This is a genomic window from Actinomycetospora aurantiaca (assembly GCF_037401875.1).
Lineage (GTDB): Bacteria > Actinomycetota > Actinomycetes > Mycobacteriales > Pseudonocardiaceae > Actinomycetospora > Actinomycetospora aurantiaca.
Map to the genome: position 1 here is coordinate 1 of NZ_JBBEGN010000026.1, position 57,325 is coordinate 57,325.

Here is a 57,325-nt window from a genome sequence, read left to right on the forward strand (position 1 = left end):
TTCCCAGCGACAGGGCGGCGGGCGGACGCAGGATCCCCGCGACAAGGTAGCGATGGGCGCCCTGTCGTCGGGATTCATCGCGACGGGACGATGAGGCGCTGAGCGGGTCGCGAGAGCTGCACGGGGCAGGTTCCCGACGCCCCGGACCTGCCTGATGTAGCACTCGCGGTCTCAGCCCGAGGTGTCGAAGGTCCCGTGCCGGCCGGCGCCCGCAGCGAAGCGGGCCGCGCCCGGGACCCCCTCGGCCATCAGCGCCGCGAGCCCACCCGAGAACTCGGCCGCGAGCGCGGACTCCTCGTCGAGGCCCTGCTGCCCGAGCACCGACGCTCGGTCGGCGCGCAGGCAGACCTGCGGGAACGCCGCGAGGTCGCGGGCGAGGGCCTGCGCCGCCGACAGCGCCTCGCCGGCCGGCACGACCCGGTTCGCCAGCCCGATGGCCGACGCCTCCGCCGCGTCCACCGGCCGGCCGGTCAGGACGAGGTCCATGGCCCGGCTCGCGCCGATCAACCGCGGCAGCCGGACCGTCCCGCCGTCGATCAGCGGCACGCCCCACCGGCGGCAGAACACGCCGAACACGGCGGTCTCGTCCACGACGCGCAGGTCGCACCACAGCGCCAGCTCCAGCCCCCCGGCCACCGCGTGACCCGAGACCGCCGCGATCACCGGCTTGGACAGGCGCAGCCGGGTCGGGCCCATCGGGCCGTCGCCGTCGGGGTCGGTGCGGTTGCCCGACGAGGTCCCGACGGCGGTCAGGTCGGCCCCGGCGCAGAACACGCCGCCGGCGCCGTGCAGCACGGCCACGGACGCGGAACCGTCGGCCTCGAACGCCCGGAAGGCGTCCGCGAGGGCGAGCGCGGTCGGGCCGTCGACGGCGTTGCGTCGCTCCGGGCGGTCGATCGTCACCGTGGTGACGGCACCGTCGTGCTCCACGTGCACCGTCATCGTGGCGACCATCCCAGGGCGGGGCCGAGCTTCGTGGCCATGTCGGTGAGGATCTGGACGTAGTCGTCGTGCTCGAAGGTGAACGGCAGGGCCCACACGACCTCGCGGACCTCGCGGAACGCCGGGTTCGCGTAGAGCGCCTCGGCGATCTCCTCGGAGCTGCCCACCAGGTCGCGGGCGAACAGCATCTGCCGGGGTCCGTGCGCGACCGCGGTCCGCGGGGTGCGGTGCTCGACGTAGGCCGCGTAGCGCGACCTCTGGTCGGCGGTCGCGGAGTCGGTCGGGATGACGACGAGGCCCTGGGAGACCCGGGCGGCCGTGCCGAGCGGGTGCACGGAGCGGAACAGCTCGATCTGCTCGCGCTGGATGTCGGCGAAGACCCGGGACGCGTCGTCACCGAGGTCGTGCCCCTCGGACTGGATGACGTTGCTGGTGAGCATGGCGAGCCCCTGTTCCCCGGCCCAGCGCACCGAGCGACGGCTCCCGCCGCCGTACCAGACGCGGTCGGCGAGGCCGGGGGACTGCGGCTGGACGAAGTCGGAGAACGACTCGATGCCGTCGACGCCGGAGAAGGAGCTCGCGGGCTCGCCGCGCAGCATGGCGAGCAGGCGGGACACGCGGGTGTAGGAGAGGTCCTCGACCTCGGCGGTGTCCGGGTAGAGACCGGCCTTGACGTCGTCCCAGTGGATGGGTGGGCCGACGCTCAGCCCCGGGTTCATCCGCCCGCCGGACAGCACGTCGACCGTCCCGAGGTCCTCGGCGTAGCGCAGCGGGTTCTCCCAGCCCAGCGGCGTCACGGCGGTGCCGAACTCGATGCGCGAGGTGCGCTGCGACGCGGCCGCGAGGATCGCGATCGGCGAGGAGATCCCGGACTGGAAGTGGCGGTGCCGCAGCCACACGGAGTCGAACCCGAGCTCCTCGCCGAGGACGATCTCGCGCAGCAGGTACTCGTGCCCGGGGGCGGGGTCGGCGCCGTCGTAGGTGCCGAGGGTCAGGAACCCCTGGCGCTCCAGGGGGACACCGGGAGGTGGCATGCCGAGATCATGCCCCGGCGGACCACCCCAGGGCAGGTCCGAGCCGGGTGGCCATGTCGGTCAGGATCTGCACGTAGTCGGAGTGGGCGAACCCGAACGGCAGCGCGAAGACCACCTCGCTCACCTCGCGGAAGGCCGCGTGCGCGTACAGGGCCTCCGCGATCTCCTCCGAGGTCCCGAGGATGTCGCGGGCGAACAGCAGCCGGCCGGGCCCCTGCGGCGACGACGTCCGGGGCGTCCGGCCCTCCACGTAGGCCGCGTACCTCGCGCGCTGCTCGTCGGTGGCGGTGTCGGTCGGGATGACGACGAGCCCCTGCGAGACCCGGCCCGGGGCACCGTCGGGAAGGGCCTGCCGGTAGGTCCGGATGGTGCCGGACTGGATCGCGGCGAAGTCCGGCTCCTCGCCCTCGCCCACCCGCACGACCGACGACGTCAGCAGGTTCAGGCCCTGCCCACCGGCCCAGATCGCGGACCGGTCGCTGGCCGCGCCGAACCAGACGCGGTCGGCCAGGCCGGGGGAGTGCGGCTGGACGTGGTCGGAGAAGACCTCGATGCCCTCCGTGCCGGAGAACGAGCTGGCGGGCTCGCCGCGCAGGAGGTGCAGCAGGCGCTCGACGCGGGTGTAGGTGAAGTCCTCGGCGTCCGCGGTGTCCGGGTACAGCGAGCCCTTGACGTCGTCGAAGTGCCCGGGCGGCCCGACCGAGAGGCCCGGGTTCATGCGGCCGCCGGAGAGGACGTCGAGGGTGCCGAGGTCCTCGGCGTAGCGCAGCGGGTTCTCCCAGCCCAGGGGCGTGACGGCAGTGCCGAACTCGATCCGCGAGGTGCGCTGGGAGGCGGCCGCGAGCACCGTGACGGGGGAGGAGACGCCGTGCTGGAGGTGGCGGTGGCGCAGCCAGACCGAGTCGAAGCCGAGCTCCTCGGCCAGGACGATCTCCTGGAGGAGGCTCTCGTGGCCGGGACGGGGGTCGTCACCGTCGAAGGTGCCGATCGTGAGGAACCCGAGCTTCTCGAGCGGGACGCCAGGTGCGGGCATGACGCCATCATTCCCTTGACCCCGGCAGTGACGCGGCGCACCGTCGGGGGATGGCCGCACCGACGCAGGACCGCCCCAGCTCCGACGACGCGATGCCCGCCCAGGGCCACATCGCGATGCCGCAACCACCGCGGTTCGCGACGGTGGAGGAGGAGCGGCTGCACCGCAAGCAGCAGCTCGCCGGGGCGTTCCGGGTGTTCGGCCGGTTCGGCTTCGGGGAGGGGATCGCCGGGCACATCACGGTCCGCGACCCCGAGGACCCGCACATGTTCTGGGTCAACCCGTTCGGCATGAGCTTCCGGCACATCCGGGTCTCGGACCTGATCGCGGTGAACCACGAGGGCGACGTCGTGCACGGGGACCGGCCGGTCAACCAGGCCGGGTTCGTCATCCACTCGGCGGTGCACGCCGCGCATCCCGAGGTCGTCGCGGCGGCGCACGCGCACTCGGTGTACGGCAAGGCGTGGAGCTCGCTCGGCCGCCCGCTCGACCCGATCACGCAGGACGCCTGCACGCTCTACGAGCAGCACGGCGTCGTGACCGAGGGGCGCGGCGCGGTGGTGCTGGACCCGGAGGTCGGGCGGGCGCTGGCCACCGGGCTCACCGGCCGCAAGATGGTGTTCCACCAGAACCACGGCATCTTCAGCGTGGGGAAGACGGTCGCCGAGGCGGCGTGGTGGTTCATCAACACCGAGCGCAACTGCCAGGCCCAGCTGCTCGCCGAGGCCGCCGGGACGCCGACGCAGATCGACCACGTCAACGCGAAGTTCTCCGCCGAGCAGACCGGCACGGAGTACGCGGGCTGGTTCTCCTTCCAGCCGATCTGGGACGAGATCGTGCGCACCGACCCGGACCTGTTCGACTAGCGTCCGTGCGGTGATCGTCGACGCCCACGTCCACGTCGCCCACCTCGCCCGGCTGAAGGTGTCGTGGGAGACGTGGATCGGGCCGGCGGGCGACGCCGCGGCCTGGGCGGCGATGTACGACGACGACGGTGCGCCGATCCCGGCGCGGGTCAGCGGGTACTTCGCCGACGAGGGCGTCGACCGCGTGCTGATGTTCTGCGAGTACAGCCCGAAGGCCACGGGCTGGCAGACGATCGAGGACGTGCTGCCGGTCGTCGAGCACGACCCGCAGCGCTTCCGCATCGTCGCGAACGTCAACCCGCACGTGCACCACCCGGTCGCCCGGGAGCTCGACCGGCAGCTGGACCTCGGCGCCGTCGCCCTCAAGATCCATCCGGTGCACGCCGGCGTCGCCCCGAACGACCGGGAGCTCTACCCCGCCTACGCCCGCTGCGCCGAGCGTGGGATCCCGGTGATCGTCCACACCGGGCCGTCGTTCTTCCCGGGCGCGACGTCGCGGCACGGCGACCCGGTGCTCATGGACGACGTGATGCGCGACTTCCCCGAGCTGGTCGTGATCCTCGCCCACGGCGGCCGCGGCTGGAGCTATGACGCCGCGGCCTCGCTGGCGCTGACCCGCGAGAACGTCTGGCTCGACCTCGCCGGCCTGCCCCCGAAACGGTTGCCGACCTACTACGCCGCCTTCGGCATGGAGCGGATCGCCGCGAAGTCGATCTTCGGCACGGACTCGCCGGCCGCGAGCCCGGCGCGCAACGTCGCCGCGATCCGCGACCTCGGCCTGCCCGGGCACCTCGCCGACGCCGTCCTCGGCGGGAACGCCGCGCGGGTCTTCCCCGGGCTCTGATTCCCGGCGCGGGGGCTGCGCGAGTGGCGCCCTTCGGACGTCAGGCGTCAGGAACGGACCATTGCTGACGCCCGGCCGGTCAGCCCGACAACGCCGCGAACGCCGCCTGCGCGCCCGGCGCCCACCGCTCGTGCCGGGAGTGGAACACCTCGGCCGCCCGCGCACCCACCCAGTCCGCGGGCAGGAGCTCGGCGGGCAGCTGCGGGTCCAGGAACGGGAAGCGCCGCCAGGCGTCGACCAGCCGGACCTGTGCCGCCAGCACGTCGTCCGGCTCCGGCGCGAGCTCCGCGAACTGTTCGACGAACCCGGCGTAGCGCCCCTCGAGCTCACGGAGATCCCAGGCCTGCGCGACCAATTCCGCGTCGGAGAGCCCGCCGTGGGTGCCGCCGACGACCACGAGCGCGGACCCGTCCAGGCCGACGCCCGCCAACGCCCGGTGCGCCTCCGCGACCCGCGACGCGTCCGGGCACACCCAGACCCCCGGCGCCGGCGAGCCGAGACCGGCCCAGGCCAACTGGGTGCGCAGCTGGTGGCGCAGCGCCCGCTGGGCCTCGGGGACGCTGACGACGAGCACCAGCCACTGCCCGTCCCACGGCTCGCTGCGGGTGCCGTGCGCGTAGATCCGCGCCGCGCCCTCGGAGAGCAGCCGGCGGCCCGAGGCCGTCAGCGACCACCGCACCCGTCGTCCGGAACGCTCCGAGACGACCACCTCGTCGGCCGCGGTCCGCGCCAGGGCCTGCCGGGCGGACTTCTCCTCGACGCCCACGCCGCCCAGCGCGTCCAGCAGGGTCTGCGTCCACACCGGCTCCCCGGCCGGCAGCAGGAACTCGCCGAGCACCGTGAGCAGCAGCGACCGCGCGCTGGTGGCCGCGACCTCACGACGGCGGGAGAACGCCTCGCCCGCCCCCGCCGCCATGGGGAGTGATCGTAGGTGAGCGGCTAGCGTGCGACCGTGTCAACCCTGAGCGCCCTGGACCGCCGGCACGTCTGGCACCCGTACGGCCCCATGCCGGGGCGCTCGGAGCCGCTCGTCGTCACCGACGCCCGGGGCGTGCGCCTGACCCTCGCGGACGGCCGGGAGCTGGTCGACGGCATGAGCTCCTGGTGGGCGGCGGTGCACGGCTACCGGCACCCGGCGCTGGACGCGGCCCTGCACGCCGACGACTTCAGCCACGTCATGTTCGGTGGCCTGACCCACCATCCCGCCGTCGAGCTCGCGACCACGCTCGTCGACATCACCCCCGAGCCCCTCCAGCACGTGTTCCTCGCCGACTCCGGGTCGATCTCCATCGAGGTCGCGGTGAAGATGTGCCTGCAGTACCAGCGCGCGCACGGCCGCCCCGGTCGCACCCGCATGCTGACCTGGCGCGGCGGCTACCACGGCGACACCTTCGCCGCGATGAGCGTGTGCGATCCCGACGGCGGGATGCACGCGCTCTGGCAGGGCTTCCTGCCGCAGCAGGTGTTCGCGGACGCCCCGCCGGCGGCCCACGACGGGCCCTACGACGCCGCCTACGACGAGCACCTCGCCGCCCTCGCCGAGGCACACGCCGACGAGCTGGCGGGCATCGTCGTCGAGCCCGTCGTGCAGGGCGCGGGCGGGATGCGCTTCCACTCGCCGCGCCACCTGGCGGCGCTGCGCGAGATCGCCGACCGGCACGACCTGGTCCTCGTGTTCGACGAGATCGCCACCGGCTTCGGGCGCACCGGGGAACTGTTCGCGGCCGACCACGCCGGGGTCGCGCCGGACGTGATGTGCGTGGGCAAGGCCCTGACCGGCGGCTACCTGACGATGGCCGCGGCCCTGTGCACCTCGAGGGTCGCGGCGGCGGTGAGCGACGAGCGCGGCGGGGGAGGGCTGATGCACGGCCCGACGTTCATGGGGAACCCGCTGGCCGCCCGCGTCGCGCTCGCCAGCGTGCGCGAGCTGCTGCGCCGGGACTGGCGCGGCGAGGTCGCCGCGATCGGAGAGGTCCTGACGACGGGCCTCGACCCGGCCCGGGCGCTCCCGGGCGTGCGGGACGTCCGCGTGCTGGGGGCCATCGGCGTGGTCGAGCTCGACCACGACGTCGACGTGCCGGCCGCGCAGGCGGCTGCGGAGCGTCACGGCGTGTGGCTGCGGCCGTTCCGGAACCTGATCTACACCATGCCGCCGTTCGTCTGCCCGCCCGAGGACGTGGCGCGCATCGCCGAGGGGGTCGTGGCCGCCGCGATCGCCGGATGACACCGATGTGTGAGCCATGTGTGCCCGACATGTCGGGGCGGGCTCGGGCCGGTGCACCCTCCCCGCACGCGCCGGAGACGGGTGGATTCACCTCAACGGGGCAACGGTGCGACCTGGCCCACGCGGCCGAACGGATCAGCGGCACCCCTGCGTGATCATCTCCCCGCTCCGGGTCGCCCCACCCGGCACCTCGACGGGTCGAACGGCGGTTGCCGGTACCGGGAGTCACGTGAACGTCACGTGAACCGGGTTGTGCGCGACCGGTTCCCGGCACACTGCAGGGGTCGCGATGTCCGGTTCGCTCCGGATGTCCCCCTGAGAACTTCACACGCAGTGACAGCCGAGACGACTGCCGCTGTCGACGTCGATGCCGACGGCGAGAGACGCAGACCGCTCGGACCGCCCCGGGCCAGACGTCCCCCAGCAAGGAGGCTGGAGGGACGCGCGTGGCCGAGACGATCCGTCCGGAGGACGTACACGCCCATGAGCGCTCCCGCTCCCCCTCTCTCCGCGGCCCTGACGAGCCTGCGCGAGAACATCCGCTACGACCTGCCCGCGTCGCTGGTCGTCTTCCTGGTCGCCGTGCCGCTCTCGTTGGGCATCGCGGTCGCCTCCGACGCCCCGCTGACCGCGGGCCTGATCGCCGCCGCCGTCGGCGGCATCGTCGCCGGCGCGCTCGGCGGCTCCGCGCTGCAGGTCAGCGGGCCGGCCGCCGGCCTGACGGTGATCGTCGCCGACCTGGTCAACCGCTTCGGCTGGGGCGTGACCTGCGCGATCACGGTCGCCGCCGGGCTGCTCCAGATCGTCTTCGGCTTCACGAAGGTCGGCCGGGCCGCGCTCGCGATCTCACCCGCCGTCGTGCACGGGATGCTCGCCGGGATCGGCGTGACGATCGTGCTCGGCCAGCTGCACGTCGTCCTCGGCGGCGAGCAGCAGGACGACGCGCTGGCCAACGTCCTGGCCCTGCCCGGTCAGCTGATCTCCGCGCACGGGCCGGCGACGATGCTCGGGCTCGCCGTCATCGCGATCCTGCTGGCCTGGCCGAGGCTGCCGAAGGCGACGCCCGCGTGGATCAAGGGCATCCCCGCGCCGCTGCTCGCCGTGGTCGCCCTGACCGTCGTCGCGGTCGTCCTCGCCCTGCCCGTGGTCCGCGTCGAGGTGGGCGGCTCGGTGCTCGACGCGATCTCGCTGCCGATCCTGCCGACCTCCGAGATCGGCGGCGTGATCGTCGGCGTCTTCACCGTCGCGATCATCGCCTCGATCGAGAGCCTGCTCTCCGCGGTCGCCGTCGAGCGGATGCGTCCCGGCACGCCGTCGACGAACCTCGACCGCGAACTCGTCGGGCAGGGCGCGGGCAACACCCTCTCCGGCCTGCTGGGCGGACTGCCCATCACCGGCGTCATCGTCCGCAGCTCGACCAATGCCGCCGCAGGCGCCCGCAGCCGCGTCTCCGCGATCCTGCACGGCGTCTGGATCGTCGTCTTCTCGGTCGCCCTGCTCGGCCTCGTCGAGCAGATCCCGATGGCGGTCCTCGCCGGGCTCCTGGTCCACATCGGCGCCAAGCTCGTCAACGTCGGGCACATGCGCGAGCTGCACCGCCACGGCGAGTTCCCGGTCTACGTCGTGACGATCCTCGGCGTGGTCTTCATCGACCTGCTCACCGGCGTGCTCATCGGCCTCGGCCTCGCGCTGCTCATGGTGCTGCGCCGCGTCGTCTGGGCGTCGATCGAGGTGCAGGAGCCGCGCTCGGAGGGCGGGACCTGGCACGTCGTCGTCGAGGGCGCGCTGTGCTTCCTCTCGGTGCCGCGCCTGTCGCGCCGCCTCGCGCAGATCCCCGAGGGCGCGGACGTCGTCGTGGACCTCGTCACCGACTACCTGGACCACGCCGCCTACGACCACCTCTCCGAGTGGGAGGAGCGCCACCGGCTCGCGGGCGGCACGGTGCGCATCGACGAGGTCGGGACGATGGGCCTGGTCGCGCGCCGGGAGTCCACCGCGGGCGGTCCCGGCGACCGCCGTCCGGGGCCGGTGCCGCGCTTCCTCTCGCCGTGGTCGGTGTGGCAGGCGCAGCACGACGCCACCTACGGCCAGGGCTGGGGGCACGGCCACTCCGAGGACGACGGTCACGAGCACTCCGACGACGCCGACCCGATCCTCACGGGGCTGCGCGAGTACCACCGGCGGGCCGCCGGGCTGGTCGCCCCGTACCTGTCCGACCTGGCCGACGGCCAGGCCCCGCACGCCTGGTTCCTCACCTGCAGCGACTCGCGGGTCGTGCCCAACGTGATCACGTCCTCCGGACCCGGCGACCTGTTCACGGTCCGCAACGTCGGCAACCTCGCGCCGGTCGGCGGCGGGGCGGACGACTCGGTGGGCGCGACCGTGGAGTACGCGCTGGACACCCTGCACGTGCCCACGATGGTGGTCTGCGGCCACTCCGGGTGCGGCGCCATGCAGGCCGTGTCCCGCGAGGTCGACGCCGACACCTCGCTGGGTCGGTGGCTCGGCGGCGCCGCGGAGTCGACGTCCCGCAACCGCGGCGGGCACCCGGTCGGCGAGCACGCCCGCGCCGGCGGGTGGGGCGACGTCGACCAGCTCGCGATGGTCAACGTCGCCGTCCAGCTGGACCGGCTGGCGCGGCACCCCGGAGTCGCCGCGGCGGTCGACGAAGGCCGGGTCCGCCTGGTGGGCCTGTTCTTCGACATCGCGACCGCGCGGATGTACGTCCTCGACGGCGACCGGTTCGTCCCGGCCTCGACCGACCGCCTCGGCGCGGGGGCCTCGTCGACCCCGGCCGAGCCGACGACCACCGCGTTCCCGGTGGCCGACCCGGACGGGGCGCGGACCTAGGCTGTCCGCCCGTGGACGAACCCCTCGGGTGGCTGGACGAGACGGCGCGGGCCCGCCGGCAGGCGGGCCTGCGCCGGACGATCACCCCGCGCGACGTCGTCGAGCCCCTGGTCGACCTCGCGTCCAACGACTACCTCGGGCTGGCCCGCGACCCGCGTGTGGTCGAGGGCGCCGTGGCGGCGACCCGGACGTGGGGGGCCGGGTCCACCGGGTCGCGGCTGGTCACCGGCTCGACCCGGCTGCACGCCGACCTCGAGGAGGACCTGGCCGACCTGGTCGGCGCCCCGGCCGCCCTCGTGTTCTCCAGCGGCTACACCGCCAACCTCGGCGCGGTGACGGCGCTGTCGGGCCGCGGTGCGGTGGTGGTCAGCGACGTGGCGGCGCACGCCTCGCTGGTGGACGCGGCCCGGCTGTCCCGGGCGCGGGTCGTCGTCTCGCGGTGCTCCCGCCCGGCCGATGTCGACGCGGTGCTCGCCGAGGCGGACGAGCGACGCCGGCTCGTCGTCACCGACGGCGTGGACTCCGTGGACGGCGGGCTCGCGCCGCTGGCCGAGCTGCACGCCGTGTGCCGGGCGCGCGGCGCGATCCTCCTGGTCGACGACGCGCACGGGCTGGGTGTGCGCGGTCCCGGCGGCGCCGGGCTCGTGAGCGAGGCCGGCCTGGCGGGGGAGCCGGACGTCGTGACGACGGCGACGCTCTCCAAGTCGCTGGGGTCGCAGGGCGGGGTGGTGCTGGGGTCGGCGGCGGTGGTCGCGCACCTCGTGGACGCCGCCCGGTCGTTCATCTTCGACACCGGCCTGGCGCCCGGGTGCGCGGGCGCCGCGCTGACCGCGCTCGGGGTGCTCCGGGCCGAGCCGGACCGGGTCGCCGCCCTGCACGCCGCGGCGGCGTCCATCGCGGCCTCCGCGCGCTCGGCGGCCCCGACGCTCGGCGTCCCCGAGCCCACCGCCGCGATGGTGCCGGTCGTCCTCGGCGAGCCGGAGCTCGCCGTCGCCGCCCGGGACGCCTGCGCGGCCGCCGGGCTCCGCGCCGGCTGCTTCCGCCCGCCGTCGGTCCCCGAGGGCACGTCCCGGCTGCGGCTGACCGCCCGGGCCGACCTGTCCGGCGACGACCTCGCCCTGGTCGACCGCGTCCTGCACGACGTGCTCGGCCCGATCGTGGGCGGGTCCCGGAGCAGCGGTGCCGTGCCCGGGGTGGCATCCTGGCGCCCGAGCTTCTGAATCGATGTGGAGGAGATCGTCGTGACCGTCACGGACAGCCCTCAGGCGTTCCGGCTCTGGCACTGTGGCCGCTGCCGTCGCCCGCTGACCGAGGCCTCCGACTACCTGCGCTGCCACTGCTGCGGCGCCGTGCACGACGTGGACGGGACCGCCCGCCCGGACGTCGAGGCCGCCGAGCGCCCGGCGCCCGACCCGAACGCCGTGCGCGTGCGGAACTGGCTGTAGCGCCGCCCTCCGATCCGAGCGAAGGGCCCCTTCGGTCGGCTGGACGGGCCAGGGGCGCCCATCGCCCGTGCGGCGTCGACCCGGCCGTGGGCGCCCACCGCCGGTTCTATCGAGCGGAGGGCCCCTTCGCTCGAGATCCGTCCCACAAGATCTCGTTCCGACGAGCGAAGGGGGGCGGGGACCGATCGGTCCGCTCCGTCGGACGAGATCTTCGCTGACGACGAGCCCGGCGCCCCTCCCGCACGCGGGGACGGGGACGACACACTCGCCCGCATGGAGGACGAGGACCCGCGTCCCGCGCTGAGGGGTGCCACGTACCGCGGGGACGGAGAGACGGTGGTCTCCGTTCTCGGCCGCCTCGACCCGTGGGAGTACCTGCAGATCGGCGGCGACGGACTGCTCCTGGCCCTCGTGCAGCGTGTGGGAGGCGCGGCGGAGCTGGCCGAGCGCTGGGTCGAGATGCTGCGCGAGCGCGACCGGGAGGGGGACGCCGAGCTCGCCGATCAGATCGAGGCGCGACTCGGCCGGGCACCGTCCCCGATGCTCCGTCCCCTCACGATCGACCTCGAACAACTCGCCGATGTCCTTGAGGGAGACCCGACGAGTCCGGGCGGACGGATCGACCTCGGCACCGGGGAGGTCTGGCCGATCTTCGACGACTTCCTGATGGACCAGGCGGCCGACGAGGACGACGGCGAGGACCGGGAGTGGCTGGAGGTCCCGTGCCTCGGGTCCCGGGCCTCCTACCGCGACATGCAGGACTTCATCAGCACTCTCGATGACCCCGGACGGCGCGATCGGCTGGAGATCGCCATCGAGGGCCGGGGTGCCTTCCGTCGCTTCAAGGACCGCCTATGGGACGACGAGCGCGCACGATGGCACGGCTTCTCCGAGGAGCGCCGACGGGGCCGCGCGCGAGCCTGGCTCGCCGATGCCGGCTACGCCGCGAGTCCACGTCGGGCCCCGTGAGGTCGAGCGAAGGGCCCCTTCGGTCGGCTGGACGGGCCGGGGGCGCCCATCGCCGGTGCGGCGCCGTACCGGCCGTGGGCGCCCACAGTCGGCTCTACCGACCGAGGGGCGCCTTCGCTCGACACGCGCACCCGGCGCCTACGCTCGCTACCCGTGCGCACGATGATCGTCACGGGGACCGGGACCGGCGTCGGGAAGACCGTCGTGACGGCGGCCGTGGCCGCGCTGGCGGCGGCGGCCGGGGAACGGGTCGTCGTCGTGAAGCCCGCGCAGACCGGGATCGGGCCGGGGGAGCCCGGCGACCTCGCCGACGTCGAGCGGCTCACCTCCCACCGCGTGCGGACCCTCGAGCTCGCCCGCTACCCGGAGCCCCTCGCGCCGGCGACGGCCGCACGCCGCTCGGGCCTCCCGCCCCTGCACGTCGCGGACATCGAGAAGGCACTCGCCGGGATCGACGACGCCGACCTCGTCCTCGTCGAGGGTGCCGGCGGACTGCTGGTGCGCCTGAACGACGACGGCGAGACCCTCGCGGACCTCGACCTCCCGGTCCTGCTCGTCGCCACCGCCGGGCTCGGCGTGCTGAACTCCGCCGCGCTGACCGCGGAGGCCCTCGGCCGGCGCGGGAGGGAACTGGTCGGGACCGTCGTCGGGGCCTACCCGCAGGAGCCCGACCTCGCCGAGCGCACCAACCTCGACGACCTCCCCGCCGTGACCGGCGCACCGCTGCTCGGTGTCCTGCCGGCGGACCTCGGCGGCGCGTCGACGGACCGCTTCGAGGCCGCCGCCCGGTGTGGCCTGCATCCCCTCCTGGGTGGGCAGTGGAGTCAGGGCTGACCGGTGAGGCAGACTCCGGACCGTTCGACCCCCGACGCATAGGAGCGACCGCGTGACGACGGCGAGCACCGACACCGCGACCGGCGCCACGGGCGGGACCGACATCCTGGCCGTCGCCCGCGAGCAGGTCCTCGAGCGTGGCGAGGGGCTCTCCGAGGCGCAGGTGCTCGAGGTGCTGCGGTTGCCGGCGGAGCGGTTGACCGAGGCGTTGGCGCTGGCCCACGAGGTGCGGATGCGCTGGTGCGGTCCGGACGTCGAGGTCGAGGGCATCGTGAGCCTGAAGACCGGCGGGTGCCCGGAGGACTGCCACTTCTGCTCCCAGTCGGGGCTGTTCGACTCGCCGGTGCGCGCGGCGTGGCTGGACAAGGACCGTCTGGTCGAGGCCGCGAAGCAGACCGCGAAGACGGGCGCGACGGAGTTCTGCATCGTCGCGGCGGTGCGTGGGCCGGACGAGAAGCTCATGGAGCAGATCCGGGTCGGGGTCGCGGCGATCCGCGCCGAGGTCGACATCAACGTCGCGTGCTCGCTGGGGATGCTGACCCAGGACCAGGTCGACCGGCTGGCCGCGATGGGCGTGCACCGCTACAACCACAACCTGGAGACCGCGCGCAGCCACTTCCCGGAGGTCGTCACGACCCACACCTGGGAGGAGCGCTGGGAGACCCTGCAGATGGTGCGGGCGGCGGGCATGGAGGTCTGCTGCGGGGGCATCGTCGGGATGGGGGAGACCCTCGAGCAGCGCGCGGAGTTCGCCGTGCAGCTCGCGGAGCTCGAGCCCGACGAGGTCCCGATGAACTTCCTGATCCCGAACCCGGGCACGCCGTTCGCGCACCTGGAGGTGCCGCAGGGCCCGGACGCGCTGATGACGATCGCGGCGTTCCGGCTCGCGATGCCCAAGACGGTGCTGCGCTTCGCCGGCGGCCGGGAGCTGACCCTGGGCGACTTCGGCGCGGAGCAGGGGATGCTGGGCGGGATCAACGCGATCATCGTCGGGAACTACCTGACGAACCTCGGGCGGCCGGCCGAGCAGGACCTCGAGATGCTGGACACCCTCAAGATGCCGATCAAGGCGCTGAACGACACCCTCTGATGTTCTGCTCCTTCTGCGGCGGCGAGGCCGCGTCCGGCGACCACGAGCACTGCCGGGCGCGGTTGTCGGCGATCGACCCGCCGCGGTACTGCCCGGAGTGCGGCCGACGGATGGTCGTGCAGGTCGATCCGATGGGCTGGACCGCGCGCTGCAGCCGCCACGGCGAGACGACGAACGCGGCGCAGCGGTGACACCCGAACCGGCCGCCGAGGAGTTCGTCCGGGAGGAGCCGCGCGGCCTGCTGGCGCGCGCCGAGCTGCTCGACGACCTCCGTCCGACGCTCGTGACCATGGTCGCCGTCGTCCTCGCCGGCGTCGTCCTCGGACTGCTCTGGGCGTTCGTGGCCCCCGGACAGGCGATCGTGACGACGGCGTCCGGCGCCAGCTCCCCGCTCGCGGCCGAGTCCGACCACGTCTTCGACGCCACCGCGATCTTCTTCCTGCTCGCCGCGGCGTACGGCGTGGTCGTCGGCGTCCTCGCCTGGCGCCGGGTCGCGCGGCGGGGGCCCGTGACCCTCCTCGGGGTCGGCATCGCGACGACGGCCGGGGCGTGGGTCGCCGCGTTCGTCGGCACCCGACTGGTCGGCCCGTTGACCGACCGGAGCTCCATCGGGGTGCTGCTCGACCGGGCCGAGGCGTCCGGGAGCGCCGCGGCCGGCCCGCCGGTCCCCGCCACGCTCTCGACGCTGCCGGCCACGCTCGGCTCCTTCTGGACGGTGCTCGCCGCCGGCGTCGGCGCCGTGCTCGCCTACCTGCTCTGCGCGATCGCGCTCGGCGAGGACGACATGGCCCGCCCGGAGGTCCCCGCCGGCGAGTGAGCGCGGGTCAGTTGTCGCTGGAGGGCACCGCGAACTTCGCCGTCGGCGCCCACACCGCGCCCAGGCGCCCGAGCAGGGTCGCCTCCCGGCTCATGGCGTGCGAGACCAGCTCAAGGCGCGCCTTGGGACAGGTCTGCTCGAGCAGCTCCTGGCGGTCGGCGAGCGGGAGGAGGCAGTCCGCGGCGAGCACGTGCGGGAGCACCGTGACGTCGACGTCGGTCTCCTCGACCGACACCGGCGGCGCCGCGGCGTCCGCGTCGGCCTCGTCGCCGTCGGGCTCGTCGACGTCGTCGACGTCGGTGTCCTCGAGGCCGGCGGCGAGGTCCCGGTCGGCGTCGCGCCGGTAGCTCCAGGCCGTGGTGCAGTAGCGCCGGTGGGCCGCGCGGGCGGCGCGCTCGAGCGGCTCGAGCTCGGCGGGGTCGTCGCCCTGCAGGTCGGGGACCCACTCGACGGTCGCGGTCAGGTACGGCGACGACGTCGCGTCGATCTCGAGGAGGCGGAACCGGCGGTCGCCGGTGGTCAGCATGTCGAACCGGCCGTCGGGCAGGCGCCGGACCTCGCGGAGCGCGGCGGTGCAGCCGATCTCGTGCAGCCCCGCCACCCCGTCGTCGGGACCCCAGCCCTCACGGACCGCGACCACCCCGAACTGCTTGCCGGGGACCGCCCCGGTGACCAGGTCGATCGTCATCTGCCGGTAGCGGGGTTCGAAGATGTGCAGCGGGAGCGGCGCCCCGGGCAGCAGCACGGTGCCCAGCGGGAAGAGGGGCATCGTCTCGGGCACGGCGACCACGCTACGGCCGAACGGCCCGGGTCGCCGGGTGAGCGTCAGCAGTCGGGCGGGCGCAGCGTCGCGAACGGGTCGGTCACCCGCAGCCGGTGCTCGGAGAAGCGGAAGAGCGCCGCGGGCCGACCGCCGGAGGGACCGGGGGCGGCCGTGGAGCCGGTGGGGACGAGCACCCCGCGGCGGGTCAGCACCCGCTGCAGGTTCGTCGCGGACACCCGGTGGCCCAGCGCGGACGCGTAGAGCCGGCGCAGCTCGGAGATCGAGAAGATCTCCGGGGCCAGGGCGAAGCCGATGTTGGTGTAGGAGAGCTTCGCGCGCAGCCGGTCCAGGCCGGCCCGGGTGATCTCGCCGTGGTCGAACGCGGTCGGCGGGAGCGCGTCGACCGGGTGCCAGGCGGTGTCGTCCGGGACGGCCGGGTCGGCGTCGCTGGGCACCAGCCCGAGGAAGGCGGTGGCGACGCGCCGGGGCGCGGGACCGCGGTGGGGGTCGGAGAACACCGAGAGCTGCTCGACGTGGGCGACCTCGCCGAGGTCCACCTTCTCCGCGAGGTGGCGGCGCACGGAGGCCTCGACGTCCTCGGTGGCGCCGAGCCGCCCGCCCGGCAGCGCCCAGCGCCCGGTGTGCGGGTCGCGGGCCCGCTGCCAGAGCAGCACCTCGGGGGAGCTGGGCGCCATCCGCAGGACGACGGCCAGCACGTCGTGCGCGATCAGGCCCTCGGCCTCCACGCCGCCCACGGTAGCGGTCCGTGATCGCGTGTGGGCTCGGTCATCCCCGCCGGACCGGGATCTGGCGCAGTACGGGCACGCCGCGTACCGTCGGCCACGTTTTCGACCAACAGGCGAAAACCTCCGCACCGATCCGGGCCACCCAGCGACGGGTGGGGCGACCCCGGGGGAGGACCACCGGCCATGACCGTCACCGATCTCGCCGCGCACCAGCCGCCGACCGACCTCGTCGAGCCCCGCAGTCTCACCGCGGAGGCCGACGTCGAGGCCTGGGCCGCGCAGGTCCGGGAGCTGGCCCGGGCCCGCGACGCCGTGGTGCTCGCGCACAACTACCAGCGCCCGGAGATCCAGGACGTCGCCGACCACACCGGCGACTCGCTGGCCCTGTCCCGCATCGCCGCGTCCTCCGACGCCGGCACCATCGTGTTCTGCGGCGTGCACTTCATGGCCGAGACCGCGAAGATCCTGGCGCCGGAGAAGACGGTGCTGATCCCGGACGCGCGCGCCGGCTGCTCGCTCGCCGACTCGATCACCGCCGACGAGCTGCGCGCCTGGAAGGCCGAGCACCCCGGCGCCGTCGTCGTCAGCTACGTGAACACGACCGCCGCGGTGAAGGCCGAGACCAACGTGTGCTGCACGTCGTCCAACGCGGTCGAGGTCGTGGCCTCGATCCCGGCCGACCGCGAGGTGCTGTTCCTGCCCGACCAGTTCCTGGGCGCGCACGTCCGCCGCGAGACCGGCCGGGAGAACCTGCACGTGTGGGCCGGGGAGTGCCACGTCCACGCCGGCATCAACGGCGCCGAGCTGACCGCGCGCGCCCAGGCCGACCCGGACGCGGACCTGTTCGTGCACCCGGAGTGCGGATGCGCGACGTCCGCGCTCTACCTCGCCGGGGAGGGGGCGGTGCCCGCCGACCAGGTGCACATCCTGTCGACCGGCGGGATGCTCGACGCGGCCAAGAACACGACGAAGGCGTCCGTGCTGGTCGCGACCGAGGTCGGCATGCTCCACCAGCTCCGCCGCGCCAACCCGGCGGTCGACTTCCGGCCGGTGAACGACCGCGCCGCCTGCGGCTACATGAAGATGATCACGCCCGGTGCCCTGCTGCGCTCGCTGCAGGAGGGGCGCGACGAGGTCCACGTGGACCCGGTCACCGCGGAGAAGGCGCGCGCCTCCGTGCAGCGGATGATCGAGATCGGCCGGCCCGGGGGTGGGGAGTGATCGGCTCCTGGAGTGCCGCGGCCGACCTCGTCGTCGTCGGCTCCGGGGTGGCCGGACTCTCGGCGGCGAGCGAGGCGTCGCGGCGGGGCCTGCGCGTCGTCGTCGTCACCAAGGACGCCCCCGACGAGGGCTCCACCCGCTGGGCGCAGGGCGGGATCGCGGTCGTGCTCGGCGACGTCGCCGGGGACACCGTCGACGCCCACGTGGCGGACACGGTGGCCGCCGGGGGCGGGCTGGTCGACGCGGCGGCCACCGCCGACATCCTCGGCGCCGGCCGGGCGGCCGTGCAGGACCTGCGCTCCCGCGGTGCCCTGTTCGACGCCTCCGGGACCCGGCTCGCCCGCACCCGCGAGGGCGGGCACGGCACCACCCGCGTGATCCACGCGGGCGGCGACGCGACCGGGGCGGAGGTGCAGCGGGCCCTGCTCGCCGCACTCCCCGGGGAGATCACGGTGCTCGCGCACCACACCGCGGTCGCGGTGGGCCGGGACCGCGGCCGGGTGACCGGGCTCGAGGTGGTCGACGACGCCGGGGTCCCGGGCGTGGTCGCCGCGCCCGCCGTCCTGCTGGCCACCGGCGGCGTCGGCGGGCTCTACGAGACGACGACCAACCCCGCCGTCGCCACCGCCGACGGCTGGGCGCTCGCGCTGCGCGCCGGGGCGGCCCTCGCGGACGTCGAGTTCGTGCAGTTCCACCCAACGGCGCTCGCCGTGCCGCGCCTCGTCGGGCGGGCGCCGCTGGTCACCGAGGCGCTGCGCGGCGAGGGGGCGCACCTGGTCGAGCTCTCGGGACGGGGCGTCATGGACGACGTCGACCCCCGCGGCGACCTCGCGCCCCGCGACGTCGTGGCCGGGGCCATCACCGCGGTGCTGGCCCGGACCGGGGCCGAGCACGTCCTGCTGGACGCCACCGGGGTCCCGGACGTCCGACGCCGGTTCCCGACGGTGGCCGCGGCCTGCGACGGCATCGGGGTCGACCTCGCCCGGGAGCCGATCCCGGTGCGGCCCGCCCAGCACTACGCCTGCGGCGGGGTCGTCACCGACACCACCGGCCGCACCGGGGTGCCCGGGCTGTGGGCGGCCGGGGAGGTCGCGCGGACCGGACTGCACGGCGCCAACCGACTGGCCTCGAACAGCCTGCTCGAGGGCCTGGTGGTGGGCCGCCGGGCCGGGGCCGACGTCGCGGCGGCACTCTCCGGGCCGCGGGTCGTGCCCGAGCCGTCCGGGCTCGTCGTCGGGACGGCCCTGGCGGCCGACCGGGCGGTGCTGCAGCGCGCGATGAGCCGCGGTGCCGCGATCGGTCGCGATGCGTCCGGCCTGGCCGCGACCTCGGACGTCATCGAGGCGTCGTCGGTGCCGGTCGCGCTGGACTCCCGGGCGGCCGTGGAGGACGCCGCGCTCGCGCTGGCCGCGGGCGCGGTCCTCGCGGCCGCGGGCTCGCGCACCGAGTCGCGCGGCTGCCACCTGCGCTCGGACTTCCCGCGCCGCGACGACCGCTGGCAGGGCGCGTCGACGGCGGTCACCCTCGTCGACGGCCGGCTCTGCCTCGGCGCGCTCGACACCGCCCTCGGAGGTGCCGCATGACGGCCGTGCTGCTGCCCGAGGGACTGGACGCGGCGGAGATCGACGCCGTCGTCGACCGGGCCCTCGACGAGGACCTGCGCGACGGCCCGGACCGGACGACGGCGGCCTGCGTCCCGCCGGGGAAGGTCGCGGTGGGGGAGTTCCGGACGCGGCCCGCGGGCACGCTGGCGGGCGTCGGGGTCGCGGTGCGGGTGCTGGAGAAGGTGTGCGGCCCGGAGCTCGAGGTGCTCGCCGCGCACGACGACGGGTCCCGGCTCGCTCCCGGCGAGGTGGCGCTCGCGGTGCGGGCGCCGCTCGCGACGCTGCTCACCGCCGAGCGGACCGCGCTCAACCTGCTCTGCCAGCTCTCCGGGGTCGCCACCGCCACGTCGGCGTGGGTCGACGCGGTCGCCGGGACCCGGGCGCGCATCCGGGACACCCGCAAGACCGTCCCCGGCCTCCGGGCGCTGCAGAAGTACGCGGTGCGCTGCGGCGGCGGGGTCAACCACCGGATGTCCCTGGGCGACGCGCTGCTGATCAAGGACAACCACGTCGCGGCGGCGGGGTCGGTCACCGCAGCGGTCCGGGCCGCCCGCGACGCCGCCCCGGAGCTGCCGTGCGAGCTGGAGGTGGACTCCTTCGACCAGCTCGACGAGGCACTCGGTCTGGGCCTGGAGCTGATCCTGCTGGACAACTTCAGCGCGTCCGACTGCGCCGAGGCCGTCCGGCGTCGTGATGCCGCATCCCCGTCGTGCGGGCTCGAGGCGAGCGGCGGGCTGACGATCGGGAACGCCGCGGCGTACGGCGCCGCCGGTGTCGACTTCCTCGCCGTCGGCGGGCTCACGCACTCGTCGCCGGCCCTGGACCTGGGGCTGGACCTGCGGTCGTGATCGCGGTCCCCGACGAGCGCGGGGTCGTCCGGGAGACCCGTCTCGACGAGCTCAGCTGGCGTCCGAGCGCCTACGCGATCGTCCTGCGCGGCGAGGAGATCCTGCTGCTGCCCTACCTCGACGGCGTCGACCTGCCGGGCGGCGGGATCGAGCTCGGTGAGTCGCTGGAGGAGGGGCTGCTGCGCGAACTGGCGGAGGAGACCGACCTGGACGGGTACGACCCCGTGCTGGTCGGCGCCGCGTCATCGTTCTTCCGGTTCGACGACGACTGCGTCCAGTCCGTGATGCTCTACTACCGGGTCCTGGTCCACCCGGGCGAGCCGAGCGTCGCGAACCTCAGCGACGCGGAGCGGGAGACCACCGGGCTCGCGCGGTGGCACCCGGTCGCCGACCTCCCGGACCTCCACCTCCCCTCCACGGTCAACTGGCGCCCGTTCGTCACCCGGGCTCGCAGCGTGTGACAGGTAGCGTCTACTCCTGTCAGATAGACTCGTGGAGTGACAGCATCGGCCGAGGGTTCGGAATCGGCGATGGTCGTCGTCGGTCGTGAGGGCCGGGTCCTGATTCCGGCACAGCTCCGCCGCGACCTCCAGCTGGGGCCCGGCTCCCGGCTCCTCGTCCACGTGGAGGACGGCCGTCTCGTCATGGAGACGCCCGAGCAGCTGATGGACCGGATCCAGCGCGACGTGGCCGAGGCGTGGCAGGGCCCGGCCGACACCTCGGTCGTCGACGACCTCCTGGCGGACCGTCGGCGGGAGGCCGCCGACGACGAGTCGGCCCCGTGACCACCGAGGACCGGCCACCCGTCCTCGACGCCTCCGCCGTCCTCGTCTGGATGCGCGCCGAGGTCGGGGCGGCCGTCGTCGCCGGCTACCTGGCCACGGCGGCGATCAGCGCGGTCAACCTCTCCGAGGTCCACCAGAAGCTCGCGCAGTACGGGGTCGACGCGGACCGGATGACGGATCGACTCCGTGTCCTCGGCGTGCGCGTGGCGGCGTTCGACGCCGACGACGCCGTGGCGGCGGCTCGACTGTGGCCGTCGACCCGCTCCGCGGGTCTCTCCCTGGGTGACCGGTGCTGCCTGGCCCTCGCGTCCCGTCTCGACGGCTTCGCCGTCACCGCTGACCGGGCCTGGACGGGTCTCGACCTGGACGTGCCTGTGGTGTCGATCCGGGACGACGAGCAGTGAGCGGCGCCGGAGCGGTCGTCGTCGGCGGCGGGATCGCCGGGATGTCGGTGGCGGCGGAGCTGGCCGCGCTCGGCGTCGAGCGGCCGGTCCTGCTCGAGGCCGAGGCGGAGCTCGCCCACCACACCACCGGGCGGTCCGCCGCGAGCTACATCCCCGGCCACGGCTCGGGGCCGATGCGGGCACTCGTCGCCGCGAGCCGGGACCGCTTCGACCAGCTCGCCGACGAGGCAGGCCACTCCTTCCTGCGCCCGCGGCCCGTCCTGCACGTGGCGACGACGCCCGAGGAGGAGCGGGTGCTGCGCTCCGATCTCCTCGCGCTCGCGGAGGTCACGGAGCTCTCGCCGGCCGACGCCGTCCGCCGGTGGCCGGCCCTGCGCCGCGACGCCGTCCGCGGTGCGGGCGTGGTCGAGGACGCCCACGACGCCGACCCGCTCGGCCTCCACCAGCACTACCGGCAGCGCTTCCGCGCCGCGGGCGGGGAGATCCGCACGAAGGCACCCGTCGTCGGGATGACGAGGACCGGGACCGGGTGGCACCTCGACCTTCCCGACAACGGGCTCGACACGGACCTCGTCGTCCTCGCCGCGGGCGCGTGGACCGACCGGCTGCTCGCGCTCGCCGGGGCGCCGACCCTCGGGCTGCAGGCGATGCGCCGCACGATCGCGATCGTGCGGGCGGAGGTCCGGCCGGACGATCCGTTCGCGGTCGGTGTCGGCGAGACCTGGTACGCCAAGCCGGAGGGGCGGTACCTGCTGATCAGCCCGTCGGAGGAGACCCCGCAGGAGCCGGGGGACGCGCGGCCCGACGAGCTCGACGTCGCGCTCGCGATCGAGCGGGTCAACGTCGTCACCACCCTCGGGATCCGGTCGGTGGTCACCAGCTGGGCCGGGCAGCGCACCTTCGCCCCCGACCGGACCCTCGTGGTGGGGGAGCGGGCCCCGGGCCTGGCCGTCGTGGCCGGGCAGGGCGGGTCGGGCATCGAGACGGCGCCCGCGGCGGCGGCCCTCGCCGCGGCCGTGCTGGTGGACCGGTCCATGCCCGACGACCTGCGACGACACGGTGTCCAGGCCGCCGCGTACAGCCCGGAGCGGCTCCTCTAGCCTCCCCCGTATGGGTCAGTCCCGACGGGCCAGCTCCGCTCCGCTCCGTGGCCGGCCCCGGCGCCTGCTCGTCGCCGCCGCCGTCGCCCTCCTCGCCCTCCTCACCGCGTGCGCAGGCCCGCAGGAGACCGTCCCGCCGATCGCCGTGGCACCCACGGAGGCGCAGAACGTGGCGGGGGCCGAGCCGCTGCCGGCCCCGCTGCCGGGACTGCCGGGCGCGGCGCCGGCTCTCCCGCGCGTCCTCGCCCCGCTGTCCGCGATCGGGAGCCGGAACGGGCCGCGGATCTGCGAGAAGTTCCGGTCCGCCCCGGTCGCGGGCGGGCGCTTCGAGGTGCAGAACAACGCCTGGGGCGCGGACACCCCGCAGTGCACCACCGCCTTCGACACCGGGTTCAGCGTGCAGGCGAACCACGCCAAGGACTCCGGACCGGCGGCCTACCCGAGCATCGTCTGGGGCTGCAACCACGGCACGTGCACCCGCGGCACGCCCTTCCCGCGCCCGATCAGCGACCTCGGGGACGTGCGCTCGAGCTGGTCGTTCAGCGTCCCGGACCGCGGCCGCTGGAACGCCGCCTACGACGTCTGGCTCGACCCGACGCCCCGCCGGGACGGCCACAACACCGGCGCCGAGCTGATGATCTGGATGGCGCGCGCCGGAGGCATCGACCCGATCGGCTCGAAGTCCGGCACCGCCTCGCTCGGCGGGACCACCTGGGACGTCTGGACCGGCGAGAACAACGGCGTCCCCGTGATCTCCTACATCCGCCGGCAGTCCGTGCGGGAGGTCGTCGACCTGCCCGTCACCGACTTCGTCACCGACGCGCAGCGTCGGGGCGTCGTGCAGCGCGACTGGTACCTCACCAACCTCCAGGCGGGCTTCGAGCCGTGGGTCGGAGGCTCCGGGCTGTCGACGGACGCCTTCAACGCCACCCGCAACGGGGTCTGAACCCGTCACCCGAGTGGGTGTTCACGGCCCACTCGTCCGCTCGAACGACTGACGCCGTCTGGCGCTGCTCGCTGCGCCGAACGTACGTTTCGCCGCGCTGAACGGTCCAACGGGGAGGACGGCGCGGATGAACGGTCGGTGGGCGGCGGCGAACGAGACGCCCGAAGGTTCCCGACGACGGGTGGGCCGGCACCGGCGGCCCGGCCGCCGGGCGAGCACGCCGGCGTCGATGGTGACGCCGCGCCACGGGCGGCGGACGAGCCGGCGCGCGGACGCCCTCCGTGCGATCGGCGGCGGGCTCGCCCTCGTCGCGCTCGCCGTCGTCACCGGCCTGCCGCAGGGTGCGGCCGCCGATCCCCGCCCGGCGCCGATCGCCGTCACGAGCCACGACGGACCCGAGCGGGCCGAGGAGCGGAAGGTCTGCGAGAAGTTCGGGTCCACCCCGGTCGCCGGCGGGCGCTACGAGGTGCAGAACTCCCTCTGGGGCGCCAGCACGTCCCAGTGCATCGTCGCCTTCGACGGCCCGTCGGCCGGCCCGACCGGCGCGAGCGCCGCGTTCCGGGTCGAGGCGAAGCACCGCAACGACAGCGGCCCGGCGTCCTACCCCTCGATCGTCTACGGCTGCAACTACGGGAACTGCACCAAGGGCACCCCGTTCCCGCGGCCGATCTCCGACCTCGGCGACCTGCGCTCGTCCTGGACCGTGGAGACCCCGGCGTCGGGGGACTACAACGTCGCCTACGACATCTGGCTCGACCCCACCGCCCGCAAGGACGGCCGCCCCACCGGGCTCGAGCTGATGATCTGGCTCAAGCACACCGACCGGGTCCAGCCGATCGGCGACAAGGTCGGCACCACGACCCTCGACGGCGTCGGCTACGACGTGTGGCTCGGCAAGGCCGACCTCCCGACGATCTCCTACGTGCGCCAGCAGCAGACGACCGAGGTCAAGGACCTGAACATCACGACCTTCGTCGCCGACGCGCAGAAGCGGGGCCAGGCCAAGCAGGGCTGGTACCTGACGAGCATCCAGGCCGGGTTCGAGCCGTGGATCGGCGGCGACGGGCTGGAGACGACGTCGTACTCGGTCACCCGCAACGGTCAGTAGGACCGGCTCAGTCCTGGTCGGTCAGCTCGTGCTCCACCCCGTGCAGCAGCGAGGCCCGCTCGAAGGCCTCCATGCGGCGCCGGTCGCGCTTGGTCGGGCGGCCGGTGCCGCGTTCGCGCTGCGGAGGCGCGGGCGTGGACTCCTTCGGCGGCGGGGGCGGGGTGTGGTCGACGTAGCAGGTGACGGCCACGGGGGCGCCGACCCGCTTCTCGATCACGGTGCCGACCTCCACCACCCGCGGGATGTCGTAGAGCCGGGTGCGCACGGTGTCGCCGGCCCGGACCGGCGTCGACGGCTTCGCGGGCTTGTCGTTGACCCGGACGTGCCCGCCCCGGCACGCCGTCGCGGCGTCCGCCCGGGTCTTGCTCAGCCGGACCGCCCACAGCCAGCGGTCCACGCGCGTCGTGGAGTCCATACCCCGCTCATTCTCACCCTCCGGTCGCGCCCGTCCACCTCGTTCCCGACGGCGGGTCGCGAGCGCCTCGCTCCCCTCGCCCGTCCGGCGTACCGTCGATGATCGGTGTGACCGACGAAGGGACCGCGGGGTGCAGCTCGGCGCGGACGTGTCCCCGGAGGAGGCGGCCGCGCTGCACGAGGTGCTGCGCGATCGCGCCGTCGTCCCGGTCCTCCAGCCGGTGGCCGACGTCGGCACCGGTGAGGTGGTCGGGGTGGAGGCCCTGGCCCGCGGGCCCGCCGGGCCGCTCGCCGGTCCGGACCGCCTGTTCGCCGCCGCCCGCGCGGAGGGCCGGCTGGCGGAGCTGGACGACCTCTGCCGCCGGCGCGCCGTCGAGGTCGCCGCGGAGGCCGGTCTCGCCGGCCCGTTCGCGCTGTTCGTCAACGTCGAGCCGGAGGCCGCCCCGGTCGTCGTCACGCCGGGACCGGCCACGGCGGAGCTCCTGGACCGGGGGGTGCGGATCGTCCTCGAGCTGACCGAGCGGGAGCTGGCGGCCGACCCCGGCCGGCTGCTCGCGTTCGCCGGCGCCGCCCGTGCGGAGGGCTTCCGCATCGCGCTCGACGACGTCGGCGCCGAGCCCGCCTCGCTCGCGCTGATGCCGTTCCTGCGCCCGGAGGTCGTCAAGTTGGACCTGAGCCTCGTGCAGGGGCGGGACCCGGGCGAGGTCGCCCAGATCATGTCGGCGGTCGCGGCCTACGCGGAGCAGAGCGACGCGACCGTCCTCGCCGAGGGCGTCGAGTCGGCCGAGCAGCTCGCCGTCGCGCGGGGCCTGGGCGCGACCCTGGCGCAGGGCTGGTGGGTCGGCGTGCCGCGGCCCGCCCCCGAGCTGCTGGCCGGGCTCGAGCCCCCGCCGTTCCCGCCGCGGTTCCGGCTCGAGGTCCCCGGGCCGGTGCCGCACAGCCCGTTCGCGACGGTGGCGCGGTCGCGGACGCCGCGGCGGGCTCCGAAGTCGCTGCTGGTCGCGGTCAGCCGGCACCTGGAGCGCCAGGCCGCGGCGCAGGGTGACCTCGCGGTCGTGCTGGCCGCCTTCGAGGACGCCGTGAACCTGACGACCGGCGCCCGCCGTCGGTACCGGGCGCTCGCTGGGACCGCCGCGTTCGTGGGGGTGCTCGGGAGCGGGGTCGTCGACGAGCCCGAGCGCGGGGTGCGCGGCGCCGACCTGCACGCGGACGACCCGGTGCGCGGGGAGTGGGACATGGTCGTCGTCGGGCCGCACTTCGCCGCGGCGCTCGTGGCGCGGGACCTGGAGCCGGACGCGGACCCGCTCGACCCCGACCGCGACTTCGACCACGTCCTCACCCACGACCGGGCCCTGGTGCTCGAGGTGGCCCGGTCGCTGATGGCGCGCGTGGTGCCGCGATCGTCACGGAGTGCGACGAGCACGGCACCTTCTTCGTCCGAGGGGGTCGTCTCGGGCGGTCTGTCCTAGCTCCCTCGGACCTCACGGGTACCGTCCGTGCCAGGACGAGGCAGGCGCGAGGCGCGTGAGGTGGGCGGGGAGTGACCGACGTGGCGGGCAGTGTCGGGTCCGTCGAGCTCGCCGCGGCCATGGGCGCCCTGGACACGGTGTTCCAGCCGATCGTCGACCTCGCGACCGGCGGCGTGATCGCCCACGAGGCCCTGACGCGGGGGCCGGCCGGCGTCCTGGCCCGCCCGGAGCAGCTGTTCGAGCGGGCCCGCCGCGAGCACCGGCTCGCCGAGCTCGACGAGCTGTGCCGCGTCCGGGCGCTCGAGGCGGCGCTGGCGGCCGGCGCGGACCGGCCGGACACCCTGTTCCTCAACGTCGAGCCCGACGGCATCCCGATCGGGCCCGCGCCGGCGCCGGCGGTCGAGTTCGTCCGCGCGGGCGGGCGTCTCGTGCTGGAGTTCACCGAGCGGGCCCTGACAGCGGACCCGGCGCGGGTGCAGTGGTTCGCGAACCGGCTGCGGCACGTCGGGATCGCGGTCGCGCTGGACGACGTCGGGAGCCACCCCAGCTCGCTGGCGCTCATGCCGTTCCTGCGCCCCGAGGTCGTCAAGCTCGACCAGCGCCTGGTGCAGGCCCCGCACGACGACGCGGCCGCCCGGATCGGCACCGCCGTGTGCGCGTACGCCGAGCAGAACGACGCGATCGTGCTCGCCGAGGGCATCGAGACCGCCGAGCACGAGCGGACCGCCCGGGCCCTGGGCGCGACCCTCGGGCAGGGCTGGTTCTACGGCCGCCCCGGCGTCCTCGGGCCGGACGCGCGCCGCATCCCGCCGGTCGGTGCCCCGCTCGCGCGCGCCCCGGAGGGCCCCACCCGGCGCAGCCCGTTCGCGACGGTCTCGCGCAGCCGCCCGATGCGTCGGGGCGGGCTCGACGAGGTCGCGCTCGCGGCGGAGCTCCTCGAGCGCCGGGCGCTGACGGCGGAAGGTCCCACGGTCACGCTCGCGACGGTCGGCCCCTCCGGGGTGCCCACCGGCGACCGCGCGGCGCGCTACGTGGCCGCGGGGGAGACCACCAGCCTGGTGGCGCTCCTCGGGGCCGGGGCGGCGCCGCTGCCCGGCGTCCGCGGCGCCGACCTCGCGGAGGGCGACCCGCTGTGCTCCGAGTGGGACGTCGTCGTGGTCGGCCCGCACGTGGCGGCCGCCCTGGTCGCGCGCGACACGTTCGGCGGCGACCACCAGTACACCGTCGTCTACGACCGCGGCCTCGTGCTGGAACTGGCCCGGTCGTTGATGAGCCGGATCGTCCCGGCACCGAACGCGGCGATGCCGGGACCCTGAGGACTCACCAGCCGCGTTCGCGCCACTCCGGCAGCTGCGGGCGCTCGGCGCCGAGCGTGGTGCCGTCGCCGTGGCCGGGGTAGACCCACGTCTCGTCGTCGAGGCGGTCGAACACCTTGCGCTCGAGGTCGTCCATCAGCGCGTTGTGGTGGTCGATCGTGGTCCGGGATGCGGGCCCAACGCTTGAAGTTTGCCGCCGTGGCCCATTCGGAGGCCGCGTGGACGTCCGTCCGGAGATCGTCTCGTTGATGCTCACGATCGCGGTGGGCAGCATCGCGTTGCTCGACATCGAGGACTCGCGCTCACCCCGTGCGTGGCGGCATCCGCTCTGGGCCGGCCATCCCGTCTCGCCCCCAGCGCTGGCCCTGGGGTCTGTGAAGGCAAAGATCCCCTGCACGTTGGTCGGACTGGTGACCCCCAGGCGCGAAGCCGGATCAGCACCACCACTTGCGGCGGCAGTAGCCGCCGGTCAGGGCTCCGTCGGGCAGGTTGTGGTCGTCGGTGTCAACGTCGATGTCCACGTCGGTGTCCGACGCAGGCGGCGGCGGCGTGGTGGTCGTCGAGGACGGCGGCGGAGTCGTCGTGGTGGTCGTGCGCGCGTCGTCGGGGATCATCAGCTGCACAATGTTCGCGTTGGCCTGCCGGATGCGTGTCCCAGGATAGGGGTTCTGTCCGATAATCGTCGCGGTCTCCCGGCCGGGCGTCGCGGTGCCGACGTAGATGCCGCGGGTGGACAGGTCGTTGATCGCGGCCTGCAGGGTCCAGCCGACGTAGTTCGGCATGGCGACGGTCCCGGCGTACTGGGCCTCGCCAACGGTGTAGCCCCCGCTCGGAGTCATCGGCAGCGGCGGGTAGGGCGAGGACCCGGCAGCCGGGGTGACAGCAGGACGTCCCGCCGCGGCGAGCATCGTGACGAGCAGGACCACGGCAAGCCCCGCGCTGACGATCGCGATCTTCGCTGCGCGAGATAGCCCCCGTAGCTCACCGATGACGCCCTTGCGCCGACTCAGGTCTGAGAACTCGCCCACGGTGTGCCCCCTCGCGTTCCCGTGCAGGTACTCGTGAGTGGTGTCGGGGTCGTTACCAGGTGGGCGGTCTCAACCTGGTCTCAGTCAAGTTCTGGCGTGGTTGGTCGGCTCGTCAGCACGCAATGGCAGGACGCGGGCCCCGGGTACTGCACGTGCGACCGCTTCGCGGTGCGGTCGGCAGGCGGGGACGGCGACGCTGGCCGCCTGGACGACATCGCGGGCCTCCCGCTGACACGCGCCGAGCACCTGGCAGATCACCGGTGCGCGCCGAGCCATGCGGTGACGGCCTGCTCGACGGTGTCGGCGTCGATGGGGCCGCCGGAGGCGAGGAGGTCGAGGCGTAGCGCGACCTGCAGCAACAGGGTCGCTGAATGGCGGGCGCGGTCCTCGGCGGCCACTGGTCGGCGAGGGTGTCGCGCAGCAGGGCGTCCGTGCGGTCGGCTGCGGCCGGTTCGGGGTGGCTGCTCACGGTCGCCCTCCGTGGCGGGAGCGCCGCCAGGCGGCGAGGAACGCGAGGACGTCGGCGAGGCCGAGGCGCTCCAGACGGCGCGGGCGCGCTCGACAGCGCGCCGGGATCGGCGCGATGGGGGTGGGGGATGCTGGGGCGCGGGTCAGCCCTCCGCGGCTGATCAAGGCCCCGTCGTCATGCTGCAGACACACGGCCGGGGCCGCCTGGACGAGGTCAGGCGGCCCCTGTGGAGCAGCAGCGGGTCAGCTCACCACCCGCGAGTCCGCCACTCCGGCAGGCTCGGACGTTCGGCGCCCAGCGTGGTGTCGTCGCCGTGGCCGGGGTAGACCCACGTCTCGTCGTCGAGGCGGTCGAACACCTTGCGCTCGAGGTCGTCCATCAGCGCGTTGTGGTGGTCGATCGTCGCGGTCTTACCGTGGCCGCCGGGGAACAGCGAGTCGCCGGTGAACAGGTGCGCGGTGCCGTTCGGGTCGCGGTAGAGCAGGGCGATCGAGCCGGGGGTGTGCCCGTCGAGGTGGATGACCTCCACGAACGACTCCCCGAAGCGGACCTCGTCGTCGTCGCCGACGGTGTGGTCCGGCGCCACGGGCAGATCCGGGGCGTCCAGCTCGTGGGCGTAGGTCGTCGGCGAGAGCTCCTTGGTCATCGCCTCCAGCGCCTGGACGTGGTCCCAGTGCTGGTGGGTGGTGACGATCGTCTTCGTGTTCCCCCGGTCGGCGACGGTGTCCACGGTGTCGAGCAGGCGGTCGGCCTCGTTCGCGGCGTCGATGAGCAGCGTCGCCCCGGTGGCCCGGTCGACGAGCAGGTAGGCGTTGTTGTCCATCGGGCCGACCGAGACCTTCGTGATCGACACGGCGTCGAGGTCGCGGCGGGCGGCCGGGCCCTCCGGGTCGACGTGGCCGGTGTAGGTGTCGAGGAGCTCCACGCCGACAGTCTGCCCGGATGCGCTCCGGTGCATGCTCCGGCGTGATTGTCGGGGGGTCGCGCTATCCTTCGAACATGAGTTCGGACGGTGGTGGGGACGCGGTCAGCGACGAGCTGACCGCGCTGCTCACCCGCCTCTCCGAACTCGCCGACCTTTCCACCGACCCGGCGTGCGGGATCACCGACGCCGCCCGGATCGACCGGATCGCGCTGCTCGAACAGACCCGGACCGCGCTGGCGGCCGCCCAGCACACCGAGATGGTCGCCTTCGCCAAAGCGCACGTGGAGGCCCAGGCCGACCTGGTCGCCGCCCACGAACTCGACCCCCGCGACCTCGGCAAGGGCATCGCCGACCAGATCGCCCTGGCCTGCCACATCTCCCCGACAGTGGGCTCCCGCCGGTTGGGGGTCGCCCAGGCACTGGCCGACGACCTGCCGACCACGCGGGCGTTGTTGGTGGCGGGTCGGGTGTCGGAGCGAGTCGCCGAGCTGGTGGTGTCCTGGACCAGCCACCTCGACCCCGAACACCGCCGACACGTCGACCAGCAGGTCACCGAGGCGGGGATCGAGGCGCAGAGCCGATTCCAGGCCGAGGCGACCATCAAGCGGCTCGCGTACGAGGCGGACCCGGCCGGGTTCACCGACCGCGGGCGGACCGCCCGCAAACAGCGGCGGGTCACGCTGCGCCCCGCCCCGGACACCATGAGCGTGCTCTCCGGGCTGCTGCCGGTCGAGCAGGGCGTCGCCTGCATCACCGCGCTACGCCGCCACGCCGACACGTTGATCGCCGGTGGGGACGCCGACGGGCGCACGCGGGATCAGATCGTGGCCGACACCCTGGTCGAGCGGGTCACCGGGCAGACCTTCGCCGAGGACGTCAACGTCGAGGTCGGGATCGTGCTGCCCCTCGACGCCCTGACCGACCCCGACAGCCCCACCACCGGCGAGGTCGTCGGGTATGGGCCGCTACCCAGTGGGATCGTCGCCGACCTGCTCAACACCACCCAGGGAAAGAAGTGGTGGCGGCGGCTGTTCACCCACCCCCGCTCCGGGCGCCTCGTCGGCGGCGACCCCACCCGGCGGCTGTTCGACGGGTTCCTGGCCGCCCTGATCCACTACCGCGACCACGGCCGCTGCCGCGACCCGTACTGCGGCGCCCCCGCGAGACACACCGACCACATCCGCGGCAAGACCGCCGGTGGCCCGACCAGCCTCGGCAACGGCCGCCGGACCTGTGTGCGCGGCAACCAGATCAAAGAACTCCCCGGCTGGTCCACCGACCTCATCGACGACGGCCTCGGCGAGCACCCCCACGAAGTCCGGACCACCACCCCCACCGGCCACACCTACACCAGCCGCGACGGACCATGACCGGGCGGCGGCAGTCAGTCCGGCAGTTCCGACGCCGAGCGCATCGTCGTGCCCTCGACGGCGTTCAGGTCCGTGCGCTGCTTCCCGAGCTCCTCGTAGCCGGCCCGGCGGAGGCGGTTCACGGATCCGAGCGGGCGGTGCGCGGCGAGGCCGTGCCACGGCCGGAAGGCGAGACGGTCGTCGCCGAACACCCGGCGGGCAGCGGAGTACGGCTGCTGCGGGGGCAGCCGGATCGTGGCGACGGAGCGGTAGGGGCTCTCCTCCTGCGACCAGTCCACCGAGGCGTCCTCGACCGGCATGTCCTCCGAGGTCCGCAGCTGGACCCCGACGTCGAACACCGTCTCGCGGTCCGTCGCCCACGACTCGACCAGGGCGCGCAGCACGCTGCCGTCGTCGCCGTCGGTGACCTCGCGGCCGGCGAGGGCCTCCTGCTCGGGGGTACCGGGACGGACCGCGATCTTCGCGACGTGCTCGCCGTACCCGAGGGCGCCCTGGGTGTAGTACGCGTGGGCGAGGGGGTGGATGTTCCCGACGAGGCGGTGGAACGACGTGAGCTGCTCGGCGTCCGGCCGGGCCTGGATCTCGGCGGTCATCGCGGACTCGTCGGAGAAGTGCCGCTCGCGGATCTCGGAGAGCTCCATGAACTTCTGCGCCGTGCCCGGGCCGAGGACCGGCAGGGTGTTGAACAGCAGGTCCTGCGTCGTCGTGCCCGGCTCCATCGTCTCGCCCTCGACGTCGAAGACCTTGAGCGAGAGCCCGCGGGCGTTCGGCTTGCGGTCGTCGTCGAGCTGGCCGGACTCGGTGGCGAGGCGGACGACGACGTCGTGTCGCGCGCCGCCGGTGGCGAACAGGCCCTGCGCGAGCTCGGGTGGGAGGTCCTCGTGCACCGTGAGCGTGCCGCGCAGGAACCCGTGGCTCTTCGCGTGCGTGGCCCGGTAGCCGTGCCGGTGCCGGTCGAAGGTCATCGCGTTGACGCGCAGCATCGAGTCGATGCAGCGCCGCACGTGCTCGTCCTCGTGCGGCTGCTTCGCCTCGACGTCGTCGGTCCAGGGGAGCGGTCGGGACGTGGTGGTCACCCGGGAGGTGTACCCGCTCGTCCGTTCACCGCACGTGCCGCCGGCGGCGTCCCGACACCGGGGCGCACCCCGCCGTCGGGAAGGAGCCGCCCGCCGCCCGGATCCGGGCCCCGCAGGCGCGGTGGACGACGGCTCCTACAGTGGAGGGGAACCCCCGCGAGGCGCCGCCGGACGATGCGGCCGGACGATGTTGTCGGTGCCCGGGGGTATGACAGGGCGGCACCGTCCTGTCCGATCGCCTGGGGAGCTGATCCGTGGCTGACCGCCTCGTCGTCAAGGGCGCCCGTGAGCACAACCTCACGGGCGTCGACATCGACCTGCCGCGCGACAGCCTCGTCGTGTTCACCGGCCTGTCCGGGTCGGGCAAGTCGAGCCTGGCGTTCGACACCATCTTCGCGGAGGGCCAGCGGCGCTACGTCGAGTCGCTGTCGGCCTACGCGCGCCAGTTCCTGGGGCAGATGGACAAGCCCGACGTCGACTTCATCGAGGGCCTCTCGCCCGCGGTGTCGATCGACCAGAAGTCGACCAGCCGCAACCCGCGCTCCACGGTCGGCACGATCACCGAGGTCTACGACTACCTCCGTCTGCTCTACGCCCGCGCCGGCACGCCGCACTGCCCCACCTGCGGCGAGATCATCTCGAAGCAGACGCCGCAGCAGATCGTCGACCAGGTGCTGGAGATGGAGTCCGGCCGCCGGTTCCAGGTCCTCGCGCCGGTGATCCGCGGCCGCAAGGGCGAGTACGTCGACCTGTTCGCCCAGCTCCAGGGCCAGGGCTACTCCCGCGTGCTGGTCGACGGCACGGTGTACCCGCTGGCCGAGCCGCCGACGTTGAAGAAGCAGGAGAAGCACGACATCGCGGTGGTCGTCGACCGGCTGTCGGTCAAGGCGAGCGCCAAGCAGCGCCTCACCGACTCGGTGGAGACCGCACTGCGGCTGGCCGAGGGCATCGTCGTGCTGGACTTCGTCGACCTCGACGAGGACGACCCGCACCGGGAGCGCCGCTTCTCCGAGAAGATGGCCTGCCCGAATGGCCACCAGCTCGCGGTGGACGATCTCGAGCCCCGCGCCTTCTCGTTCAACTCGCCCTACGGCGCCTGCCCCGCGTGCAGCGGGCTGGGGACGAAGATGGAGGTCGACCCGGAGCTGCTCGTCCCCGACGACGAGCTCTCCCTGGCCGACGGCGCGATCGCGCCCTGGAACATGGGCCAGACGGCCGACTACTTCCAGCGCCTGCTGACCGCGCTCTCCGAGTCCGTCGGCTTCCGCATGGACACGCCGTGGCGCAAGCTCCCGGCCTCCGTGAAGAAGGCCGTCCTGCACGGGTCGACCGACCAGGTGCACGTGCGCTACCGCAACCGCTACGGCCGTGAGCGCTCGTACTACGCGGCGTTCGAGGGCGTCGTGCCGTTCCTGGAGCGCCGGCTCGACCAGGCCGAGTCCGACAGCGCCCGGGAGCGCTACGAGGGCTACATGCGCGAGGTCCCGTGCCCGACGTGCTCCGGCACACGGCTCAAGCCCGAGATCCTCGCGGTGACGCTGCGGCACGAGAGCCAGGGCGACCGGTCGATCGCCGAGGTCTGCGCGCTCTCCGTCGCCGACTGCGCGGAGTTCCTCCAGGGTCTCGTGCTCGGCACGCGCGAGCAGGTCATCGCCGGCGCGGTGCTCAAGGAGATCCAGGCGCGCCTGGGCTTCCTGCTCGACGTCGGGCTGGACTACCTGTCGCTCTCGCGCGCGGCCGGCACCCTCTCCGGCGGCGAGGCCCAGCGCATCCGGCTCGCCACGCAGATCGGGTCCGGGCTGGTCGGGGTGCTCTACGTCCTCGACGAGCCCTCGATCGGGCTGCACCAGCGCGACAACCGGCGGCTGATCGACACGCTGACCCGGCTGCGCAACCTCGGCAACACGCTCATCGTCGTCGAGCACGACGAGGACACGGTGCGGGCCAGCGACTGGGTCGTCGACATCGGACCGGGCGCGGGGGAGCACGGCGGCCAGGTGGTCCACTCCGGGCCGGTCGAGGAGCTGCTGGGCAACACCGCGTCGATGACGGGGGACTACCTGTCCGGCCGGCGCGCCATCCCGGTGCCCGACATCCGCCGGCCCCGCGACCGGAAGCGCCAGCTGTCGGTGGTCGGCGCCCGCGAGCACAACCTGCACGACGTCGACGTGTCCTTCCCGCTCGGCTGCCTGGTGTCGATCACCGGCGTCTCCGGCTCCGGGAAGTCCACGCTGGTCAACGACATCCTGGCCACCGTCCTGGCGAATAAGCTCAACGGCGCCCGGCAGGTGCCCGGCCGGCACACCCGCGTCACCGGCCTGGAGCACCTCGACAAGCTGGTGCGGGTCGACCAGTCGCCGATCGGGCGCACGCCGCGCTCGAACCCGGCGACCTACACCGGCGTGTGGGACCACATGCGCAAGCTGTTCGCGTCGACGAACGAGGCGAAGGTGCGCGGCTACGGCCCCGGGCGGTTCTCGTTCAACGTCAAGGGCGGGCGCTGCGAGGCGTGTGCCGGCGACGGCACGATCAAGATCGAGATGAACTTCCTGCCCGACGTCTACGTGCCGTGCGAGGTCTGCAAGGGCGCCCGGTACAACCGCGAGACGCTCGAGGTGCACTACAAGGGCAAGACGGTCGCCGAGGTCCTCGACATGCCGATCGAGGAGGCCGCGACGTTCTTCGAGCCGATCACCGCGATCCACCGGCACCTCAAGACCCTCACCGAGGTGGGGCTGGGGTACGTCCGGCTCGGCCAGCCCGCACCGACGCTCTCCGGCGGCGAGGCCCAGCGGGTCAAGCTGGCCGCGGAGCTCCAGAAGCGCTCGATGGGCCGGACGATCTACATCCTCGACGAGCCGACCACCGGCCTGCACTTCGAGGACATCCGCAAGCTCCTGGGCGTGATCAACGGGCTGGTCGACAAGGGCAACACCGTGCTGGTGATCGAGCACAACCTCGACGTCATCAAGGTGTCCGACTGGGTCGTCGACATGGGGCCCGAGGGCGGCAACGGCGGCGGCACCGTCGTCGCCGAGGGCACCCCGGAGCAGGTCGCGGCCGTCCCGGAGAGCTACACCGGCCAGTTCCTGTCCGGGCTCGTCACGCCGGAGAAGGCGCCGGCCAAGCGGACGCGGGCCAAGGCGGGCTGACCCCCGGGGTCACATGCTCGACGACTCCTCCCGGGCCACGAGGTCGCCGACGAGGACGAGCAGCACGAACAGTTCCCCGACGAACGACAGCGGGGGCATGTCGACCACCACGGCGCGGGGCCGGCGCAGCGCGTCGGTCCACCGCCCGGTCGCCGCGATCTCGAGGTCGGCCGCCCCGTACACCCACGGGCCCTCGTAGAGCACCCACCGCTGCGGGGTGCCCGGCGCCCGCCACAACCCGTGCCAGCGCCCGTCGACCCAGAACGTCAGGTCGCGCCATCCCCGGCGCCCGGTCCGCGCCAGCGGGAACCCCCGACCGTCCCCGAGCACGTCGGTCGGCGCGACGAACCCCTCGGTCCAGCGCCGCAGCGGCCCGTCGGGCAGCGCCAGGGTCTCGCTGCGCCGCGCGGGGTGGATCGTCGTCAGCGGCGCCCCGTCGCGGGAGACCTCCCAGACCCGGCGGCGCCCCCGGTCGGCCCTCAGCACACCGCCCATCCCAGCACCCCGGCGACACGCCCGCGTCGGCCCGACACGCACCGGTGGTAAGCTTCTGGTGAGCGACCAGCTCGGTGGGCACAGCCGTGTCCGTCGGGCGGCAAGTGGAGCCCGTCTCCCACCCGGTCCGCCGCCACAGGTGGCCGGGTCCGGTCTTCAGCCGTCCCGCGAGGGGCGGCCGGAACACGACCCGTCGTCGGGAACGACGACAGGTCCGATCGGTACGAGTCCGGGCCCCCGCCACGAGCAGTACGGCGCGGGGCCCGACGTCGTGGGGAACAAGGACCCCTCTCGCCGGGTTGCGGCCGGAAACACTGTCGAACCCGAGGAGAACTCATCAGCGCAGAGACGCGCATCAACGAGCGCATCCGCGTGCCCGAGGTCCGTCTGGTCGGTCCGAACGGCGAGCAGGTGGGGATCGTCCGCATCGAGGACGCCCTGCGGCTGGCCCGGGAGGCCGACCTCGACCTCGTGGAGGTCGCGGCCCAGGCGCGCCCGCCGGTCTGCAAGCTCATGGACTACGGCAAGTTCAAGTACGAGAGCGCGCAGAAGGCCCGCGAGTCGCGTCGCAACCAGCAGCAGACCGTGATCAAGGAGCAGAAGCTCCGGCCGAAGATCGACCCGCACGACTACGAGACGAAGAAGGGTCACGTCACCCGCTTCCTCGGCCAGGGTCACAAGGTCAAGGTCACGATCATGTTCCGCGGTCGCGAGCAGTCCCGGCCCGAGCTGGGCTTCCGGCTGCTCCAGCGGCTCGCCGAGGACGTCGGCGACCTCGCGTTCGTCGAGGCCTCACCGAAGCAGGACGGCCGCAACATGACCATGGTGCTCGCGCCCAACAAGAAGGTCGCGAAGACGCCGAAGCAGCAGCAGGCACAGGCGGACGCCGAGGCGGCCGAACCGACGCCTGCCTCCTGAGGCCGCGCGCGCGGGCCGTACCGTCGAGGTCGGCCCGCACCGCGGTCGCGGGAGCCGCCCCCGCCCGGGTCACGCACGTGCCCCCGGGACGGCAGGACGACCAGGACGAGGACGGATGAAGAACAAGACCCACTCCGGGACCAAGAAGCGCATCAAGGTGTCGGGCACCGGCAAGCTGCTGCGTGAGAAGGCCGGCAAGCGCCACCTGCTGGAGAAGAAGTCCAGCGAGAAGACCCGTCGTCTCTCGGGCCAGACGACGATCGCGGCGCAGGACGACCGCCGCATCCGCAAGATGCTCGGCATCTGAGCCGGCCCGAGACCACCCGGTCGCCGTGACGCCCCGGTGACCGTCCCCGACACGATTGAAGGCAGGACGACGTGGCACGCGTCAAGCGCGCAGTCAATGCTCAGAAGAAGCGCCGTACGGTCCTCGAGGCCGCCAGCGGGTACCGCGGGCAGCGCTCCCGGCTCTACCGCAAGGCCAAGGAGCAGCAGCTCCACTCGCTGACCTACGCCTTCCGCGACCGCAAGCAGCGCAAGGGCGACTTCCGCCAGCTGTGGATCACCCGCATCAACGCGGCGGCCCGGGCCAACGACATGACCTACAACCGGTTCATGCAGGGCCTCAAGCTGGCCGGCGTCGAGGCCGACCGCAAGGTCCTGGCCGAGATCGCCGTCTCGGACCCGGCGACCTTCACGGCGCTGGTCGAGACGGCCAAGGCCGCCGTGGCGGACGTGCCCAAGGGCGCGGAGAAGAACGACGACGGAGCAGCCGCCTGAGCGAGCTGCTCACCGAACGCACCCCGCGCGTCGCCGCAGCCCGCAAGCTGCTGCGGCGCGCGGCGCGTGAGGACACCGGCCGGTTCCTCCTCGAGGGGGTCCGCCCGGCGCACGACGCGGTGGCCCGGGCCGAGACCGACCCCGGTGCCGTCACCGACCTCTTCGTGACCGAGAGCGTCGCCGACCGTGAGCGGGACCTGCTCATCCGGGCCCGCGAAGCCGGCGTCCGCACGGCCCTCGTCACCGAGAAGGCGATCTCCGGGTTGACCGACACGGTCCACCCGCAGGGCCTGGTCCTGGTCTGCCGTCGTCCGGCGGCCGAGCTCCCGGCCGCTCCGCGCCTGGTCGCGGTCCTGCTCGACGTCGCCGACCCCGGGAACGCCGGCACGGTCATCCGCACCGCGGACGCCGCCGGCGCCGACGCGGTCGTCCTCGCCGGCGACTCGGTCGACCCGTACAACCCGAAGTGCGTCCGGGCCAGCATGGGCAGCCTGTTCCACCTCCCGGTCCTCCAGGAACGGCGTCCCGACGACGCCCTCGGCCGGTTGCGCGCCGCCGGGCTCGGCCTCGTCGTGGCCGACGGCGGCGGCGAGCTCGCGCTCGGTCCCGACACCGACGAGGTCCTGGCCGCGCCCACCGCCTGGATCCTCGGCAGCGAGGCGCACGGGGTGCCCGACGCCGTGGCCGCGCAGGCCGACCACCGGGTCCGTGTGCCCATCCGCGGCCGGGCCGAGAGCCTGAACCTCGCGACGGCCGCGGCGGTGTGCCTCTACGCCTCGGTGCGGGCGCAGGAGACACAGCAGGCTGCGAACCCGGTCGCGGAGCCTCGATAGACTCGCCGACGCCATCCACCGCGAGCAGGAGCAGCCGACCCGATGTCCGGGACCAACGACTCGTTCGACCCCAAGCAGGTCTCCGCGCTGACCCCCGAGGCCCTCTCGGCGGCGCGTGACGAGGCGACGAGCGCGTTCGCCGGGGCGACCACCCTCGAGGCGCTGACCGCCCTCAAGCCGGCCCACCTGGGCGACCGGTCGCCGGTGCTGCTGGCCCGCCGCGAGATCGGCGCGCTGCCGCCGCAGGCCAAGGCCGACGCCGGGAAACGGGTCAACGAGGCCCGGCTCGCGGTCCAGGGCGCCTACGACGAGCGGCACGCGGTGCTGTCGGTCGAGCGCGACGAGCGGGTCCTCGCCGAGGAGGCGGTGGACGTCACGCTGCCGACCACCCGCCACCCGCGCGGCAGCCGGCACCCCCTGACCCAGACCTCGGAGCGGATCGCGGACGTGTTCGTCGCGATGGGCTGGGAGGTCGCCGAGGGCCCCGAGGTCGAGTCCGAGTGGTTCAACTTCGACGCGCTGAACTTCCTGCCCGACCACCCGGCCCGCACGATGCAGGACACGTTCCACGTCGAGCCGGCCGCCGCGAAGCAGGTGCTGCGCACGCACACCTCGCCGGTGCAGATCCGCACGCTGCTCGAGCGCGACCTGCCGGTCTACGTCGTGTGCCCCGGCCGCACGTTCCGCACCGACGAGCTCGACGCGACCCACACCCCGGTGTTCCACCAGATCGAGGGGCTCGCCGTCGACAAGGGCCTGACGATGGCCCACCTCAAGGGGACGCTGGACGCGTTCGCGCGCGCCATGTTCGGGCCCGACTCGCGCATCCGGATGCGGCCGTCGTACTTCCCGTTCACCGAGCCCTCGGCCGAGCCCGACGTCTGGTTCCCGCAGAAGAAGGGCGGGGCCGGCTGGGTTGAGTGGGGCGGCTGCGGGATGGTCGACCCGAACGTCCTGGAGGCCTGCGGGGTCGACCCCGAGGTCTACTCCGGGTTCGCGTTCGGCATGGGCCTGGAGCGCACCCTGATGTTCCGCAACGGGCTGCCCGACATGCGCGACATGGTGGAGGGCGACGTCCGCTTCACCAGTGCGTTCGCCGTCGAGCCCTGATCCTGCCCGTCGTCTCGAAGAAGGACTGAGAACTCGTGCGCGTCCCCGTCTCCTGGCTCACCGAGCACAGCGACCTCGGAGCTCTGGCCGAGCAGCCCTCCGCCGACGAGCTCGCCGAGGCCCTGATCCGCGTCGGGTTCGAGGTCGAGGACGTCGAGCACCTCGAGGCGGTCACCGGGCCGCTGGTGATCGGGCGGGTCCTGGAGATCGAGGAGCTCACCGAGTTCAAGAAGCCGATCCGGTTCTGTCGCGTTGACGTCGGCACGCGCGGCAGCGACCCGGAGCAGCCGCAGGGCATCGTCTGCGGGGCGACCAACTTCGCGGTCGACGACCTCGTCGTCGCGGCCCTGCCCGGGACGACGCTGCCCGGCGGCTTCGCGATCGCGGCCCGGAAGACCTACGGCCGGGTCTCCGACGGCATGCTCTGCGCGCTCGACGAGCTCGGCCTCGGGACCGACCACAGCGGCATCCTGGTGCTGCCCGACGGCACCGCCGACCCCGGCGCCGACGCCGCCCCGCTGCTCGGCCTCGCCGAGGGCGCCCCGGACGCGGTGCTCGACGTCGCGGTCAACCCCGACCGCGGGTACGCGCTGTCGATCCGCGGCCTGGGGCGGGAGCTGGCCTGCGCGTACGACGCCCCGTTCGGCGACCCCGCCGCCATCGACCAGGGCAACCCGGCCGCCGACGGCGAGGCGTGGCCGGTGACCGTCGACCCGTCGTCGGGATGTCGCCGCTTCGTCGCCCGCCGGGTCGGCGACGTCGACCCCACCGCGCCCACGCCGTGGTGGATGACGCGCCGGCTCCTGCTCGCCGGCATCCGGCCGATCTCGCTCGCGGTCGACGTCACGAACTACGTGATGCTCGAGCTGGGGCAGCCGATGCACGCCTACGACGCCGCCCGGGTGACCGGCGACGTCGTGGTCCGCCGCGCCCGCGCCGACGAGAAGATCACGACGCTGGACGACGTCAGCCGCGCCCTCGACCCCGACGACGTCGCGGTGTGCGACGACTCCGGCCCGATCGGGCTCGCGGGCGTCATGGGTGGGGCGTCGACGGAGGTCACCGCGACCACGTCCGACGTCCTCCTCGAGGCCGCCACCTGGGACCCGGCGTCGGTCGCCCGCACCGCCCGCCGGCACAAGCTGCCGAGCGAGGCGGCCCGCCGGTTCGAGCGCGCGGTCGACCCGGCCGTCGCGCGGGCGGCGACCGACCGCGCGGCCGCCCTGCTCGCGCACTACGGCACCGCCACCGTCGCGCCCGGCGTCAGCGACGTCGGCCCGTTCGCCGCGGGCACCGAGGACCCGACCCCGGCGATCGCGATGGCCCTCGACCTGCCGGACCGCGTCGCGGGCGTGACCTACCCGCGCGGCGCGAGCGTGCGCCGCCTGGTGCAGGTCGGCTGCGAGGTCGACGTGCCGGACGCCGGCGGGGTCCTGGTCACCCCGCCGACCTGGCGTCCCGACCTCACCCGCCCGGCCGACCTCGTCGAGGAGGTCCTGCGCCTCGAGGGGTACGACGCCATCCCGTCGGTGCTGCCGGTGTTCGCCGGGGGCACGGGCCTGACCATGGGGCAGCGCCGCCGCCGGCAGGTCTCGCGGGCGCTCGCGGACGCGGGCTACCAGGAGGTCCTGCCCTCGCCGTTCACCGCGCCCGCCGTGTTCGACGCCTTCGGCCTGGACGACGACGATGCCCGGCGGTCCGCGGTCCGCCTCGCCAATCCGCTCGACGCCGACCGCTCCCTGCTCGCGACGACGCTGCTGCCGGGGCTGCTCGACGCGGTGGTCCGGAACGTGTCGCGCGGGTTGCGCGACCTCGCGCTGTTCCACGTCGGCCAGGTGGCCCGACCCTCGGGGACCCCGGCGGCCGCCCCCGTCGTCGGCACCGACCGGCGGCCGACGGACGCGGAGATCGCCTCCCTCCTCGATGCACTGCCCGCGCAGCCGCTCCGGGTGGGCGCGGTGCTCACCGGGGCGTGGGAGCCGAAGGGCTGGTGGGGCGACGGCCGCCCCGCGACCTGGACCGACGCCGTCGAGGCCGCCCGCACGGTCGCGGCGGTGTACGGGGCGACCCCGGAGGTGTCGAACGACCGGCACGCCCCGTGGCACCCCGGCCGGTGCGCGGCCCTGCACGTCGACGGCGTGCTCGTCGGGCACGCGGGCGAGTTGCACCCGAAGGTGCTCGAGACCCTCGGCCTCCCGCCCCGCACCTGCGCCATGGAGCTGGAGCTCGACCGGCTGCCCGTGCAGGAGGTGCTGGCCCGCCCGGAGGTCTCGGCGTTCCCGCCGGTGCTGCTGGACGTGGCGCTGGTCGCGGCGACCGACGTCCCCGTGGCCGCGCTCGAGGCGGCCCTGATCGAGGGCGGCGGCGAGCTGCTCGAGGACGTGCGGCTCTTCGACGTCTACTCGGGGGCCCAGGTGGGGGAGGGCCGCCGGTCGCTGGCGTTCGCCCTGCGTCTGCGAGCGCCCGACCGCACGCTCACCCTGGAGGAGGCCTCGGCGGCCCGCGACGCGGCGATCGCGCTGGCCGGCGAGCGCCACGGGGCGACCCTGCGCGCCTGACCGGGCCCGCGACCGGACTCGAGCGAAGGGCCCCTCCCGTCGAATAGACGGGCCATGGGCGCCCTTCGCCCGTGCGTCGGCGCGCCGGCCGGACCCGAGCGAAGGGTCCCCTCGCTCGACCTAGTCGACCGATGGGGCCCTTCGCTCAAGACCCGGCGGTGACCCCAGCGCGCCGTCGACCAGCCACGCCAGGCCGGCCGCGTAGGTGCCGCGCAGGACGTCGGCCGGCAGCGGTGCACCGTCCGGGGCCACCCCGAGGGCCGCGTTGCCGATCGCGTGCACCACGAGCACCCGGATGGCCGTGGCCTGAGCCCCCGCGTCGTCGATCCCGGCGCGCGCCAGCAGTGCCCGCATGGACTCGCCGAGCCGCACGGCGTTCGGCCCGCGGGAGCCCTGCCGTGCCACGAAGTGCGGCACGAGACCGGGGTGAGCCAGCAGCAGCTCGTGGGTCGCGGTCATCAGCTCGACGAGCCCGCCCCGCGGGTCGGCGCCGTCCACGAGCGGCAGGGCGCCCAGCAGGTCGTCCAGCACCGCGTCGAGCAGTCCGTCCCGACCGTCCACGTGGCTGTAGAGCGCGTTGGGAGCCACCCCCAGACGACCGGCCACCGCGCGCATGGACAACGATGCGCCCTCGTCGAGGACGTCGCGCGCGGCCCGCACGACGGCCTCCCGGCTCAGCCCGGCCCGCTGTCCCGGAGTTCTCACGGTTGTGAACTGTACACCGTCCAGCTACTATTGGACTATGTACAGCACCTCCGCCGCCGGCGTTCCCCACGTGCTCGTCCCGCCGTCGTCGGGGCGCCCGGACGCCCCGCTGGTCATCGCGTGGCACCTCATGGACGCCCCGCGGACCGAGCAGGCGTTCGCCGCGGCGCTGCCGCTCGACGGCCTCGACGCGTGGAAGCTCTACCCGGGCCTGCCGCTGTCCGGCGCGCGCTTCCCGGGGGAGGACGCCTTCATGGGCGCGATGTTCGCCGAGCCGGTGCTCAACGGGCACGGGGCGATCAACGCCGGCGCCCTGGCCGAGCTCCCCGGCCTGCTCGACGAGGTGCGCACGGAGCACGGCATCGCCGACGGTCCGGTCGCCGTCGTCGGGGGCTCCGCCGGTGCGGGGATCGGCGGGGGAGCCGTCGTCGAGAAGCTGGTCGACGCCCGGGCCGCCGTCCTGATCAGCCCGCTGGTCCAGCTGCGTCCGGTCGTCGACCTCCTCGCCCGCCAGTTCGGGATGGACTACCGCTGGACGCCGGAGTCCGAGGCCGTGGCCGACCGGATGGACCTGGTGTGGCGGGCGCACGAGTTCGGCGCCACGCCGGTGCGGTGCATCGTCGGCGGGGACGACGACCTCGACGCGTTCCTCTACCCGTCGGGCCGACTGCGCGACATGCTGCGCGAGCAGGGGAACCGGGCCGACCTGCGCGTCGTCAACGACATGGGCCACGCGCTCGCGGAGGAGCCGGGCGTCGACCCCGCTCCGCAGACCGCCGCGGCCCGGGAGGTCGACGCCCTCACCGTCGAGTTCCTCGCTCAGTGCCTCGAGTTGGCCTGACCCAGGGCCTTGGTCAGGTCGGCCAGCAACTGCGGGACGTCGTCCCGGGGCACCACGGCCTGGACGATCGCCATCCGTGACGTGTCCTCCCGGGCCGCCCGCAGCGCCGCGCGCAGCTCGCCGACGGTCTCCGCGCGGCACGCCGTCGCGCCGCCCGCCGGGGCGAACATCGCGGGGGCGGCGGTCCAGTCCCAGCGGGCGATGTCGTTGTAGTGCTCCTCCGGGCCGTGGATGGCCCGCTCGACGGTGTAGCCGTCGTTGTCCACGACGACGACCACCGGCGCCAGTCCCTGCCGCACGATCGTCCCCAGCTCGGCGACCGTGAGCTGTGCGGCGCCGTCGCCGATCAGCAGGACGCCGCGCGAGTCGGGCTGGGCCAGCGCGACGCCGAGCGTCGCGGGCAACGTGTAGCCGATCGAGGCCCACAGCGGCTGCCCGATGAAGTCCACCCCGGCGGGCAGCCGGTGGGTCGACGCGCCGTAGAACGACGTGCCCTGGTCGGCCAGGACGACGTCGCCCTCGCGCAGGAACCCGGCGACCTCGCTCCAGAGCGCGTCCTGCGACAGCGGCTCGTCGTCCGCGGGCGCCGGCAGCGTGACCTCCGGGGCCGGGACGCGCGGGGTGCCGGGGGAGCGCCCCGCGAGCTCGGCCACCAGCGGCACGAGGGCGGCCAGGGCGGTGGGGAGCTCCACCGGCGAGAAGGTCGCGGCCCCGACGCTCGCCGTGCGGGCGGCCAGCTCGATCGTCCGCGACCGCGTGATGCGCTGCGTGAAGAACCCGCTGGTCAGGTCGGTGAAGTAGACGCCGGACACGATGAGGGCCCCGGCGTCCTCCACGGTCGCGCGCACCTCCTCCGGGCTCGCGGCGCCCGCGTAGGTCCCGACGAAGTGGTCCACGCTCTCGTCGACGAGGCTCTTGGCCCACACGTCGGTCGCGTGCCGCAGCGGCCCGGCGTCGATCAGCCGTGCCAGGACCTCGCGGCCGCCCACCCGGTGGGTGAGCAGGCCCGCGAGCAGGGCGACGTGGTCGATCGACCCCGCCCGTGCGAGCAGCGTCCGGGCCGCGTCGACGAACCCCTCCAGCGCCTCCGGGTCGGTGTAGTCCACCGGGGCCGGGAGCGGTCCCGACGGCGGGTCGACGGGAGCGGCGGACACGTCGGTGGGGACCAGGAGGTAGCCGGGGAGGTGCTGGTCACGCACGGCGGCCACCACCCGGTCGATCTCCGTGCGGGCGTTCGGCACCGTCAGCGCCGCCCGCGCGCAGGTGATGCCCTCGTGCATCGTCATGAAGTGCGTGAAGTCCCCGTCACCCAGGGAGTGGTGGACCATCCGGTGCGCCGACTGGTGGTCGGTGGACGGCGCCCCGACCACGTGCACCACGGGGACGTGCTCGGCGAAGCTGCCCGCCACCGCGTTGATCGCGGACAGCTCGCCGACGCCGAACGCGGTCGCGAGGGCCGCCATCCCGCGCAGCCGGCCGTACCCGTCGGCGGCGTAGCCCGCGTCGAGCTCGTTGGCGCACCCGACCCACCGCAGCCGCTCGTGGCCGACGACGTGGTCGAGCATCGCGAGGTTGTAGTCCCCGGGGACGCCGAACACGTGCTCGACGCCGACCTCGGCGAGGCGGTCGGCGAGGTAGTCGGCGACGCAGTAGGTCATGGACGGGGATGCTGCCAGGATCCGGGTCGTGGAGAACACGGTCGGTCCGGCGCGGCTCGTCGCGATGCGCCTGGTGGGCGAGCGCGCGGCGACCCCCCACGACGCCGCGGCCTGGCTCGGCTGCGCCCAGGGCCAGGACCTGCCGGGCGTGCTGTCCTCGATCGCGCTGCGCACGAGCTCGGGGAGCGAGGACGAGGTCCGGGCCGCGTTCGACGACGGGAGGATCGTCCGCTCGTGGCCGATGCGCGGAACCCTGCACGTCGTCGCGGCCGAGGACCTGGCCTGGATGCTCCCGCTCGGCACGCCGCGCCCGCTCGCCGCGGCGGCGAAGCGCCGGGCGGGGCTCGGGCTGTCCGAGGCCACGCTCGAGCGGGCGGGGGAGGTCGCGGCCGAGGTCCTGCGCGGCGGCGGGCGCCGGACGCGTGCCGGGATGAGCGAGGCCTGGGCCGCGGCCGGTCTCGACCTGACCTCCTCCCGCGCCTACCACGCGCTGAGCGTGCTGTGCCAGCGCGGGCTGCTGGTCCAGGGGCCGTTCGTGTCCCCGAAGGAGACGGAGCGCAGCGGAGCTCGACCATCGAGACAGGAGCAGGCGTTCGTCCTGCTCGCCGAGTGGGTGCCGCAGCCGCGGCGGCTCGATCGCGACGAGGCCCTGGCCGAGTGGGCGCGCCGGTACTTCCGCTCCCACGGGCCCGCCCACCGCAAGGACTTCGCCCGCTGGTCCGGGCTCCCCGCCGCCGACGTGACGACGGCGATCGAGGGCGCCCGCGCCGACCTCGCCGAGACCGACGGCCTCCTGCACGACCCGGAGCTGCCGGACCGCCTCGCCGCAGCCGGCGTCCCCGAGGAACTCCTGCTGCCGGGCTTCGACGAGTTCGTCCTGGGCTACGCCGACCGCTCGCACGTCCTCGACCCTGCCCATCTCGAGCGGATCGTCCCCGGCAACAACGGCATCTTCCGGCCCACCGTGGTCCGGGGCGGCCGGGTGGTGGGGACGTGGAGCTGGCAGGGCACCGGCCGCAACCGCCGGGTGGAACGGGAGCTCTTCGGCGCCCCGGAGGGGCAGACTGCGGGATCCTGACGACGCTGCGCTCCCCGATCACGATCGACCTCCCCGTCGTCCCGGTCGGGGCCCTGCTCGACGCGGCCGCCCGCCGCTACGGCGACCGGCCCGCCCTGGTCCACCACGAGGAGACCCTGACCTTCCGCGGCCTGTGGGCGGAGGCGTGCGCGGTCGCCCACGCCCTCGTCGCGCGCGGGGTCCGGCCGGGCGACGCCGTCGGGCTGCACCTGCCCAACCAGCTGGCCTGGCCGGTCGCCTACCACGGGATCCTGCTGGCCGGGGCCACCGTCGCGCTCGCGAGCCCCGCCCTCCCCGCCGAGCTGCTCCGGTCCCAGCTCGACGACGCCGGCGTCGTCGCCGTGATCAGCCGCGACCCGACCCTGCCCGACGTCATCGCCACCGACGGGCGCACGCTGGACCTGCCCACGGATCCGGCCGACGCGCCGCCCGAGATCGACCTCGACCCGACCGTCGCCCTCGCGCACCTGGCCTACACCGGCGGCACGACGGGGCGGTCGAAGGGCGTCGAGCTCACGCACGCGAACGTCGTCGCGAACGTCCTCCAGTACATCGCCTCCGGCTCCGGCGCCGTGCCCGCCCCGGACGTGCACGGCGGGATCACCGTGGAGCAGACCTCCCCGCCCGAGGAGCACCCGGTCCGGCTCGGCGAGGCGGTCTCGCTCGCGGTCGCCCCGTGGTTCCACGCGATGGGCACCAACGGGCTGACGATCGGGCTGGTCACCGGCGCGACGGCCGTCGTGCAGGACCGCTTCGACCCGGCCGCCTACCTCGCGGACGTCGAGCGGCACCGCGCCACGACGCTGTCCGGGGCCCCCGCGATGTACCACGCGCTGCTCGCCCACCCCGACGCACGCACGCGCGACCTGAGCAGCGTGCGGTCGGTGACCTCGGGCGCGAGCCCGATGGCGGTCGCGCAGGCCGAACGGATCGCCGCCCTGATGCCGAACGCGATCGTGCTCGAGGGCTACGGGCTCACGGAGGCCACGATGGCGCTGTGCACCTCGCCGTCGGAGCGCTCGGCGCACCGCCGGATCGGCACGGTGGGCGCCCCGATCGCGAACACCGAGCTCGCGCTGCTCGAGGTCGGGACCGGGCGCCCCGGCGACGAGCCGGTCGGGGTGGGGGAGCGCGGCGAGATCTGGGCCCGGGGGCCACAGGTGATGCGGAGCTACCACGAGCGGCCCGACGAGACCGCGGAGGCGCTCGTCGACGGCTGGCTGCGCACCGGCGACATCGGGGTCGTCGGGGAGGACGGCCTGGTCTCCGTGGTCGACCGCGCGAAGGACATGCTGCTGTTCAAGGGCTACAACGTGTACCCGCGGGAGCTCGAGGAGCGCCTCGTCGCCCGGCCCGAGGTCGCGACGGCGGCCGTGGTGGGGCTGCCGGACGACGCCGTCGGGGAGTTCCCGACGGCGGCCGTGGTGCTGTCGGCGGGGTCCGGGCCCGACGCGGTGGCCGGGCTCCTCGCGGCCGTCAACGCCGAGGTCCGGCCCTACGAGCGGCTCCGGCGGGTGTTCGTCGTGGACGCGCTGCCGATGTCGGCCGCGGGCAAGGTCCTCAAGCGGGATCTCCGCGAGGTGCTGCTCTCCTCGGCGGACGGCCCGACGTGGCTGGCGGGCGATTCCTGAGAGGTGGTCGGCGCGCGCGCGGCAAACCGTTGCTCCGCACGGAGCAGGGAGGTGCCCTTGGGCGCGGGGTCGGCGGCGCCGGGCGGCGTCCACCGGCGCCGTTCTCAGATCCGCGCCCCGCGCACGACCGTGTGCCTAGCGTGAGCGCCCGGTCCCACCGGCTCCCCCCGGGCCCCGCCCGGTCGGTGGTGCGCCGCCCCGCGTTCCTGCCCCCGACAGGAGAGCCCGCCGTGATGTCGCAGTACCCGCACGCCTCCGACGTGCCGCCCCAGTGGTCCCCGACCGGCCGCCGCCCGCGCGCGGCGGCCCGCCTGCTGACCGTCCTCGGTGTCCTCGCCGGCCCCGGCGTGATCGCGGGCCTCGCGGCCGCGGGCCTCGTCGGGCCGTGGCTCGCGCTCGGGCTGGGCGTCGTCGCCCTCGCCGGCGGGATCGCCCTGGCCGGCGGCACCGTGTTCCGCGGTCCCGGCGCGCTGCGCGGCCCCGCGGAGTGGGGCGCCCCGGCGACCGGGGACTTCGTCCCGGGCGCCCGTGTGCTGGTCGTCGGCGGCGGCTACGTCGGCCTGGTCGCCGCGCGGGCCCTGCAGGCCCGCCTCGGGCAGTCCGGCGACGGGCGCCACCGCGGGCGCCGCAGCGGGGCGCGCGACCGGGCGTCCACGCCGGTCGGGTCGATCACGGTCGTCGACCCGCAGCCGCACATGACCTACCAGCCCTTCCTGCCCGAGGCGGCGGGCGGCTCGATCGCCCCGCGGCACCTGACGGTGTCGCTGCGGCGGGTCCTGGACCGCTGCGACGTGGTGACCGGGTCCGTGGTCGCGGTGGACGACGCCCGCCGTCGCGCGGTCGTCGCGCTCGCCGACGGGTCCGCCACCGAGATCCCCTACGACGTCCTCGTGGTCGCCCCGGGCGCGGTGGCCCGCGAGCTCCCGGTGCCGGGCCTGTCGGAATGCGCGCTGACGTTCCGCACCGTCGGCGACGCGACCGCGCTGCGCGACCACGTGCTCTCCCGCCTCGACGCCGCCGCCTCCGTCGTGCCGGGCTCGCCCGACGAGGCCGCGCGCCGCGCCCGGCTGCTGACCTTCGTCGTCATCGGCGGCGGGTTCGCGGGGGTGGAGGCGCTCGGCGAGATCGAGGACCTCGCCCGGCGGGCCGGCAAGCAGGTCGGGGTGGACCCGGCCGAGATGCGCTGGGTCCTGGTCGAGGCCTCGAAGCGGATCATGCCGGAGGTCACCGAGGCGACCGCCGCCCGCGTGCACGGCAAGCTCGCCCGGCGCGGGGTCGAGGTCCGGGTCGGCGCCGGGCTGGTCTCCGCCGAGGGCGGCGTCGTCAGGCTCGCGGACGGCACCCTCGTGCCCACCGACACCGTCGTGGTGGCCGCCGGCACGCGCCCCAACCCCCTGCTCGAGCGGACCGACCTGCCGTTGGAGCGCACCGGCAAGGTCCGGTGCACCGCGATGCTGCAGGTGATCGGCCGGACGCACGTCTTCGCGGCCGGCGACGGCGCGGCCGTACCCGACCTCGCCCGCGGCGCCCTGCTCGCGGACGAGAACCCGCAGGTGCTCACGGCGCCGACCGCGCAGCACGCGGTGCGCCAGGCGCGCGTCCTGGCCGGCAACGTCGTCGCGTACCTGGGCGGCCGCCCGCTGCAGCCCTACCACCACGCCTCGGCCGGCGTCGTCGCCGGCCTGGGCCGGCGCCGCGGGGTCGCCGAGATCCGCGGCGTGCGCATCATGGGCTGGCCGGCCTACGCGCTGCACCGCGCCTACCACCTCTGGGCCATGCCCACGGCCGAGCGCAAGGCGCGGATCGTCCTCGACTGGTTCGCCGCCGCGGTGCTCGGCCGCGATCCCGTGGCGACGGGGGCCGTGGTCCCCTCCCCGCGGCGCGGCGACGGGGACCCGGAGGTCGCCGCGAGCGCGCCCGCCGAGCAGCACGAGCGGCACGAGCAGACCGAGCAGCCGGTGGCCCCCGCCCCGCGGACGGTGGTCGACCCGGCGGTCATCGACGGCCCGACGCTGCGCGAACCGCACCCGTCGTTCCCGTCGCTGACCTTCACCCGCCCCGGCCGGGTCGGGGTGCCGAGCGGGCGGCGGACCGGGCCGGCCACCGGCGACCAGCCCGCGCTGTCGCAGCTGAGCACCGGGCGGCACGACTTCCGCTGATCCGTTGCATGGTCTTCCGTGATCGTGCATAGTCATTCGCATGCGGATCGCGGTGGCCGGGGCGAGCGGGTACGTGGGAGGTGAGCTCCTGCGGCTGGCGCTCGGTCATCCCGAGGTGGAGATCGGGGCGCTGACCGCGGGGGACTCCGCGGGCAGTCTGCTCGGTGCGCACCAGCCGCACCTGTCGACCCTGGCCGACCGCCCGATCGTGGAGACCACGCCGGAGGCGCTCGCGGGGCACGACGTCGTCTTCCTGGCCCTGCCGCACGGGCGGTCGGCGGAGCTCGCCGCCCGGCTCCCGGACGACGTGCTGATCGTCGACTGCGGGGCGGACCACCGGCTGCACGACGCGGCGGCCTGGCAGCGCTGGTACGGCGGGGAGCACGCCGGTCACTGGCCCTACGGCCTCCCGGAGCTGCCCGGCGCGCGGGAGGCGCTGCGCGGCAGCCGCCGGATCGCGGTGCCGGGCTGCTACCCGACCACGGCGACCCTCGCCGCGCTGCCCGCGGTGGCGTCCGGCCTCGTGGCCCCCGAGGTGAGCGTCGTCGCCTTCTCCGGCACCTCCGGCGCCGGCCGGTCCGCCAAGCCGCACCTGCTCGGGTCCGAGGTCATGGGCTCGGCGACGGCCTACGGGGTCGGCGGCGCCCACCGCCACACCCCGGAGATCGTGCAGAACCTCTCCGTCCTCGGCGCCGGCCCGGTCCGGGTGTCGTTCACCCCGGTCCTCGCGCCGATGCCGCGCGGGATCCTCGCGGTGGCCAGCGCGCCGCTCGCCGACGCCGGGGTCGACGCGGCCCAGGTGCGCGAGGCCTACGCGAAGGCCTACGCCGCGGAGCCGTTCGTCCACCTGCTGCCCGACGGCGCCCAGCCCGCCACGAAGAGCGTGGTGGGCGCGAACGTGGTGCAGGTCCAGGTGGAGGTCGACGCCGACGCGGGGCGCCTGGTCGCCACCGCCGTGATCGACAACCTCACCAAGGGCACCGCCGGCGGGGCGTTCCAGTCGGTGAACGTGGCCCTCGGGCTCGAGGAGACCCTCGGGCTCCCCGTCGCCGGGCTGGCCCCGTGAGCGTCACCGCCGCCGCCGGCTTCCGGGCCGCCGGCGTCCGGGCCGGCCTGCGGGCCCACGGCGAGCGCCCCGATCTCGCGCTCGTGGTGAACGACGGCCCGTCCACCACGGCGGCCGGCGTCTTCACCCGCAACCAGGTCCAGGCCGCGCCGGTGCTGTGGTCCCGGCAGGTGCTGCGCGAGCGCTCGCTGCGGGCCGTGGTCCTCAACGCCGGCGGCGCGAACGCGTGCACCGGCCCGGACGGGTTCGCCGACACCCACCACACGGCCGAGAAGGTCGCGCAGGTCCTCGGGTGCGGCGCGGTCGAGGTGGCGGTGTGCTCCACCGGCCTGATCGGGGTGCGGCTGCCGATCGACTCGCTGCTCGCCGGGGTCGACGACGCCGCGGGCGCGCTCTCCGACGACGCCGCGGCCGGCTCGCGGGCGGCCACGGCCGTCCTCACCACCGACACCGTCGACAAGCAGGCCGCCCGGTCCCGCGACGGCTGGACCGTCGGCGGGTTCGCCAAGGGCGCGGGCATGATGGCGCCCAGCCTCGCGACGATGCTCGTGGTCGTCACCACCGATGCCGTCCTCGACGCCGACGCCGCCGACCGGGCGCTGCGCGCGGCCACCGCGACCACGTTCGACCGGCTCGACATCGACGGTTCCACGAGCACCAACGACACGGTGCTCCTGCTGGCCTCCGGTGCCTCCGGGGTGACACCCGACGAGGAGACCTTCGCCGGCGAGCTGCGTGAGGTGTGCGCGGAGCTCGCCCGCGGGCTGCAGGCCGACGCCGAGGGCGTCACCAAGCGGATCGCCGTGACCGTCAGCGGCGCGGTGTCGGACGCCGAGGCGCTCGTGGCCGCCCGCGCGGTGGCCCGCGACAGCCTGGTCAAGACCGCGCTCTTCGGCTCCGACCCGAACTGGGGCCGGATCGCGGCCGCGGTCGGGGCCGCCGAGGCCCGGGTCGAGCCGGAGACGCTGTCGGTGACCGTGAACGGGGTCCTGCTCTGCGCCGCCGCGGCCGCGGTGGGCGACCGGTCGGCGGCCGACCTCTCCGGCCGGGACGTCGACGTCCGGGTCGACCTCGGGCTGGGCGCCGGGACCGCGACGGTGCTCACCACCGACCTGTCCCACGCCTACGTCGAAGAGAACAGCGCGTACTCGTCATGAGGTCGGCCACCACCTCGCACGAGGAGGCCCAGGCCAAGGCCGCGGTGCTGGCCGAGGCGCTGCCGTGGCTGCGGGAGTTCCAGGGCGCGATCGTCGTCGTCAAGTACGGCGGCAACGCCATGGTCGACGACGAGCTGCGCCGCGCCTTCGCCGAGGACATGGTCTTCCTGCGCCTCGCCGGGATCCGCCCGGTCGTCGTGCACGGGGGCGGCCCGCAGATCTCCGCGATGCTCGGCCGGCTGGGCATGGACGGCGAGTTCCGCGGCGGCCTGCGGGTGACCACGCCCGAGACGATGGACGTGGTGCGGATGGTGCTGGTCGGGCAGGTCGGCCGGGAGCTGGTCGGCCTGGTCAACGCTCACGGACCGCTCGCCGTCGGCATGTCGGGGGAGGACGCGCAGCTGTTCACCGCGGCCCGGCGCACCGCCACGGTGGACGGCGAACAGGTCGACGTGGGGCTGGTCGGGGACGTCGTGGCCGTCAATCCCGCCGCCGTGCTGGACCTGGTGGCCGGGGGGCGCATCCCGGTGATCTCCACCGTCGCCCCTGACGCCGACGGTGTGGTGCACAACGTCAACGCCGACACCGCCGCGGGCGCGCTGGCGGTCGCGCTCGGCGCTCGCAAGCTCGTCGTCCTCACCGACGTCGAGGGGCTCTACACCGACTGGCCCGACCGCGCGAGCCTGCGCACCGAGATCGGCGCGGACGAGCTCGCCGGGCTCCTGCCCGGGCTCGCGAGCGGCATGATCCCCAAGATGGAGGCCTGCCTGCGGGCGGTCCTGGGCGGCGTGCCCCGCGCGCACGTCATCGACGGCCGGGTGGCGCACTCGGTCCTGCTCGAGGTCTTCACCAGCAAGGGCGTCGGGACGATGGTCGTCCCCGCCGAGGAACCCGGAGGAGGTCCCGCATGACCACGTCAGCACCCACCGGTGAGGACCTCCGCCGCCGCTGGTCGGAGACGATGATGGGGAACTACGGGACCCCGCCGATCGACCTCGTCCGGGGCGAGGGCGCCCGCGTCTGGGACGCCGACGGACGCGAGTACCTCGACCTGCTGGGCGGGATCGCGGTGAACCTGCTCGGGCACGCCCACCCCGCGGTCGTCGAGGCCGTGACCCGGCAGGTCGGCACCCTCGGCCACACGTCGAACCTGGTGATCAATCCGCGCACGGTCGAGCTGGCCGAGCGGCTGCTCGAGCTGTTGGGCGCGCCCGGCGGCCGGGTCCTGATGTGCAACTCGGGCGCCGAGGCGAACGAGGCGGCCTTCAAGATCGCCCGGCGGACGGGCCGCTCGAAGATCGTGTCCGCCGAGGGCGGCTTCCACGGCCGCACCATGGGCGCCCTGGCCCTGACCGGGCAGCCCGCGAAGCGCGAGCCGTTCGAGCCGATGCCCCCGGGCGTGCAGTTCGTGCCCTACGGCGACGTCGAGGCCCTGCGGGCCGCCGTCGACGGCGACACGGCCGCGGTGGTCCTCGAGCCCATCCAGGGCGAGGCCGGCGTCATCATCCCGCCCGAGGGCTACCTGCAGGCCGCCCGCGAGATCACCACCGCCGCGGGCGCGCTGCTCGTCGTCGACGAGGTGCAGACCGGCATCGGGCGCACCGGCGTGTGGTTCGCCCACCAGCGCGCCGGCATCGTCCCCGACGTCGTGACCCTGGCGAAGGGCCTGGGCGGCGGCCTGCCGCTCGGGTCCTGCATCGGCATCGGTCCGGCCGCCGACCTGCTCGGCGTCGGCCAGCACGGCACCACGTTCGGCGGCAACCCCGTGTGCTGCGCCGCGGCGCTCGCGGTCCTGGACACCATCGTCGCCGAGGGCCTGCTCGACCGGGCGGACACCCTCGGCAAGGACCTCGGAGCCCGGATCGAGGAACTCGACCATCCGCTGGTCGACCACGTCGACGCCGCCGGGCTGCTGCTCGGCGTCGCGCTCACCACGCCCGCGTCCCCCCAGGTCACCGCGGCCGCGCTCGAGTCCGGGTACCTGATCAACGGCGCCGTGCCGGGACGGGTCCGCCTCGCCCCACCCGCGGTCGTCACCGACGAGCAGGTCGACGGGTTCCTCGCGGCTCTGCCCGACGCCCTGACCCGGGGAGCGGCGGCCGCGGAGGGCTCGTCGTGAGCGCCCCGTCCCTCGCGGCCGGCGGAGGCGCCGCCGTCGGCGGTCCGGCCCGCCCCGGCCCGCGCCACCTGTTGCGCGACGACGACCTCTCCCCGGCCGAGCAGGCCGAGGTCCTCGATCTCGCGGCCGCGATCAAGGCCGACCCGTACGGGCACCGGCCGCTCGCGGGACCCCGTGCGGTCGCGGTGATCTTCGACAAGCCGTCGACGCGCACCCGGGTCTCGTTCCAGGTCGGCATCGCCGCCCTCGGCGGCACCCCGGTCGTGATCGACGGCCGGGACGCCCAGCTCGGCCGGGGCGAGAGCATCGCCGACACGGCCCGGGTGCTCTCGCGCTACGTCGACGCGATCGTCTGGCGCACCGGGGCCGACGAGCGGATCCAGGAGATGGCCGCGCACGCGGGCGTGCCGGTGGTCAACGCCCTCACCGACGGCTTCCACCCCTGCCAGGTCCTGGCCGACCTGCAGACGATCGTGGAGCGGCAGGGGCGCACGGCCGGGCTCACCCTGACCTACCTGGGAGACGGGGCGAACAACATGGCGCACTCGTTGCTGCTCGGCGGCGCCACCGCCGGGATGCACGTGCGGATCGCCTCGCCGGAGGGCTTCCACCCCGACCCGGCCGTGCTGGCCGACGCGCGGACCCGGGCGGCCGACACCGGGGGCTCGGCGACGGCCGTCATGGTGGGCAGCCGGGCGGCGGCGCTGGAGGCCGCGGCGGGCGCCGAGGTGCTGGTCACCGACACGTGGACCTCGATGGGACAGGAGGAGGACGGCCTCGACCGGGTCGCGCCCTTCCGGCCCTGCCGCATCGACGACGAGCTGCTCGCCGGGGCGGCCCCGGACGCCACGGTGCTGCACTGCCTGCCCGCCCACCGCGGCGACGAGATCACCGCGGAGCTGCTGGACGGCCCGACGTCCGCGGTGTGGGACGAGGCGGAGAATCGGCTGCACGCGCAGAAGGCCCTGCTGACCTGGCTGCTGGAGCGATGACCCCGGCCGACGAGGCGGTCGGCACCGAGCACGGGCCGGCGTCCGAGCCCGTGCCCGACCCCCGGATCGCCCGCGAGCGTCTCGAGCGGCTGCGCCCGGTCACCAGCCGCGCCTCCCGCCAGGCCCGCATCGTCGAGCTGATCAGCACCCGCGAGGTGCACAGCCAGGGCGAGCTCGCCGCGATGCTGGGCCGGGAGGGCGTCGAGGTCACGCAGGCGACGCTGTCGCGCGACCTGGACGAGCTCGGGGCGGTCAAGCTGCGGGGGGCCGACGGCGGCGCCGGCCGCTACGTGGTCCCCGACGACGGGAGCCCGGTGCGCGGGGTCACGGGGGGCACCGACAGACTGTCCCGGCTGCTCGCGGAGCTGCTCGTGTCGGCCGACCACTCCGCCAACCTGGCGGTGCTGCGGACGCCGCCGGGCGGGGCGCACTACCTCGCGAGCGCCATGGACCGGGCGGCGCTGGCGGAGGTGGTCGGGACGATCGCCGGGGACGACACCGTCCTCGTGGTCGCCCGGGAACCGCTCGACGGCGCCGGGCTCGCCGCGCTGCTCACGAACCTCGGCGCCCGGTCCACCGCACGACGCCCACAGCAGGACGAGGAGGACCTTCGGTGACGGCGGGATCGGGCGCGGCGCTGTGGGGCGGGCGGTTCTCCTCGGGGCCGGACGCCGTCATGGCGGCCCTGTCGAAGTCCACCCAGTTCGACTGGGTCCTCGCTCCGTACGACATTGCGGGCTCGCGCGCGCACGCCCGGGTGCTCCACGGCGCCGGGCTGCTCGACGAGGCCGAGCTCGCCGGGATGCTGGACGGGCTGGCCCGGCTGGAGGACGACGTCGCGAGCGGGGCCTTCGTCGCGGCCGAGGCCGACGAGGACGTGCACACCGCGCTGGAGCGCGGGCTCATCGAGCGGGTCGGCCCGGACCTCGGCGGGAAGCTGCGCGCCGGGCGCTCCCGCAACGACCAGATCGCCACACAGCTGCGGATGTGGCTGCGCGACCGGCTCCGGGAGCTCGCCCGCGGCGTCTGCGACGTGGTGGACGCGCTCGTCGGGCAGGGCCGGGCCCACCCGGAGGCGGTCATGCCGGGCCGCACGCACCTCCAGCACGCGCAGCCCGTGCTGCTCGCCCACCACCTCGGTGCCCACGCGCAGGCCCTGCTCCGCGACGTCGAGCGCTGCCGCGACCTCGACCGCCGCCTCGGGCTCTCGCCCTACGGGTCGGGGGCGCTCGCCGGCACGTCGCTCGGCCTCGACCCGGCCGCGGTCGCCCGCGACCTGGGGTTCCGCGACGCGGTCGACAACTCCATCGACGGGACGGCCTCCCGCGACCTCGCCGCCGAGGGCGCCTTCGTGCTGGCGATGGTGGCCGTGGACCTGTCCCGCATCGCGGAGGAGCTGATCCTCTGGGCCACTGCGGAGTTCGGGTACGTGACGCTGGACGACGCCTGGTCGACCGGCTCGTCGATCATGCCGCAGAAGAAGAACCCCGACGTCGCGGAGCTCGCGCGCGGGAAGGCGGGCCGGCTCGTCGG

The 57,325-nt window shown here is 74.7% G+C and carries 55 protein-coding genes and 1 pseudogene (1 of these 56 cut by a window edge); 41 read left to right on the top strand and 15 right to left on the bottom strand.

All coding sequences use genetic code 11. The features are described 5' to 3' along the window. Window positions 1-171: 171 nt before the first annotated feature. From WCD74_RS28045 to WCD74_RS28055, 3 genes are read right to left on the bottom strand one after another with little or no spacing between them, the layout of a single operon-like run. A complete protein-coding gene (locus WCD74_RS28045) occupies window positions 172-942 on the bottom strand; it encodes a crotonase/enoyl-CoA hydratase family protein (protein WP_337698217.1) in 771 nt (256 codons plus the stop codon). Beyond that, window positions 939-1,976, bottom strand: coding sequence for an LLM class flavin-dependent oxidoreductase (locus tag WCD74_RS28050; protein ID WP_337698218.1), 1,038 nt, complete (start codon window positions 1,974-1,976; stop codon window positions 939-941). Before WCD74_RS28050 ends, WCD74_RS28045 begins: the two co-directional genes overlap by 4 nt. 7 nt (window positions 1,977-1,983) lie before the next feature. Next, on the bottom strand, window positions 1,984-3,009 hold the full coding sequence (locus tag WCD74_RS28055) for an LLM class flavin-dependent oxidoreductase (RefSeq protein WP_337698219.1): 1,026 nt from the start codon (window positions 3,007-3,009) through the stop codon (window positions 1,984-1,986). A gap of 50 nt (window positions 3,010-3,059) precedes the next feature. Here WCD74_RS28055 and WCD74_RS28060 point away from each other — a divergent pair, with 50 nt between their 5' ends. Further along, the gene (locus WCD74_RS28060; protein WP_337698220.1) at window positions 3,060-3,875 is read left to right on the top strand and encodes a class II aldolase/adducin family protein; all 816 of its coding nucleotides are present in this window, start codon (window positions 3,060-3,062) and stop codon (window positions 3,873-3,875) included. 10 nt (window positions 3,876-3,885) lie between these two features. Further along, window positions 3,886-4,719, top strand: a complete 834-nt coding sequence (locus WCD74_RS28065; RefSeq protein WP_337698221.1) for an amidohydrolase family protein — start codon at window positions 3,886-3,888, stop codon at window positions 4,717-4,719. Window positions 4,720-4,798: 79 nt separating this feature from the next. On the opposite strand, the gene WCD74_RS28070 is transcribed toward WCD74_RS28065, so the two are convergent. Beyond that, window positions 4,799-5,635: a PaaX family transcriptional regulator gene (locus WCD74_RS28070; RefSeq protein ID WP_337698222.1), complete on the bottom strand. Its 837-nt coding sequence runs from the start codon at window positions 5,633-5,635 to the stop codon at window positions 4,799-4,801. 36 nt (window positions 5,636-5,671) lie between these two features. Here WCD74_RS28070 and WCD74_RS28075 point away from each other — a divergent pair, with 36 nt between their 5' ends. From WCD74_RS28075 to WCD74_RS28115, 9 genes are all read left to right on the top strand, one after another. Beyond that, window positions 5,672-6,943, top strand: coding sequence for an adenosylmethionine--8-amino-7-oxononanoate transaminase (locus tag WCD74_RS28075; RefSeq protein WP_337698223.1), 1,272 nt, complete (start codon window positions 5,672-5,674; stop codon window positions 6,941-6,943). Between the two features lie 483 nt (window positions 6,944-7,426). Further along, the gene (locus tag WCD74_RS28080) at window positions 7,427-9,793 is read left to right on the top strand and encodes a SulP family inorganic anion transporter (RefSeq protein ID WP_337698224.1); all 2,367 of its coding nucleotides are present in this window, start codon (window positions 7,427-7,429) and stop codon (window positions 9,791-9,793) included. Window positions 9,794-9,804: 11 nt separating this feature from the next. Further along, window positions 9,805-11,013, top strand: coding sequence for an 8-amino-7-oxononanoate synthase (locus WCD74_RS28085; protein WP_337698225.1), 1,209 nt, complete (start codon window positions 9,805-9,807; stop codon window positions 11,011-11,013). 21 nt (window positions 11,014-11,034) lie between these two features. Continuing rightward, on the top strand, window positions 11,035-11,238 hold the full coding sequence (locus WCD74_RS28090; protein ID WP_337698226.1) for a hypothetical protein: 204 nt from the start codon (window positions 11,035-11,037) through the stop codon (window positions 11,236-11,238). Between the two features lie 336 nt (window positions 11,239-11,574). After that, window positions 11,575-12,207 (top strand): UPF0158 family protein, encoded by a 633-nt coding sequence (locus tag WCD74_RS28095; RefSeq protein ID WP_337698227.1) that lies wholly within the window; start codon window positions 11,575-11,577, stop codon window positions 12,205-12,207. Window positions 12,208-12,360: 153 nt separating this feature from the next. Beyond that, window positions 12,361-13,041, top strand: coding sequence for a dethiobiotin synthase (gene bioD / locus WCD74_RS28100; RefSeq protein ID WP_337698229.1), 681 nt, complete (start codon window positions 12,361-12,363; stop codon window positions 13,039-13,041). 52 nt (window positions 13,042-13,093) lie between these two features. Continuing rightward, window positions 13,094-14,131, top strand: a complete 1,038-nt coding sequence (bioB, locus tag WCD74_RS28105; RefSeq protein ID WP_337698230.1) for a biotin synthase BioB — start codon at window positions 13,094-13,096, stop codon at window positions 14,129-14,131. After that, window positions 14,131-14,322: a biotin synthase auxiliary protein BsaP gene (gene bsaP / locus WCD74_RS28110; protein WP_337698231.1), complete on the top strand. Its 192-nt coding sequence runs from the start codon at window positions 14,131-14,133 to the stop codon at window positions 14,320-14,322. Before bioB ends, bsaP begins: the two co-directional genes overlap by 1 nt. Beyond that, window positions 14,319-14,948: a DUF2567 domain-containing protein gene (locus tag WCD74_RS28115; RefSeq protein ID WP_337698232.1), complete on the top strand. Its 630-nt coding sequence runs from the start codon at window positions 14,319-14,321 to the stop codon at window positions 14,946-14,948. Before bsaP ends, WCD74_RS28115 begins: the two co-directional genes overlap by 4 nt. A 7-nt stretch (window positions 14,949-14,955) precedes the next feature. Here the strand turns inward: WCD74_RS28115 and WCD74_RS28120 are convergent, their stop codons facing one another. Both WCD74_RS28120 and WCD74_RS28125 read right to left on the bottom strand, forming a co-directional pair. Continuing rightward, a complete protein-coding gene (locus WCD74_RS28120) occupies window positions 14,956-15,717 on the bottom strand; it encodes an LON peptidase substrate-binding domain-containing protein (protein ID WP_337698269.1) in 762 nt (253 codons plus the stop codon). Window positions 15,718-15,773: 56 nt separating this feature from the next. Continuing rightward, window positions 15,774-16,406: an NUDIX hydrolase gene (locus WCD74_RS28125; RefSeq protein WP_337698270.1), complete on the bottom strand. Its 633-nt coding sequence runs from the start codon at window positions 16,404-16,406 to the stop codon at window positions 15,774-15,776. A 234-nt stretch (window positions 16,407-16,640) separates the two neighbouring features. Between WCD74_RS28125 and nadA the strand changes: the two genes are divergently transcribed. The 9 genes from nadA (at window position 16,641) to WCD74_RS28170 (ending at window position 24,473) form a co-directional block, all read left to right on the top strand. Beyond that, on the top strand, window positions 16,641-17,678 hold the full coding sequence (nadA, locus tag WCD74_RS28130) for a quinolinate synthase NadA (RefSeq protein WP_337698233.1): 1,038 nt from the start codon (window positions 16,641-16,643) through the stop codon (window positions 17,676-17,678). Continuing rightward, complete coding sequence (nadB, locus tag WCD74_RS28135) at window positions 17,675-19,261, top strand: L-aspartate oxidase (protein ID WP_337698234.1); 1,587 nt, start codon at window positions 17,675-17,677, stop codon at window positions 19,259-19,261. Before nadA ends, nadB begins: the two co-directional genes overlap by 4 nt. Beyond that, entirely contained in the window at window positions 19,258-20,130 is an 873-nt protein-coding gene (nadC, locus tag WCD74_RS28140) for a carboxylating nicotinate-nucleotide diphosphorylase (protein ID WP_337698235.1), read from the top strand. The genes nadB and nadC overlap by 4 nt, the downstream gene beginning before the upstream one ends. Beyond that, window positions 20,127-20,591 carry an NUDIX hydrolase gene (locus WCD74_RS28145; protein WP_337698236.1) on the top strand — a complete coding sequence of 155 codons (465 nt, stop codon included), beginning with the start codon at window positions 20,127-20,129 and terminating at the stop codon, window positions 20,589-20,591. The genes nadC and WCD74_RS28145 overlap by 4 nt, the downstream gene beginning before the upstream one ends. Window positions 20,592-20,627: 36 nt before the next feature. Next, a complete protein-coding gene (locus WCD74_RS28150) occupies window positions 20,628-20,915 on the top strand; it encodes an AbrB/MazE/SpoVT family DNA-binding domain-containing protein (protein WP_337698237.1) in 288 nt (95 codons plus the stop codon). After that, window positions 20,912-21,319, top strand: a complete 408-nt coding sequence (locus WCD74_RS28155; RefSeq protein ID WP_337698238.1) for a type II toxin-antitoxin system VapC family toxin — start codon at window positions 20,912-20,914, stop codon at window positions 21,317-21,319. Before WCD74_RS28150 ends, WCD74_RS28155 begins: the two co-directional genes overlap by 4 nt. After that, entirely contained in the window at window positions 21,316-22,419 is a 1,104-nt protein-coding gene (locus WCD74_RS28160) for an NAD(P)/FAD-dependent oxidoreductase (RefSeq protein WP_337698239.1), read from the top strand. Before WCD74_RS28155 ends, WCD74_RS28160 begins: the two co-directional genes overlap by 4 nt. Before the next feature lie 10 nt (window positions 22,420-22,429). Further along, a complete protein-coding gene (locus tag WCD74_RS28165) occupies window positions 22,430-23,365 on the top strand; it encodes a GH12 family glycosyl hydrolase domain-containing protein (RefSeq protein ID WP_337698240.1) in 936 nt (311 codons plus the stop codon). Between the two features lie 127 nt (window positions 23,366-23,492). Further along, entirely contained in the window at window positions 23,493-24,473 is a 981-nt protein-coding gene (locus tag WCD74_RS28170; RefSeq protein WP_337698241.1) for a GH12 family glycosyl hydrolase domain-containing protein, read from the top strand. Window positions 24,474-24,480: 7 nt separating this feature from the next. Here WCD74_RS28170 and WCD74_RS28175 read toward each other — a convergent pair whose 3' ends face one another. Then, window positions 24,481-24,888: an RNA-binding S4 domain-containing protein gene (locus WCD74_RS28175; protein ID WP_337698242.1), complete on the bottom strand. Its 408-nt coding sequence runs from the start codon at window positions 24,886-24,888 to the stop codon at window positions 24,481-24,483. A gap of 130 nt (window positions 24,889-25,018) precedes the next feature. Here WCD74_RS28175 and WCD74_RS28180 point away from each other — a divergent pair, with 130 nt between their 5' ends. Beyond that, on the top strand, window positions 25,019-26,356 hold the full coding sequence (locus WCD74_RS28180) for a sensor domain-containing phosphodiesterase (RefSeq protein WP_337698243.1): 1,338 nt from the start codon (window positions 25,019-25,021) through the stop codon (window positions 26,354-26,356). 71 nt (window positions 26,357-26,427) lie between these two features. Further along, window positions 26,428-27,672: an EAL domain-containing protein gene (locus tag WCD74_RS28185; protein WP_337698244.1), complete on the top strand. Its 1,245-nt coding sequence runs from the start codon at window positions 26,428-26,430 to the stop codon at window positions 27,670-27,672. Window positions 27,673-27,676: 4 nt separating this feature from the next. Here the strand turns inward: WCD74_RS28185 and WCD74_RS28190 are convergent. The 4 genes and pseudogenes from WCD74_RS28190 to WCD74_RS28205 all read right to left on the bottom strand — a co-directional run. Further along, window positions 27,677-27,811: pseudogene (locus WCD74_RS28190) on the bottom strand (MBL fold metallo-hydrolase); the annotation flags it as partial. Window positions 27,812-28,106: 295 nt separating this feature from the next. Further along, a complete protein-coding gene (locus tag WCD74_RS28195) occupies window positions 28,107-28,598 on the bottom strand; it encodes a PASTA domain-containing protein (protein ID WP_337698245.1) in 492 nt (163 codons plus the stop codon). A 356-nt stretch (window positions 28,599-28,954) separates the two neighbouring features. After that, a complete protein-coding gene (locus WCD74_RS28200; RefSeq protein WP_337698246.1) occupies window positions 28,955-29,098 on the bottom strand; it encodes a hypothetical protein in 144 nt (47 codons plus the stop codon). 318 nt (window positions 29,099-29,416) lie between these two features. Then, complete coding sequence (locus WCD74_RS28205) at window positions 29,417-30,094, bottom strand: MBL fold metallo-hydrolase (protein WP_337698247.1); 678 nt, start codon at window positions 30,092-30,094, stop codon at window positions 29,417-29,419. 74 nt (window positions 30,095-30,168) lie between these two features. Here WCD74_RS28205 and WCD74_RS28210 point away from each other — a divergent pair, with 74 nt between their 5' ends. Next, entirely contained in the window at window positions 30,169-31,464 is a 1,296-nt protein-coding gene (locus tag WCD74_RS28210; RefSeq protein WP_337698248.1) for a DUF222 domain-containing protein, read from the top strand. 14 nt (window positions 31,465-31,478) lie between these two features. Here the strand turns inward: WCD74_RS28210 and WCD74_RS28215 are convergent, their stop codons facing one another. Next, window positions 31,479-32,540, bottom strand: coding sequence for a catalase family protein (locus tag WCD74_RS28215; RefSeq protein WP_337698249.1), 1,062 nt, complete (start codon window positions 32,538-32,540; stop codon window positions 31,479-31,481). Window positions 32,541-32,794: 254 nt separating this feature from the next. Between WCD74_RS28215 and uvrA the strand changes: the two genes are divergently transcribed. Then, entirely contained in the window at window positions 32,795-35,692 is a 2,898-nt protein-coding gene (gene uvrA / locus WCD74_RS28220; protein WP_337698250.1) for an excinuclease ABC subunit UvrA, read from the top strand. A 9-nt stretch (window positions 35,693-35,701) separates the two neighbouring features. Here the strand turns inward: uvrA and WCD74_RS28225 are convergent, their stop codons facing one another. Beyond that, window positions 35,702-36,187, bottom strand: a complete 486-nt coding sequence (locus WCD74_RS28225) for a hypothetical protein (RefSeq protein WP_337698251.1) — start codon at window positions 36,185-36,187, stop codon at window positions 35,702-35,704. 336 nt (window positions 36,188-36,523) lie between these two features. Between WCD74_RS28225 and infC the strand changes: the two genes are divergently transcribed. The 6 genes from infC (at window position 36,524) to pheT (ending at window position 42,386) form a co-directional block, all read left to right on the top strand. Beyond that, a complete protein-coding gene (gene infC / locus WCD74_RS28230; RefSeq protein WP_337698272.1) occupies window positions 36,524-37,105 on the top strand; it encodes a translation initiation factor IF-3 in 582 nt (193 codons plus the stop codon). Window positions 37,106-37,220: 115 nt separating this feature from the next. Beyond that, window positions 37,221-37,412 carry a 50S ribosomal protein L35 gene (rpmI, locus tag WCD74_RS28235; RefSeq protein ID WP_337698252.1) on the top strand — a complete coding sequence of 64 codons (192 nt, stop codon included), beginning with the start codon at window positions 37,221-37,223 and terminating at the stop codon, window positions 37,410-37,412. A 71-nt stretch (window positions 37,413-37,483) separates the two neighbouring features. Further along, window positions 37,484-37,885 carry a 50S ribosomal protein L20 gene (rplT, locus tag WCD74_RS28240; protein ID WP_286053310.1) on the top strand — a complete coding sequence of 134 codons (402 nt, stop codon included), beginning with the start codon at window positions 37,484-37,486 and terminating at the stop codon, window positions 37,883-37,885. A 5-nt stretch (window positions 37,886-37,890) separates the two neighbouring features. After that, entirely contained in the window at window positions 37,891-38,718 is an 828-nt protein-coding gene (locus WCD74_RS28245) for a TrmH family RNA methyltransferase (RefSeq protein ID WP_373696145.1), read from the top strand. Between the two features lie 42 nt (window positions 38,719-38,760). After that, window positions 38,761-39,828 (top strand): phenylalanine--tRNA ligase subunit alpha, encoded by a 1,068-nt coding sequence (gene pheS, locus WCD74_RS28250; RefSeq protein WP_337698254.1) that lies wholly within the window; start codon window positions 38,761-38,763, stop codon window positions 39,826-39,828. A 35-nt stretch (window positions 39,829-39,863) separates the two neighbouring features. Then, entirely contained in the window at window positions 39,864-42,386 is a 2,523-nt protein-coding gene (gene pheT, locus WCD74_RS28255) for a phenylalanine--tRNA ligase subunit beta (RefSeq protein WP_337698255.1), read from the top strand. A 120-nt stretch (window positions 42,387-42,506) separates the two neighbouring features. Here pheT and WCD74_RS28260 read toward each other — a convergent pair whose 3' ends face one another. Further along, a complete protein-coding gene (locus tag WCD74_RS28260; RefSeq protein ID WP_337698256.1) occupies window positions 42,507-43,091 on the bottom strand; it encodes a TetR/AcrR family transcriptional regulator in 585 nt (194 codons plus the stop codon). 37 nt (window positions 43,092-43,128) lie between these two features. Here WCD74_RS28260 and WCD74_RS28265 point away from each other — a divergent pair, with 37 nt between their 5' ends. Further along, window positions 43,129-43,932 (top strand): alpha/beta hydrolase, encoded by an 804-nt coding sequence (locus tag WCD74_RS28265; RefSeq protein ID WP_337698257.1) that lies wholly within the window; start codon window positions 43,129-43,131, stop codon window positions 43,930-43,932. On the opposite strand, the gene WCD74_RS28270 is transcribed toward WCD74_RS28265, so the two are convergent. Further along, window positions 43,911-45,590 (bottom strand): alpha-keto acid decarboxylase family protein, encoded by a 1,680-nt coding sequence (locus WCD74_RS28270; RefSeq protein WP_337698258.1) that lies wholly within the window; start codon window positions 45,588-45,590, stop codon window positions 43,911-43,913. The two genes, WCD74_RS28265 and WCD74_RS28270, sit on opposite strands and share 22 nt — an antisense overlap. 28 nt (window positions 45,591-45,618) lie before the next feature. On the opposite strand from WCD74_RS28270, the gene WCD74_RS28275 reads away from it, so the two are divergent. The 10 genes from WCD74_RS28275 to argH form a co-directional block, all read left to right on the top strand. Then, window positions 45,619-46,668: a winged helix DNA-binding domain-containing protein gene (locus tag WCD74_RS28275; protein WP_337698259.1), complete on the top strand. Its 1,050-nt coding sequence runs from the start codon at window positions 45,619-45,621 to the stop codon at window positions 46,666-46,668. Beyond that, complete coding sequence (locus tag WCD74_RS28280; protein WP_337698260.1) at window positions 46,584-48,299, top strand: class I adenylate-forming enzyme family protein; 1,716 nt, start codon at window positions 46,584-46,586, stop codon at window positions 48,297-48,299. The genes WCD74_RS28275 and WCD74_RS28280 overlap by 85 nt, the downstream gene beginning before the upstream one ends. Before the next feature lie 140 nt (window positions 48,300-48,439). Then, complete coding sequence (locus WCD74_RS28285) at window positions 48,440-50,458, top strand: NAD(P)/FAD-dependent oxidoreductase (protein ID WP_337698261.1); 2,019 nt, start codon at window positions 48,440-48,442, stop codon at window positions 50,456-50,458. A 34-nt stretch (window positions 50,459-50,492) separates the two neighbouring features. Next, window positions 50,493-51,524 carry an N-acetyl-gamma-glutamyl-phosphate reductase gene (gene argC / locus WCD74_RS28290; protein WP_337698274.1) on the top strand — a complete coding sequence of 344 codons (1,032 nt, stop codon included), beginning with the start codon at window positions 50,493-50,495 and terminating at the stop codon, window positions 51,522-51,524. Beyond that, window positions 51,521-52,681: a bifunctional glutamate N-acetyltransferase/amino-acid acetyltransferase ArgJ gene (argJ, locus tag WCD74_RS28295; protein ID WP_337698262.1), complete on the top strand. Its 1,161-nt coding sequence runs from the start codon at window positions 51,521-51,523 to the stop codon at window positions 52,679-52,681. The genes argC and argJ overlap by 4 nt, the downstream gene beginning before the upstream one ends. Next, window positions 52,678-53,592 carry an acetylglutamate kinase gene (gene argB, locus WCD74_RS28300; protein ID WP_337698263.1) on the top strand — a complete coding sequence of 305 codons (915 nt, stop codon included), beginning with the start codon at window positions 52,678-52,680 and terminating at the stop codon, window positions 53,590-53,592. The genes argJ and argB overlap by 4 nt, the downstream gene beginning before the upstream one ends. After that, window positions 53,589-54,800: an acetylornithine transaminase gene (locus WCD74_RS28305; protein WP_337698264.1), complete on the top strand. Its 1,212-nt coding sequence runs from the start codon at window positions 53,589-53,591 to the stop codon at window positions 54,798-54,800. Before argB ends, WCD74_RS28305 begins: the two co-directional genes overlap by 4 nt. Window positions 54,801-54,868: 68 nt before the next feature. Further along, window positions 54,869-55,792 (top strand): ornithine carbamoyltransferase, encoded by a 924-nt coding sequence (gene argF / locus WCD74_RS28310; RefSeq protein WP_337698275.1) that lies wholly within the window; start codon window positions 54,869-54,871, stop codon window positions 55,790-55,792. Further along, window positions 55,789-56,409, top strand: coding sequence for an arginine repressor (locus WCD74_RS28315; protein ID WP_337698265.1), 621 nt, complete (start codon window positions 55,789-55,791; stop codon window positions 56,407-56,409). The genes argF and WCD74_RS28315 overlap by 4 nt, the downstream gene beginning before the upstream one ends. Further along, a protein-coding gene (gene argH, locus WCD74_RS28320) for an argininosuccinate lyase (protein WP_337698266.1) crosses the window boundary here: on the top strand, window positions 56,406-57,325 show its 5' portion. It continues 511 nt past the right edge of the window; only the first 920 of its 1,431 coding nucleotides appear in the window; the start codon lies at window positions 56,406-56,408; the stop codon falls past the right edge of the window. The genes WCD74_RS28315 and argH overlap by 4 nt, the downstream gene beginning before the upstream one ends.

Bases quoted from the DNA above. Each gene is read 5' to 3' on its own strand.
- WCD74_RS28045 (WP_337698217.1), bottom strand. From the start codon at position 942: ATGACGGTGCACGTGGAGCACGACGGTGCCGTCACCACGGTGACGATC.
- WCD74_RS28050 (WP_337698218.1), bottom strand. From the start codon at position 1,976: ATGCCACCTCCCGGTGTCCCCCTGGAGCGCCAGGGGTTCCTGACCCTC.
- WCD74_RS28055 (WP_337698219.1), bottom strand. From the start codon at position 3,009: ATGCCCGCACCTGGCGTCCCGCTCGAGAAGCTCGGGTTCCTCACGATC.
- WCD74_RS28060 (WP_337698220.1), top strand. From the start codon at position 3,060: ATGGCCGCACCGACGCAGGACCGCCCCAGCTCCGACGACGCGATGCCC.
- WCD74_RS28070 (WP_337698222.1), bottom strand. From the start codon at position 5,635: ATGGCGGCGGGGGCGGGCGAGGCGTTCTCCCGCCGTCGTGAGGTCGCG.
- WCD74_RS28080 (WP_337698224.1), top strand. From the start codon at position 7,427: ATGAGCGCTCCCGCTCCCCCTCTCTCCGCGGCCCTGACGAGCCTGCGC.
- bsaP (WP_337698231.1), top strand. From the start codon at position 14,131: ATGTTCTGCTCCTTCTGCGGCGGCGAGGCCGCGTCCGGCGACCACGAG.
- WCD74_RS28120 (WP_337698269.1), bottom strand. From the start codon at position 15,717: ATGCCCCTCTTCCCGCTGGGCACCGTGCTGCTGCCCGGGGCGCCGCTC.
- WCD74_RS28125 (WP_337698270.1), bottom strand. From the start codon at position 16,406: ATGGCGCCCAGCTCCCCCGAGGTGCTGCTCTGGCAGCGGGCCCGCGAC.
- nadA (WP_337698233.1), top strand. From the start codon at position 16,641: ATGACCGTCACCGATCTCGCCGCGCACCAGCCGCCGACCGACCTCGTC.
- nadC (WP_337698235.1), top strand. From the start codon at position 19,258: ATGACGGCCGTGCTGCTGCCCGAGGGACTGGACGCGGCGGAGATCGAC.
- WCD74_RS28165 (WP_337698240.1), top strand. From the start codon at position 22,430: ATGGGTCAGTCCCGACGGGCCAGCTCCGCTCCGCTCCGTGGCCGGCCC.
- WCD74_RS28170 (WP_337698241.1), top strand. From the start codon at position 23,493: ATGAACGGTCGGTGGGCGGCGGCGAACGAGACGCCCGAAGGTTCCCGA.
- WCD74_RS28175 (WP_337698242.1), bottom strand. From the start codon at position 24,888: ATGGACTCCACGACGCGCGTGGACCGCTGGCTGTGGGCGGTCCGGCTG.
- WCD74_RS28210 (WP_337698248.1), top strand. From the start codon at position 30,169: ATGAGTTCGGACGGTGGTGGGGACGCGGTCAGCGACGAGCTGACCGCG.
- WCD74_RS28225 (WP_337698251.1), bottom strand. From the start codon at position 36,187: ATGGGCGGTGTGCTGAGGGCCGACCGGGGGCGCCGCCGGGTCTGGGAG.
- rpmI (WP_337698252.1), top strand. From the start codon at position 37,221: ATGAAGAACAAGACCCACTCCGGGACCAAGAAGCGCATCAAGGTGTCG.
- pheS (WP_337698254.1), top strand. From the start codon at position 38,761: ATGTCCGGGACCAACGACTCGTTCGACCCCAAGCAGGTCTCCGCGCTG.
- WCD74_RS28265 (WP_337698257.1), top strand. From the start codon at position 43,129: ATGTACAGCACCTCCGCCGCCGGCGTTCCCCACGTGCTCGTCCCGCCG.
- WCD74_RS28270 (WP_337698258.1), bottom strand. From the start codon at position 45,590: ATGACCTACTGCGTCGCCGACTACCTCGCCGACCGCCTCGCCGAGGTC.
- argB (WP_337698263.1), top strand. From the start codon at position 52,678: ATGAGGTCGGCCACCACCTCGCACGAGGAGGCCCAGGCCAAGGCCGCG.
- WCD74_RS28305 (WP_337698264.1), top strand. From the start codon at position 53,589: ATGACCACGTCAGCACCCACCGGTGAGGACCTCCGCCGCCGCTGGTCG.
- WCD74_RS28315 (WP_337698265.1), top strand. From the start codon at position 55,789: ATGACCCCGGCCGACGAGGCGGTCGGCACCGAGCACGGGCCGGCGTCC.